General features: G+C 72.7%; 43 protein-coding genes and 1 pseudogene (1 of these 44 running past the window's edge). 18 read left to right on the top strand and 26 right to left on the bottom strand.

Features of this window, described 5'->3' with window-relative positions:
• Positions 1 to 165: 165 nt before the first annotated feature.
• On the bottom strand, positions 166 to 945 hold the full coding sequence (locus tag ACGF4F_RS12270; protein ID WP_357440847.1) for a peptidoglycan DD-metalloendopeptidase family protein: 780 nt from the start codon (positions 943 to 945) through the stop codon (positions 166 to 168).
• Positions 946 to 1,208: 263 nt separating this feature from the next.
• Between ACGF4F_RS12270 and ACGF4F_RS12265 the strand changes: the two genes are divergently transcribed.
• The 5 genes from ACGF4F_RS12265 to ACGF4F_RS12245 all read left to right on the top strand — a co-directional run bounded on the left by ACGF4F_RS12265 (position 1,209) and on the right by ACGF4F_RS12245 (position 7,519).
• Positions 1,209 to 2,555 carry an ABC transporter substrate-binding protein gene (locus ACGF4F_RS12265; RefSeq protein WP_357440845.1) on the top strand — a complete coding sequence of 449 codons (1,347 nt, stop codon included), beginning with the start codon at positions 1,209 to 1,211 and terminating at the stop codon, positions 2,553 to 2,555.
• Positions 2,556 to 2,625: 70 nt separating this feature from the next.
• Positions 2,626 to 3,675, top strand: coding sequence for a sugar ABC transporter permease (locus tag ACGF4F_RS12260; RefSeq protein WP_357440843.1), 1,050 nt, complete (start codon positions 2,626 to 2,628; stop codon positions 3,673 to 3,675).
• A 1-nt stretch (position 3,676) separates the two neighbouring features.
• Positions 3,677 to 4,642 carry a carbohydrate ABC transporter permease gene (locus ACGF4F_RS12255; protein ID WP_357440840.1) on the top strand — a complete coding sequence of 322 codons (966 nt, stop codon included), beginning with the start codon at positions 3,677 to 3,679 and terminating at the stop codon, positions 4,640 to 4,642.
• 64 nt (positions 4,643 to 4,706) lie between these two features.
• A complete protein-coding gene (locus tag ACGF4F_RS12250; RefSeq protein WP_393077045.1) occupies positions 4,707 to 5,780 on the top strand; it encodes a LacI family DNA-binding transcriptional regulator in 1,074 nt (357 codons plus the stop codon).
• Between the two features lie 83 nt (positions 5,781 to 5,863).
• Positions 5,864 to 7,519, top strand: a complete 1,656-nt coding sequence (locus tag ACGF4F_RS12245; RefSeq protein ID WP_357441080.1) for an alpha-amylase family glycosyl hydrolase — start codon at positions 5,864 to 5,866, stop codon at positions 7,517 to 7,519.
• A 77-nt stretch (positions 7,520 to 7,596) separates the two neighbouring features.
• Here ACGF4F_RS12245 and ACGF4F_RS12240 read toward each other — a convergent pair whose 3' ends face one another.
• From ACGF4F_RS12240 to xylA, 3 genes are read right to left on the bottom strand one after another with little or no spacing between them, the layout of a single operon-like run.
• A complete protein-coding gene (locus tag ACGF4F_RS12240; RefSeq protein WP_357440834.1) occupies positions 7,597 to 9,009 on the bottom strand; it encodes an MFS transporter in 1,413 nt (470 codons plus the stop codon).
• 24 nt (positions 9,010 to 9,033) lie between these two features.
• Positions 9,034 to 10,485 carry a xylulokinase gene (gene xylB / locus ACGF4F_RS12235; RefSeq protein WP_357440831.1) on the bottom strand — a complete coding sequence of 484 codons (1,452 nt, stop codon included), beginning with the start codon at positions 10,483 to 10,485 and terminating at the stop codon, positions 9,034 to 9,036.
• A gap of 11 nt (positions 10,486 to 10,496) precedes the next feature.
• Entirely contained in the window at positions 10,497 to 11,684 is a 1,188-nt protein-coding gene (gene xylA / locus ACGF4F_RS12230) for a xylose isomerase (protein WP_357440828.1), read from the bottom strand.
• Positions 11,685 to 11,733: 49 nt separating this feature from the next.
• On the opposite strand from xylA, the gene ACGF4F_RS12225 reads away from it, so the two are divergent.
• Positions 11,734 to 12,993 carry an ROK family protein gene (locus ACGF4F_RS12225; protein WP_393077040.1) on the top strand — a complete coding sequence of 420 codons (1,260 nt, stop codon included), beginning with the start codon at positions 11,734 to 11,736 and terminating at the stop codon, positions 12,991 to 12,993.
• Between the two features lie 9 nt (positions 12,994 to 13,002).
• On the opposite strand, the gene ACGF4F_RS12220 is transcribed toward ACGF4F_RS12225, so the two are convergent.
• Positions 13,003 to 13,533: a MarR family transcriptional regulator gene (locus ACGF4F_RS12220; protein WP_357440822.1), complete on the bottom strand. Its 531-nt coding sequence runs from the start codon at positions 13,531 to 13,533 to the stop codon at positions 13,003 to 13,005.
• Between the two features lie 95 nt (positions 13,534 to 13,628).
• On the opposite strand from ACGF4F_RS12220, the gene ACGF4F_RS12215 reads away from it, so the two are divergent.
• Positions 13,629 to 14,759, top strand: a complete 1,131-nt coding sequence (locus tag ACGF4F_RS12215; RefSeq protein WP_357440820.1) for a PP2C family protein-serine/threonine phosphatase — start codon at positions 13,629 to 13,631, stop codon at positions 14,757 to 14,759.
• 40 nt (positions 14,760 to 14,799) lie between these two features.
• On the opposite strand, the gene ACGF4F_RS12210 is transcribed toward ACGF4F_RS12215, so the two are convergent.
• From ACGF4F_RS12210 to ACGF4F_RS12180, 7 genes are all read right to left on the bottom strand, one after another.
• Positions 14,800 to 16,281, bottom strand: coding sequence for a sugar transferase (locus ACGF4F_RS12210; protein WP_357440818.1), 1,482 nt, complete (start codon positions 16,279 to 16,281; stop codon positions 14,800 to 14,802).
• A 201-nt stretch (positions 16,282 to 16,482) separates the two neighbouring features.
• The gene (locus ACGF4F_RS12205; RefSeq protein WP_357440815.1) at positions 16,483 to 18,228 is read right to left on the bottom strand and encodes a substrate-binding domain-containing protein; all 1,746 of its coding nucleotides are present in this window, start codon (positions 18,226 to 18,228) and stop codon (positions 16,483 to 16,485) included.
• 177 nt (positions 18,229 to 18,405) lie between these two features.
• Positions 18,406 to 19,440, bottom strand: a complete 1,035-nt coding sequence (locus ACGF4F_RS12200) for a lactonase family protein (protein WP_357440813.1) — start codon at positions 19,438 to 19,440, stop codon at positions 18,406 to 18,408.
• 128 nt (positions 19,441 to 19,568) lie between these two features.
• Positions 19,569 to 20,171, bottom strand: a complete 603-nt coding sequence (locus ACGF4F_RS12195; protein ID WP_393077035.1) for an ATP/GTP-binding protein — start codon at positions 20,169 to 20,171, stop codon at positions 19,569 to 19,571.
• Complete coding sequence (locus ACGF4F_RS12190) at positions 20,152 to 20,541, bottom strand: DUF742 domain-containing protein (protein WP_357440810.1); 390 nt, start codon at positions 20,539 to 20,541, stop codon at positions 20,152 to 20,154. Before ACGF4F_RS12190 ends, ACGF4F_RS12195 begins: the two co-directional genes overlap by 20 nt.
• Positions 20,531 to 20,950 carry a roadblock/LC7 domain-containing protein gene (locus ACGF4F_RS12185; protein ID WP_073835966.1) on the bottom strand — a complete coding sequence of 140 codons (420 nt, stop codon included), beginning with the start codon at positions 20,948 to 20,950 and terminating at the stop codon, positions 20,531 to 20,533. The genes ACGF4F_RS12190 and ACGF4F_RS12185 overlap by 11 nt, the downstream gene beginning before the upstream one ends.
• Positions 20,950 to 23,370 (bottom strand): nitrate- and nitrite sensing domain-containing protein, encoded by a 2,421-nt coding sequence (locus tag ACGF4F_RS12180; protein ID WP_357440807.1) that lies wholly within the window; start codon positions 23,368 to 23,370, stop codon positions 20,950 to 20,952. The genes ACGF4F_RS12185 and ACGF4F_RS12180 overlap by 1 nt, the downstream gene beginning before the upstream one ends.
• 406 nt (positions 23,371 to 23,776) lie before the next feature.
• Between ACGF4F_RS12180 and ACGF4F_RS12175 the strand changes: the two genes are divergently transcribed.
• The 3 genes from ACGF4F_RS12175 to ACGF4F_RS12165 all read left to right on the top strand — a co-directional run bounded on the left by ACGF4F_RS12175 (position 23,777) and on the right by ACGF4F_RS12165 (position 25,806).
• A complete protein-coding gene (locus ACGF4F_RS12175; RefSeq protein ID WP_393077031.1) occupies positions 23,777 to 24,370 on the top strand; it encodes a hypothetical protein in 594 nt (197 codons plus the stop codon).
• Positions 24,371 to 24,383: 13 nt separating this feature from the next.
• Complete coding sequence (locus ACGF4F_RS12170) at positions 24,384 to 25,334, top strand: hypothetical protein (RefSeq protein WP_357440802.1); 951 nt, start codon at positions 24,384 to 24,386, stop codon at positions 25,332 to 25,334.
• Between the two features lie 67 nt (positions 25,335 to 25,401).
• On the top strand, positions 25,402 to 25,806 hold the full coding sequence (locus ACGF4F_RS12165; protein ID WP_073835962.1) for a hypothetical protein: 405 nt from the start codon (positions 25,402 to 25,404) through the stop codon (positions 25,804 to 25,806).
• A gap of 114 nt (positions 25,807 to 25,920) precedes the next feature.
• On the opposite strand, the gene ACGF4F_RS12160 is transcribed toward ACGF4F_RS12165, so the two are convergent.
• A complete protein-coding gene (locus ACGF4F_RS12160; protein WP_357440798.1) occupies positions 25,921 to 27,651 on the bottom strand; it encodes a glycoside hydrolase family 6 protein in 1,731 nt (576 codons plus the stop codon).
• Between the two features lie 603 nt (positions 27,652 to 28,254).
• Here ACGF4F_RS12160 and ACGF4F_RS12155 point away from each other — a divergent pair.
• Both ACGF4F_RS12155 and ACGF4F_RS12150 read left to right on the top strand, forming a co-directional pair.
• Positions 28,255 to 29,190 (top strand): hypothetical protein, encoded by a 936-nt coding sequence (locus ACGF4F_RS12155; RefSeq protein WP_393077027.1) that lies wholly within the window; start codon positions 28,255 to 28,257, stop codon positions 29,188 to 29,190.
• Positions 29,177 to 29,941 carry a class F sortase gene (locus ACGF4F_RS12150; RefSeq protein WP_357440792.1) on the top strand — a complete coding sequence of 255 codons (765 nt, stop codon included), beginning with the start codon at positions 29,177 to 29,179 and terminating at the stop codon, positions 29,939 to 29,941. The genes ACGF4F_RS12155 and ACGF4F_RS12150 overlap by 14 nt, the downstream gene beginning before the upstream one ends.
• A 70-nt stretch (positions 29,942 to 30,011) precedes the next feature.
• On the opposite strand, the gene ACGF4F_RS12145 is transcribed toward ACGF4F_RS12150, so the two are convergent.
• On the bottom strand, positions 30,012 to 35,078 hold the full coding sequence (locus tag ACGF4F_RS12145) for an NAD-glutamate dehydrogenase (protein WP_393077024.1): 5,067 nt from the start codon (positions 35,076 to 35,078) through the stop codon (positions 30,012 to 30,014).
• A 278-nt stretch (positions 35,079 to 35,356) separates the two neighbouring features.
• On the opposite strand from ACGF4F_RS12145, the gene ACGF4F_RS12140 reads away from it, so the two are divergent.
• Complete coding sequence (locus tag ACGF4F_RS12140) at positions 35,357 to 37,324, top strand: penicillin-binding transpeptidase domain-containing protein (protein ID WP_357440786.1); 1,968 nt, start codon at positions 35,357 to 35,359, stop codon at positions 37,322 to 37,324.
• A 278-nt stretch (positions 37,325 to 37,602) separates the two neighbouring features.
• Here the strand turns inward: ACGF4F_RS12140 and ACGF4F_RS12135 are convergent.
• The 6 genes and pseudogenes from ACGF4F_RS12135 to ACGF4F_RS12110 form a co-directional block, all read right to left on the bottom strand.
• Positions 37,603 to 38,760 (bottom strand): annotated as a pseudogene (locus ACGF4F_RS12135) (arginase family protein); the annotation flags it as partial.
• Positions 38,761 to 38,827: 67 nt separating this feature from the next.
• On the bottom strand, positions 38,828 to 39,733 hold the full coding sequence (locus ACGF4F_RS12130) for a tetratricopeptide repeat protein (protein WP_073835956.1): 906 nt from the start codon (positions 39,731 to 39,733) through the stop codon (positions 38,828 to 38,830).
• Between the two features lie 115 nt (positions 39,734 to 39,848).
• Positions 39,849 to 41,537: a methylmalonyl-CoA mutase family protein gene (locus ACGF4F_RS12125; protein ID WP_357440783.1), complete on the bottom strand. Its 1,689-nt coding sequence runs from the start codon at positions 41,535 to 41,537 to the stop codon at positions 39,849 to 39,851.
• Positions 41,538 to 41,633: 96 nt separating this feature from the next.
• Complete coding sequence (locus ACGF4F_RS12120) at positions 41,634 to 42,047, bottom strand: Asp23/Gls24 family envelope stress response protein (protein WP_357440780.1); 414 nt, start codon at positions 42,045 to 42,047, stop codon at positions 41,634 to 41,636.
• 84 nt (positions 42,048 to 42,131) lie between these two features.
• The gene (meaB, locus tag ACGF4F_RS12115) at positions 42,132 to 43,067 is read right to left on the bottom strand and encodes a methylmalonyl Co-A mutase-associated GTPase MeaB (RefSeq protein ID WP_357441077.1); all 936 of its coding nucleotides are present in this window, start codon (positions 43,065 to 43,067) and stop codon (positions 42,132 to 42,134) included.
• A gap of 44 nt (positions 43,068 to 43,111) precedes the next feature.
• Complete coding sequence (locus ACGF4F_RS12110) at positions 43,112 to 44,308, bottom strand: acetyl-CoA C-acetyltransferase (RefSeq protein ID WP_357440778.1); 1,197 nt, start codon at positions 44,306 to 44,308, stop codon at positions 43,112 to 43,114.
• A 61-nt stretch (positions 44,309 to 44,369) separates the two neighbouring features.
• On the opposite strand from ACGF4F_RS12110, the gene mce reads away from it, so the two are divergent.
• From mce to ACGF4F_RS12085, 5 genes are all read left to right on the top strand, one after another.
• On the top strand, positions 44,370 to 44,840 hold the full coding sequence (mce, locus tag ACGF4F_RS12105; protein ID WP_357440775.1) for a methylmalonyl-CoA epimerase: 471 nt from the start codon (positions 44,370 to 44,372) through the stop codon (positions 44,838 to 44,840).
• Positions 44,841 to 45,109: 269 nt separating this feature from the next.
• Positions 45,110 to 46,465 (top strand): crotonyl-CoA carboxylase/reductase, encoded by a 1,356-nt coding sequence (ccrA, locus tag ACGF4F_RS12100; RefSeq protein ID WP_357441074.1) that lies wholly within the window; start codon positions 45,110 to 45,112, stop codon positions 46,463 to 46,465.
• Positions 46,466 to 46,741: 276 nt separating this feature from the next.
• Positions 46,742 to 47,992: a DivIVA domain-containing protein gene (locus tag ACGF4F_RS12095; RefSeq protein ID WP_357440772.1), complete on the top strand. Its 1,251-nt coding sequence runs from the start codon at positions 46,742 to 46,744 to the stop codon at positions 47,990 to 47,992.
• A 166-nt stretch (positions 47,993 to 48,158) separates the two neighbouring features.
• Positions 48,159 to 50,453, top strand: coding sequence for a hypothetical protein (locus ACGF4F_RS12090; protein WP_393077017.1), 2,295 nt, complete (start codon positions 48,159 to 48,161; stop codon positions 50,451 to 50,453).
• A 455-nt stretch (positions 50,454 to 50,908) separates the two neighbouring features.
• Entirely contained in the window at positions 50,909 to 52,114 is a 1,206-nt protein-coding gene (locus tag ACGF4F_RS12085) for an AI-2E family transporter (protein ID WP_357440766.1), read from the top strand.
• Positions 52,115 to 52,133: 19 nt separating this feature from the next.
• Here the strand turns inward: ACGF4F_RS12085 and ACGF4F_RS12080 are convergent, their stop codons facing one another.
• The 6 genes from ACGF4F_RS12080 to ACGF4F_RS12055 form a co-directional block, all read right to left on the bottom strand.
• The gene (locus ACGF4F_RS12080; RefSeq protein WP_357440763.1) at positions 52,134 to 52,943 is read right to left on the bottom strand and encodes an alpha/beta hydrolase; all 810 of its coding nucleotides are present in this window, start codon (positions 52,941 to 52,943) and stop codon (positions 52,134 to 52,136) included.
• Positions 52,944 to 53,009: 66 nt separating this feature from the next.
• Positions 53,010 to 53,342 carry a hypothetical protein gene (locus tag ACGF4F_RS12075; RefSeq protein ID WP_073836015.1) on the bottom strand — a complete coding sequence of 111 codons (333 nt, stop codon included), beginning with the start codon at positions 53,340 to 53,342 and terminating at the stop codon, positions 53,010 to 53,012.
• Positions 53,343 to 53,399: 57 nt separating this feature from the next.
• Positions 53,400 to 54,446 (bottom strand): hypothetical protein, encoded by a 1,047-nt coding sequence (locus tag ACGF4F_RS12070; protein ID WP_393077013.1) that lies wholly within the window; start codon positions 54,444 to 54,446, stop codon positions 53,400 to 53,402.
• Positions 54,443 to 54,937 (bottom strand): SigE family RNA polymerase sigma factor, encoded by a 495-nt coding sequence (locus tag ACGF4F_RS12065; RefSeq protein ID WP_357440758.1) that lies wholly within the window; start codon positions 54,935 to 54,937, stop codon positions 54,443 to 54,445. Before ACGF4F_RS12065 ends, ACGF4F_RS12070 begins: the two co-directional genes overlap by 4 nt.
• 41 nt (positions 54,938 to 54,978) lie before the next feature.
• Positions 54,979 to 56,769 (bottom strand): 3-hydroxybutyryl-CoA dehydrogenase, encoded by a 1,791-nt coding sequence (locus ACGF4F_RS12060; RefSeq protein WP_357440755.1) that lies wholly within the window; start codon positions 56,767 to 56,769, stop codon positions 54,979 to 54,981.
• Positions 56,770 to 56,999: 230 nt separating this feature from the next.
• On the bottom strand, positions 57,000 to 57,671 hold the 3' portion of the coding sequence (locus ACGF4F_RS12055) for an alpha/beta hydrolase (protein WP_357440752.1). The gene runs 393 nt beyond the window's last position; 672 of the gene's 1,065 nt are visible here — the last part of the coding sequence; its start codon lies off the right edge, out of view — the gene reads right to left on this strand; it ends in the stop codon at positions 57,000 to 57,002.

Raw genomic sequence — 57,671 nt, 5'->3', positions numbered from 1 at the left:
CCACCCCTGACCCGCCGGGGTCGCCGGGTCCGCGGCCTCCGTCCTCCCAGACTGGAGCCCGCGGACGCGACGACCCCGGCGCTTCGCGTTCCGGGCGGTCACCCACCCGACCGACCGGTTCGCCGGTCGGACGTGGGGCTCGGCCGGGGCCCGCGGCGCTGCCGGTCAGCAGCGGGGTACGCCGGGGATGTAGCCGTCGTAGCCGGTGTAGACGTACGCGTCGGAGATGTATCGTCCGGTGCCGATCCGGTCCCAGATCGAGCTGGTGCCGTACGTGCCGGTGACCGTGGTGCCGCTGGTCTGGCAGTAGATGGTGACCTTCGCGCCGTCGGCGACCGAGCCGACCGCGCTGTAGTTGGTGCCCGGTCCGGAGCGGACGGTCAGACTCACACCGGAGGTGGTGTTGACCGTGCCCTCCCCGGTGTTCGAGCCGGAGCAGCCGTTGTCGCTGGTGTACGTCTTGGTGCCCCAGTAGAGGGCGAGCGCCCCGTTGAACCGGACCTGGATGTCGTTGCCGTTGAGCCGCTGCTCGTAGTGCAGGTGCGGGCCGGTGGAGCCACCGGTGCTGCCCACGTACCCGATCACCCGGCCGTAGCCGACGGTCTGCCCGACCGAGACGTTGAAGCCGCTCAGGTGGGCGTAGTAGGTGGTGTAGCCGTTGCCGTGGTCGATCCGGACGTACTTGCCGTAGCTGGTGCCGCCGAGGTCGGTCACCCGGTCGACCGTGCCCGGCGCGCTGGCCACCACCGGGTCACCCAGGTCGTCGGTGCGGTTGAAGTCGATGGCGTAGGCCGGGCTGTGGTCGGACCGGGTCTGGCCGGACCAGGACTGGTTGCAGGGGAACGGGACCTTGAAGGTCGGGGCCGCCATGGCCGGGGTCGCCGGCACCAGGGTCGCCGCGAGGACGGCGCCCACGGCCGCCAGGCTGAACCACCGCTTGCGCATCCACTTCCTCCTATGTTGAAAGTTTTCTATCTGCCGTGCTCAGCGTGACAGAAAGCGCCATTGATGGAAAGGGGTGCCCTGCCGGCGGAATCAGCGGAGCGTGGGAGCGCGCCCACGCGCGGTAAGTGGGTTTCGGGATTGTTACCGGGCCGTGTCCGGCAGGGGGGTGGACCCGACAAGATGCAAGCGCTTACATGTGGGGACGACCATCGGACCGGCGCGAGTTTCGATCCCTCCACGCGCCGGCTAGGAAGGAGATCGGCATGGCGTTTGCCAGATCGCGCCAGGCTCTCGCGGTCGCCGGCGTTCTGGGGCTGGCGCTCGGCGTCACCGCCTGCGGCACCGGCAGCAGCGACAAGAAGAGCAGCAAGGCGGGCTCCGCGGAGTGTGCCGCTTATGAGAAGTACCAGGGCCACGAGGGCAAGAAGGTCTCGATCTACTCGACGAACACCGACGTCGAGGCCGACAAGCTGCAGGAGTCCTGGAAGCAGTTCGTCGACTGCACCGGCATCAAGATCGATTACGAGGGCAGCCGTGAATTCGAGGCGCAGCTGCCCGTGCGAGTGGACGGTGGCAACGCGCCGGATCTGGCGACGATTCCGCAGCCGGGCCTGCTGAAGCGGTTTGCCGACGCCGGCAAGCTGAAGCCCCTCGCGGGCGACACGAAAGCGATGGCCGAGCAGAACTACTCGGCCGACTGGCTGAAGTACGCGACCGTCAACGGAACCCTCTACGGCGTGCCGCTGGACTCGAACGTCAAGTCGTTCGTGTGGTACTCGCCGAAGACGTTCAAGGAGAAGGGCTGGGCGGTCCCGACCACCTGGGACGACCTCATCAAGCTGAGCGACACGATCGCAGCGAGCGGCACGAAGCCGTGGTGCGCCGGCATCGAGTCCGGTGAGGCCACCGGCTGGCCGGCCACCGACTGGATCGAGGACCTGATGCTGCGGACGCAGACCCCTGAGGTCTACGACCAGTGGACCACCCACGGCATCCCGTTCAACGACCCGAAGGTCGCCGAGGCCCTGGACCGGGCCGGCACCATCCTGAAGAACGAGAAGTACGTCAACGGCGGCTTCGGCGGCGTGAAGAGCATCGCCACCACCGCGTTCTCGGAGGCGGGCCTGCCGATCCTGCAGGGCAAGTGCGCGCTGCACCGGCAGGCGTCGTTCTACGCGAACAACTGGCCGGAAGGCACCAAGGTGGGCGAGGACGGGGACGTCTTCGCCTTCTACTTCCCGGCGATCGACCCGGCCAAGGGCAAGCCGGTGCTCGGCGCCGGGCAGTTCACCGTCGCCTTCAGCGACCGGCCGGAGGTACAGGCGGTGCAGACGTTCCTGGCCTCGGGCGAGCACGCCAACAGCCGGGCCAAGCTGGGCGCCTGGGCGTCGGCGAACAACAAGCTGGACCTCGCCAACGTGGAGAGCCCCATCGACAAGCTCTCGGTTCAGATCCTCCAGGACAAGAGCGCGGTCTTCCGCTTCGACGGTTCCGACCTGATGCCGGCCGCGGTCGGCGCCGGGACCTTCTGGAAGGGCATGGTCGCCTGGGTGAACGGCAAGGACACCGCGTCGGCGCTGAAGGACATCGAAGGCAGCTGGCCGAAGTGATCTGGGAAGGTGGGCCGGCCCGTGACCACGGGCCGGCCCACCGGCACAGTCGACACCCGTGGGAGGGTTGATGAACTTCGACTTCGCGGAGGAGTCGCCAAAGCTCTTCATGTTGCTCTGGGGGCTGGTGGCCTTCGTCGCGGTGGTGGGCGGCCTGCTCCTGTTGCTGGACGTGGTGCCGTCCTGGTTCGCCCGGCGCCGTGAGGCTCAACTGGTCGCCGCATCGGCCGGCGGCGCGCCGCCGCCTCGGCGACGGAAGCCCCGCGAAGGGCTCTTCGCGCTCTTCTTCCTGCTGCCGACGACGCTGCTGCTCCTCGTCGGCCTGGTCGTCCCGGCGATCCGCACCACGCTGCTGTCGTTCATGGACGGCGGCAGCCAGAACTGGGTGGGGCTGGCCAACTACCGGTGGATGTTCGCGGATGATGCGATCGTCCGAGTGCTGCTCAACACGCTCACCTGGGTGGTCCTGGTGCCGCTGGTGGCCGCCTCGATCGGTCTGCTCTACGCGGTCATGGTCGACCGGGCCCGGTTCGAGGCGCTCGCCAAGTCACTGATCTTCATGCCGATGGCGATCTCGTTCGTAGGTGCCAGCATCATCTGGAAGTTCATCTACGCGTACCGGGGCGAGGACCAGGAGCAGATCGGCCTACTCAACCAGATCCTGGTCAGCCTCGGCGGCAAACCGCAGCAGTGGCTGCTGGAGTCGCCGCTGAACACGCTGCTGCTCATCGTGATCATGATATGGATCCAGGCCGGCTTCGCCATGGTGGTGCTCTCCGCCGCGATCAAGGCCATCCCGGCCGACATCGTCGAGGCGGCCCGCCTGGACGGGGTCACCCCGTGGCAGATGTTCTGGCAGATCACCCTGCCGAGCATCCGGCCGGCCCTGATCGTCGTGGTGGTGACCCTGTCGATCGCCACACTGAAGGTCTTCGACATCGTCCGGACCGCGACGAACGGCAACTACGAAACCAGCGTGATCGCCAACGAGATGTACAACCAGGCGTTCCGGTACGGCGAGAACGGGCGGGGCTCCGCGCTGGCGGTCTTCCTCTTCGTTCTGGTCATCCCGATCGTGATCTACCAGATCCGCAACCTGCGTCAGCAGCGGGAGGGGTGAAATGACCACCACCACGCCCACGCTCGGCACCGGCACCCAGCAGGTGGATGAGCGCCGCGGCATCGCCCGGCGGGTCCGCAAGCGGCTGAACACCCGGACCGCCACCGTGGTCTCAATCGTCATCGCGCTGCTCTGGACCGTGCCGACCTTCGGCCTGTTCATCTCGTCCTTCCGGCCGGAGGCCCAGATCAAGACCACCGGCTGGTGGACGTTCTTCAGCGACCCCCAGTTCACGCTGGAGAACTACCAGGAGGTGCTGTTCGGCACCTCCTCGTCGTCCGGGCAGTTGGCCAGCTACTTCATCAACTCGCTGGCGATCACCATCCCGTCGGTGCTGTTCCCGCTCGCGTTCGCTGCCCTGGCCGCGTACGCGCTGGCGTGGATCAACTTCCGCGGCCGGGACTGGGTCTACATCGGGATCTTCGCGATGCAGATCGTGCCGCTGCAGATGGCCCTGGTGCCGCTGCTCAGCTTCTTCTCCAACGGCGTCAGTCTGGGCGGGTTCACCCTGCTGCCGGCCTGGGAACTCGACGGTGCACAGAAGTTCGCGCAGGTGTGGTTCGCGCACACCTGCTTCGCGCTCCCGTTCGCCGTGTTCCTGCTGCACAACTTCATCTCGCAGCTGCCCAGGGATTTGATGGAGGCGGCCCGGGTCGACGGGGCCACCCACCCGAAGATCTTCCGTACCATCGTCATGCCGCTGATCACGCCCGCGCTGGCCGCGTTCGGCATCTTCCAGTTCCTCTGGGTCTGGAACGACCTGCTGGTCGCGCTGATCTTCGCGGGCGGCGGGAACGAGACCGCTCCGCTGACCGTCCGGCTCGCCGAGATGGCCGGCACCCGGGGCAACGAGTGGCAGCGGCTCACGTCCGGCGCGTTCGTGTCGATCGTCGTACCGCTGATCGTGTTCCTGTCCCTCCAGCGCTACTTCGTGCGCGGCCTGCTCGCCGGCAGCGTCAAGGGCTGACCCGCTGCTCCGCCGCCGCCGGCCCCGGCGGCGGCGGACGCGGGGCGGAGCGGGGGGAACAACGATGACGAAGATTGACGACGTCGCCCGCCTGGCCGGGGTCTCCACGGCCACCGTCTCCCGGGCGCTGCGCGGCCTTCCGACGGTCTCGGCCGCGACCCGGCGCCGGGTCCTCGCCGCCGCCGAGCAGCTCCAGTACGCGGTCTCGCCGAGCGCCTCCCGGCTGGCCGGCGGGAAGACCGGCACAGTCGGCGTCGTGGTTCCCCGGATCACCCGCTGGTTCTTCGGGACAGTCGTGGAGGCCGTCGAGGACTTCCTCCACCAGAACGGGTACGACCTGCTCCTCTACAACCTCGGTGGCCGCGAGCAGACCCGGCAGCGGGTGCTGCGGACCGCCAACCTGGACAAGCGGATGGACGCGATCATCCTGGTCGCCACCCCGCTGCGGCCGGCGGACGTGGCCGCGCTGACCAGGCTGGCCCTGCCGGGGGTGACCATCAGCTCCGGCAGCGGCGTGCCCGGCTGGCCGCGGGTACGCATCGACGACGTGGCCGCGGGACGGACCGCCACCCGGCACCTGCTCGACCTCGGCCACACCCGGATCGCGCACATCTCCGGCGATCCGGACGACGAGTTGGCCTTCACCACGCATCTGGACCGGCGCCGCGGCTACCAGGACGCGCTGCGCGCGGCCGGGATCCGGCCCGACCCGAGCCTGGACGTCGAGTCGCAGTTCACCATCGACGGCGGCATCCGGGCCACCGCCGAGCTGCTGGCCCGGGGCGAGCCGCCCACCGCGATCTTCGCCGCCTGCGACGAGATGGCCATGGGCGCGATGACGGCACTACGCGACGCCGGGCTGCGGGTGCCGCACGACGTCAGCGTGATCGGCATCGACGACCACGACCTGGCCGGCGTGCTCGGGTTGAGCACCGTCGCCCAACCCGCCGCGGAGCAGGGGCTGCTCGCCGCACGGATGCTGCTCGACCCGCTGGGGGTGCGCACCGCCGACCCGTACCCGGGGGTGGTGCCGCGACCACGCCTCGGGGACGCCGACGGCGAGCCACCGACGCGGTCGGTGATCCTGCCCACTCGACTGGTGGTGCGTGAATCGACCGCACCACCGCGGGCAATCTGAACGGATTCGGCCGTCCGGGTGACGGCCGCGGGAATGACCGACCGGCCGGCGGACGGCCACCGCTCGACACAGGGGAGAAGGCTCTGAACACCGACGCGACGCAGCAGGAACCGGCCGGCGGCCCGGCCACCGGCTGGTGGACCGAGGCCGTCATCTACCAGATCTACCCGCGCTCGTTCGCCGACGCGAACGGCGACGGGATCGGCGACCTCCCCGGCATCACCGCCCGCCTCGGTCACCTGACCGAGCTGGGGGTCGACGCGGTCTGGCTGTCCCCCTTCTACCCGTCACCGCAGGCCGACGCCGGGTACGACGTGGCGGACTACCGGGACGTCGACCCGCTCTTCGGCACCCTCGCGGACGCCGACGCGATGATCGCCGAGGCGAAGGCGCGCGGGCTACGGGTGATCGTCGATCTGGTACCCAACCACACCTCGTCCGCGCACCGCTGGTTCCAGGACGCGCTGGCCGCCGGTTCGGGCAGCCCGGAGCGGCGGCGCTACATCTTCCGCGACGGCCGCGGCCCGCAGGGCGCCGAGCCGCCGAACGACTGGCAGAGCGTCTTCGGCGGTCCGGCGTGGACCCGGGTGCCCGACGGGCAGTGGTACCTGCACCTCTTCGACCCCGGCCAGCCCGACCTGAACTGGGGCAACCCGGAGGTCCGCGCCGAGTTCCTGGACATCCTCCGGTTCTGGCTCGACCGGGGTGTCGACGGCTTCCGGGTGGACGTGGCGCACGGCCTGATCAAGCAGGCCGACCTGGCCGACTGGCAGGAGCCGCAGGAGATCCTCTCCGGCCCCGAGGTGGACAAGCCCCGCCCGCCGATGTGGGACCAGGACGGGGTGCACGAGATCTACCGGGACTGGCGGCGGCTGCTCGACTCGTACGGCGGGGATCGCATCCTGGTCGCCGAGGCCTGGGTGGAGCCGGCCGAGCGGCTGGCCCGCTACGTCCGGCCCGACGAGATGCACCAGGCGTTCAACTTCGAGTACCTGCTCGCCGCCTGGACCGCCCCGGCCCAGTACGCGGTCGTCACCCGCTCGCTGGAGGCCACCGACGCGGTCGGCGCGCCCACCACCTGGGTGCTGTCCAATCACGACGTGGTCCGGCACGCCTCCCGGCTGGGCCTGCCGATCGGCATTCCCCGGCCGAACGGGATCGGCATCGGCGATCCGCAGCCCGACGCCGCGCTCGGCCTGCGCCGGGCCCGGGCGGCCACCCTGCTGATGCTGGCGCTGCCCGGCTCCGCGTACCTCTACCAGGGCGAGGAGCTGGGGCTGCCGGAGCACACCACGCTGCCGGACGAGGTGCGGCAGGACCCGACCTGGGAGCGCAGCCAGCACACCGAGCGGGGCCGGGACGGCTGCCGGGTGCCGATCCCGTGGGAGGCCGACGCCCCGTCGTACGGCTTCGGGCCGACCGACGCGAGCTGGCTCCCCCAGCCCCCGATCTGGGCCGAGTACGCCCTCGACCGGCAGCGCGGGGTGCCCGGCTCGACGTACGAGCTGTACCGGACCGCGCTGCGGCTACGCCGCGAGCACGGGCTGGGCGCCGGGGCGCTGCGCTGGCTCTCCTCCGGCGACGAGGTGCTCACCTTCACCAACGCCGGGCTCACCGTGCTGACCAACTTCGGCCCGGCGTCGGTGCCCCTGCCGGCCGGTGCCGAGGTGCTGGTGGCCAGCGCACCGCTGGAGGACGACGCCGTTCCCACCGACGTCACGGTCTGGTACCGCGGCTGACGGTGGCCCGCCCGCCGGTCCCACCGTCTGCCGGGGCCGGCGGGCGGGCGGGCCACGAAGCGGAGGCGCGAGAGACGTCAGAGGCGGCCGGCGCGGGTGTGCAGGAGGTCGTGGACCTGCGCGATGTCGCGCGGCGAGGTACGGGCGGCGAGCCAGTACATCAGGCCGGTCGGGATGAAGAAGAGCTGGAACACGGCCAGGCCGACCGCGTAGTTCAGCGGCGGCGGGAAGGCCGCCCGCAGTGCGTGGAAGGCCACCCCGACCAGCCCGTTGCCGGCCGCCCGGCCGACCCCGTTGACCAGGTTGCCCAGGCTGTAGACGGTGCCCCGGTGCTCGGGCGGGTTGACGTCGGCGATCAGCGCGAACCAGTTCGGCGAGTTGGCGGAGGTAAGCGCGAGCGCCAGCACCGCGGTCAGCAGGCTCAGCCCGACCGTGGGCTCGGTGACCACGCTGGCCAGCACCGCGGCGATCACCGCGCCGGAGCTGCCGCCGTTCGGCACGTCGATCCGGATCGGCACGAGGAAGAGCACCAGGTAGAACGGCACGGCCGCGAGGATGCCCACCGCCGCGACGAGGGCCCGGCCGCTGGGCGTACGCCGCTGGAGCGCGTCGCCGGCCAGGCCACCCACGATGGACAGCACCCCGCCGAGCTGGAACAGGGTGGCGAACACGCTGCCCACCACCACGGCGGTGGCGGGTGAGTAGCCCTGCGCCTCGGCACGCTGGGCGAACAGCACCGGCAGCCACACCAGGGACCCGAACGCCGCCTGCGCGGTCAGTCCTTGGAGGATCAGCCAGCGGTTGGTCCGCCGGCCCAGGATCCGGGGCAGGTCGGCGCGGCTGATCCGGTAGTCGTACTCGGCGCCGGCGTCGAGGACCGCGGCCAACTCCGGCTCGCTCTGCCCGCGCCGGATGTCGTACGTGAACAGGTAGGCGACGGTGGCGGCCAGGCCGACCACGGTGAGCAGCAGGAACGGCCGTCGCCAGTCGGTGGCGCCGAGGATGCCGCCGACGAGCGTCCCGGCGAGGGTGCCGACGCCCTGCGACAGCCCCCAGAAGCTCATCACCAGGCCCCGGCGGCGGGGCGAGATCAGGTCGGTGACCACCGAGAACCCGACCGAGCCGACGGCGCCCAATCCGACCGCGGCGACGAGCTGGGCGACCAGGAACGTCGAATAGTGCTGGGCGAGGGCGCTGCCGCCGGTGCCGGCCGCCCAGGCCAGCGTGCCGACCATCAGCAGCGGCTTGCGGTTGGTCCGGTCGCCCACGTACGCCCAGCCGACCGCGGCGACCGCGCTGACCAGGAAGCTCACCGCGGTGACCAGACCGAGGAGCCGCTGCGGCACGCCCAGCGCGCCGGAGATCGGCCCGTACAGCGGCGGGACCAGGCCGATCGCCACGTTGTCAAGCGAGGCGAGCACCACGAACACGAGCACGCTGTAGAACCGGTGGGCCGCGCTGCCGCGCCGGGGGATCCTGGTGCCGCTCATGCCCGGCAGCCAATCAGGTGGAGATCACGGGACGGTGTCGAGGCGGTCCACGACCAGGTCCCGGGCCCGGGTGTAGCGCGCCCGGACGGCGGGTACGGGCATCGCCGCGTACTCCTCGGTGTCGCCGACCGTCCATGCCGGTGGCGCCGCGCCGCCCAGGGCGACCCAGGCGGCCTGGCGGGCGGCGCCGTCGGCGACGTACTCGCCGGGCGGCGGCACCACCACGGGCCGGCCGAAGACCTGCGGGGCGATCCGCCGCACGGCCGCCGACCGGGCCCCGCCGCCGACCAGGATGACCCGGCGGGCGGTGGCACCCTGCGCGGTCAACGCGTCCAGGCCGTCGGCGAGCGCGCAGAGCATCCCCTCGACGGCGGCGCGGGCCAGGTGGGCCGGGGTCGAGCTGCCCAGGGTGAGGCCGTGCAGCGACCCGGTGGCGGAGGGCCGGTCCGGGGTCCGCTCCCCCTCCAGGTAGGGGACCATGACCAGCCCGTCGGCGCCGGGCGGGGCGGCCAGGGCCAGCTCGCTCAGCTCGTCGAGGCCGACCCCGAGCAGGGCCGCGGCGGCGTCGAGCACCCGGGCCGCGTTGAGCGTGCAGACCAGCGGCAGGAAGCGGCCGGTGGCGTCGGCGAAGCCGGCCACCGCCCCGCTCGGATCGGCGGCGGCCGCGTCGGCCACCGCGAAGACCGTGCCGGAGGTGCCGATCGAGACGACCACGTCGCCCGGGCCGGCACCGACCCCGAGCGCCGCGGCCGCGTTGTCGCCGGTGCCGGGGCCGAGCAGGGCGCCACCGGTGCCGCCCCGGCCGGCGAGCGCCGCCGGGTCCAGCGGCCCGGCCGGGTCCGCCGGACCGAGCACCGCGGGCACCCGGAGCTGCCGCCCGAAGGCGCGTTCCAGCAGGTCGAGACGGTACGCGCCGGTCCGGGGCGACCAGTAGCCGGTGCCGCTGGCGTCGCCCCGGTCGGTGCGCAACGCGTCGAGCCCCGGCGCGCCGGCCAGCCGCCAGGTGAGCCAGTCGTGCGGCAGGCAGACCGCGGCCACCCGGTCGGCGTGCGCCGGCTCGTGCCGGGCCAGCCAGCGCAGCTTGGTGGCGGTGAAGCTGGCCACCGGCACGCTGCCGGTCGCCTCGGCCCAGAACCGCCGGCCGGCCTCGCCGCCGCCTGCCTCGGCGATCAGGTCCTGGGCGGCGCCGGCGGAGCGGGTGTCGTTCCAGAGCAGGGCGGGGCGGACCACCTGGCCCGCCTCGTCCAGGCACACCATGCCGTGCTGCTGGCCGGCGACCGACACGGCCGCGACGTCGGCCAGCCCGCCGGCCGCGTCGACGGCCGCCAGCAGGGCCTCCCACCACGCCTGCGGGTCGATCTCGGTGCCGTCCGGGTGAGGAGCCCGGCCCTGCCGGACCAGCGTGCCGGTCTCCGCGTCGCGGACGACGACCTTGCAGGACTGGGTGGACGAGTCGACCCCGGCGACGAGCGGCATGGTGGCCCGCCTCAGCGCGCGCCGAGCAGGTGCTCGACGGCGAGCTGGTTGAGCCGGACGAAGCCGTAGCCCTGCGCCCCGGCCGCCTCCGGGTCGAACTCCTCGAACGCGGACCGGTCGGCGAGCAGGTCGGCGTAGCTCTCCTCCTGGGCCAGCGTCGGCGTCGCCAGGTCGCCGACCTTGCTGGCGGCCAGCGCCTCGGCCACCTCCGGGTCGGCCCGGAACGCCGCTGCCCGCTCCTTGAGCAGGAGGTACGTGCGCATGTTCGCCTCCGCCGACGCCCACACCCCGGTCATGTCCTCGGTACGCGAGGGCTTGTAGTCGAAGTGCCGCGGCCCGTCGTACGCGGGACCGCCGTTCGGGCCGCCGTGCTCCAGCAGGTCCACCAGGGCGAACGCGTTGAGCAGGTCGCCGTGGCCGAAGACCAGGTCCTGGTCGTACTTGATGCCCCGCTGGCCGTTGAGGTCGAGGTGGAACAGCTTGCCCTGCCAGAGCGCCTGGGCGATGCCGTGGGCGAAGTTGAGCCCGGCCATCTGCTCGTGCCCGACCTCCGGGTTCAGCCCGACCCGCTCGGGGTGGGCCAGGGTGGAGATGAAGGCCAGCGCGTGCCCGACGGTGGGGAGCAGGATGTCGCCGCGCGGCTCGTTCGGCTTGGGCTCGAGGGCGAAGCGCAGGTCGTAGCCCTGGTCGACGACGTACTGGCAGAGCAGGTCGACGGCCTCCCGGTAGCGGTCCAGCGCGGCACGGACGTCCTTGGCCAGGTCGTACTCGGCGCCCTCCCGGCCGCCCCACATGACGAAGGTGCGGGCACCCAACTCGGCGGCCAGGTCGACGTTGCGCAGCACCTTGCGCAGTGCGTAACGGCGGACGTCGCGATCGTTGCTGGTGAAGCCGCCGTCCTTGAAAACCGGGTGGGTGAAGAGGTTGGTGGTGACCATCGGCACGACCAGGCCGGTCTCGTCGAGGGCCTTGCGGAACCGGGTCAGGTGGGCGTCCCGGGTGGCCGGGTCCGCGCCGAAGGGGACCAGGTCGTCGTCGTGGAAGGTGATCCCGTACGCCCCGAGCTCGGCGAGCTTGTGCACCGCCTCGACCGCGTCCAGGGCCGGCCGGGTGGCGTCGCCGAACGGGTCACGGGCCTGCCAGCCGACCGTCCAGAGACCGAAGGAGAACTTGTCGGCGGGGGTGGGACGGGGTGCCATAGCAGACCTCCGGTGGTGTCGTCCGCAATTAGTTCAGTGGTTGAATTAAATGACCACGGTGTGGCAGTGTCAAGGGGTGACCAGCTCCAGCACCGCCGGGGCGGTCCGGCAGGGCAGCCTCCGCGAGCTCAACCTGGCGGTGGTGCTCCGGCGGATCGCCGCCGCCGAGCGGCCCCCCTCCCGGGCCGAGATCGCCGCCGGGACCGGGCTGACCCGGGCCACCGTCTCCGCCGTCGTCGACGACCTGATCGCCGGTCGGCTGGTCGCCGAGGCGGAGCCCGCGCCACGTACCGGGGCCGGGCGGCCGGCCCGCGGCCTGGTGCTGGCCGCCGACGGGCCGGCCGGGCTCGGGCTGGAGGTCAACGTCGACTACCTGGCCGCCTGCGTGGTCGACCTGACCGGCGCGGTACGCCACCACGTGGTGCGCCGCGCCGACCTGCGGCCGGTCTCCCCCGCCGACGCCCTGGACCGGCTCGCCGCGCTCGCCGCCGAGGCCCGCGCCACGGCCGTACGCGATGGGCTGACCCTGGCCGGCGCGACGCTCGCCGTGCCGGGCCTGGTCGGCGACGGTGGCCTGGTCCGGCTGGCGCCCAACCTCGGCTGGCGGGACGTGGACGTCCCCGGGCTGCTCGCCGGGCACCCGCTCGCCGAGCCGGTCGACGGGATCCCGCCGCTGGTCGTCGACAACGAGGCCAATCTCGCCGCCCTCGGCGAGTTGCACGCCGGCCCGCCCGGGTCGGCCAGCTTCCTGCACATCTCCGGTGAGATCGGCATCGGTGCCGGGATCGTGCTCGACGGGGTGCTGTACCGGGGCGCGCGCGGCTGGAGCGGCGAACTGGGCCACATCCCGGTACACCCCGAGGGGCGGCCCTGCCGCTGCGGCGGCCGCGGCTGTCTGGAGCGGTACGCGGGCCAGGAGGCCATCCTGGCCGCCGCCGGGCTGTCCGGCGGCGAGTTGCCCGCCGACACCGCCGCGACCCGGCTGGCGGACCTCGCGGCCGCCGGCGATCCGGCCACCCTGGCCGCCCTGGCCGGCGCCGGGGCGGCCCTCGGCGTGGCCGTGGCCGGCGTCGTGAACCTGCTGGACCTGGACACCGTGGTGCTCGGCGGCGGATACGCCCCGCTCGCCCCCTGGCTCGCGCCGCCGGTGGTCGCCGAGATCTCCCGGCGGGTGCTCACCGCGGCATGGTCACCGGTCACGGTGCGCCCGGCCGCGCTCGGCGCGCAGTCCGCGGCGGTCGGCGGGGCCGCCTCGGTGGCCCGCCGGATCATCGACCGCCCGGTCGGTTGGCTGGCCCGGTCCGGCTGATCCCGGCCTTCAGGCGGTACGCGCCACCGGCGGCTCGCCGGTCGACGGCGCCCCCGGCTCGGCCAGCGGGTCGCCGGTCCGCTCGCCGGAGGGCTGCAGCACCGGCCACCCCTCCGGGGCGCCGGCCTCAGCACGCCGGGCGACCGTGTCGAACTCCTGCATCCCGCGCAGCAGCGCCGCGCGGCCCTCGGCGCTCATCCCGGCGAGGATCTGCTCCAGCCGGTGCCGCCGGTCGGCCCGCAGCTCGGCGAGCAGCCGGGTCGCCGCCGGGGTGAGGTGCAGGGCGATCTCCCGTCGGTCGAACCGGCCCGGCTCCCGCTCCAGCATCCCGGCCGCCACCAGCCGGTCGCAGAGCCGGCTCGCCGAGGAGAGCAGCATGTCGGTCAGCGTGGCGAGGCGGCGAAGGTTGATCCCGTCGTACTGCTCGACGACCATGACCGCGCGTAACTGGGCACCGGAGAGTCGGCTCGTGGTGCGCTCCCGGGCCGCCTCCCAGACAGCCAGCAGGGTGCCCGCCGCCTCGTCCAGGGCGGCGGCCATACTCGCTTCAGGTCCGTAAGGACCGCGTTCTTCGGCCATGGTGCGCCCGAGACTACCCGCCGTACCAGGCGGCCGACCTGTGCAAAGGAGCAAAGATGAGCGGACCGGAGGATCGGGTGCGCCGGGCTCTCGGTGAGGCCCCGGCCGACCTGTTGATCGACCGGCTCGCCACCGAGCTCGCGCGGGCCTACGGGATCACCCGCACCGAGCTCTACCAGGTCGACTACCGGCTCGCGGTGCTGCTGCCGCTCGGCGACGGCGAGGCGATCACCAGCCCGGGCCATCCGGCCTGGCGCTGCTTCGACCACCAGGAGCCGGTGGTGTCGGAAGGCACCGGCTGGTTCCCGGTCGGCATGCGCGGCGAGCGGCGCGGCGTGCTCCGGCTGTCGCCGCTGCCGGCCGGCCCGGCCGCCCTCCGGGAGCTGGACGCGATGGCCACCGCGCTCGGGCACGAGCTGGCCGCCGTGACCGCCAGCACCGACGTCTACGTCACCGCCCGGCGGGACCGCCGGCTGACCCTGGCCGCCGAGATGCAGTGGGAACTGCTGCCCGGTCGCAGCCGGATCCGGCCGTCGTTCCGCCTGGCCGGACAGCTGGAGCCGGCGTACGCGGTGCGCGGCGACAGCTTCGACTGGTCGGACGACGGTCGGCGGCTCTGGCTCTCGGTGATCAACGGCTCGGGTGAGGGGGTGGCCGCGTCCATGCTCACCTCGCTGGCCATTCACGCGCTGCGCAACGCCCGCCGCGCCGAGCTGGCCCTGGCCGACCAGGCCGCCCTGGCCGACCAGGCGATCTACGCGCTGCACCGGGGCGAGCAGTACCTCTCCGCGCTCCTGCTGGAGCTGGACCTGGCGTCGGGAGCGATGACCGTGGTCGACGCCGGGTCGCCGCGCGTGCTGCTGCTGCGCGAGGGCGAGGTCAGCGAGCAGGTCCTGGAGAAGCAGTTCCCGCTCGGCATGTTCGAGGCCACGGACTACCGGGCGCAGCAGTTCCAGCTCCGGCGCGGGGACCGGCTCTTCGTGGTCAGCGACGGGGTGGTCGACGCCACCGCCCGGCAGATCCGCTACGGCGAGACCGCGCTGGACCGCTTCCTTCGGCGTACCGGGCCGATGGAGCCGCTGGACGCGGTCCGGTCCCTGATCGGCGATCTGCGGGCCTTCGTCGCCGGCGACCTGATCGACGACGCGGTGGCGGTCTGTCTCGACTGGCTCGGCCCGCAGCCCTGACCCGGCGGTCCCGCCTCGGCGGGCTGCAGCGGGGGCGGGGTCAGTACGCGCCGCGGCGGTGGATGACCGCGCCGAAGGTCTTCCAGAGGATGGTCAGGTCGGCGGCGAGCGACCAGTTCTCCACGTAGTAGAGATCGAGCCGGATGCCGTCCTCCCAGCTCAGGTCGGACCGGCCACTGACCTGCCAGAGGCCGGTCATGCCGGGCTTGACCAGCAGGCGGCGGGCCAGGTCACCGTCGTACCGGGCCACCTCGGAGGGGAGTGGCGGGCGGGGCCCGACCAGGCTCATCTGACCGAGTAGCACGTTCGCCAGCTGGGGCAGCTCGTCCAGGGACCACTTGCGCAGCAGCCGGCCGGTCCGGGTCACCCGCGGGTCGTCGCGCATCTTGAACATCAGGCCGTCGGTCTCGTTGCGCGCGGCCAACTCGGCCAGCAGGGCGTCGGCGTTGACGACCATGGTGCGGAACTTGAAGACGCCGAACTCCTCGCCGCCCTGGCCGACCCGGACCTGACGGAACAGCACCGGCCCCCGGCTGTCCAGCTTGATGGCGAGCGCGATCACCACCAGCACCGGCAGCAGCAGGAGCAACGCGAGCAGCGACAGCGAGCGGTCGACCAGCCCCTTGACCAGCTTCCGGGCGCCCCGGAACTCGGGCGCCTCGACGTGGATCAGCGGCAGGCCGGCGACCGGACGGGTGTGGATGCGCGGGCCGGCGACGTCGGTCAGCGCGGGGGCGACGACCAGGTCGACCCCGGTCCCCTCGAGCTGCCAGCCGAGCCGGCGCAGCCGGGTGGCGGTGAGCGAACCGGAGGCGGTGACGGCCACGGTGTCCGCGCCGATGGCGCTGGCCGCCTCGGTGATGTCCCGGAACGAGCCGACCACCGGCACGTCGCCCAGCCGCTGCGGCACCGGGGCGAGCAGCGCGTCCGGGATGCAGGCGCCGACCACCTGGTAGCCGGCGTACGGCTCGCGGCGCAGGGTGTGCACGAGCTCCAGCACGTGCGCGGTGTCGCCCACCACGAGGACCTTGCGGGACCAGCCGGCGCCCCGGTCACGGGCCCGGTGCAACCGCTTGCGCGCGGCGTACCTGGCCACCTCCAGGCCGATCGTGCCGACCGCGAAGGAGATGGCCAGGAAGCCCCGGGACACGCCGACGTCGGCGATGTACCCCGCGATCGCGATGCCGCCGGCCAACCGCAGGCTCGCCGAACTGACCCGCCGATACTCGTCGGCGCCGTAACCGAGCACCCGATCGTCGTAGCAGCGCATCGCCTTGAGCGAGATCAGCCAGACCAGCAGCAGGGCGGGCGCCACCACCACGTACGGAATCTCCGATCCGACCGGCTGCTCGTCCCCGAAGCGGGCCAGGTATCCGATCAGGGTGGCCGCCGCCAGCACGGTGGTGTCCAGCACCAGCAGGACCCCGATGTAGGCCCGTTCCGCGGCCCGCGTCGGGCCGGGACGGTCGCCGCCCGGTCGCGACGACGTCCTGGCAGGGGTCAGCAGCGTCGCCGAGATCACCGGCCCTCCCCACTTCGTTCAGGACCACCCCGTACCGCGTGACGGCTCTGGCGGGCCGGCTCGGAGCACCAGGACATCCTGCCTCGACAACTATGGGCACCGATTGCTTCGGACGGATTACCGTCAGTTGCCTTGCGGTCGAGGAGGCGAGAAGTGGCTCGCCGTACCGGATTCCGGTACGGCGGCCCGTTGAGTGGCGGATCAGCGCGGCGCGGGCGGGCGCAGTGCGATCGCCTGCAGGAAGATCTCGCCGATCTTGGTCGGGTCGGCGGTGACGAAGGCACCACCACCGGTCACGTCGGTGATCGACTTCAGCTCGGCCTGGCTGACGTCGCTCCCGATGCCGATGATGATCACCTGCACCGGCTGCTCCGCGTCGCGGAGCTTGCGCAGCTTGGCCAGCAGCTCCTTCTGGGAGATGCCGTCGTCGTCCTCGTTCTTGCCGTCGGTGAACAGCACGATCGAGTTGACCTTCCCGGGCTCCCAGTCCTGCTGGACGGTCTTGTAGGCCGCCAGCAGGGTGTCGTAGAGGCCGGTGTCGCCGTTCGACGGCTTGACCGTGGCCAGGCCGCGCTGGATCGCGCCCCGATTGCTCGACAGCGGCCTGATCGGGACCACCTCCCGGTAGTCCTGCGACCCGTTCAGCTTGGTGGAGAAGGTCCACAGCCCGATCGACCAGGAGTCGTCGAAGAGGTTCAGGCCCTGGGTCGCCGCGGCGACGGTGACCTGCTCCCGGGTGGCGCCACCGGCGGTCTCCACCTTCTGCTTCATCGAGCCCGAAACGTCGATGACGCAGAGCATGCGGCCGGACAGCGTGACCGCCGACCAGGTGCTGGTGGCCTTCTGGATGGCGGTCGGGTCGAGTCCGCCCGCGGCGCCCTGACCGGCCGGCGCGGTGTTCCCGCCCGCCGGGCTCGGGGCACCGGGCAACGCCTTGAAGCCCTCGCTCCAGTTGCCGTCGGGCGCGCGCAGCGACTGGGCGGCCAGCCGGCTCTTGAAGCCGCGGCTGGTCAGCACCTCGAAGAGCACCTTCGCGGCGGACGCCTTCGCCGGCTCGATACCGGGCAGCACCGCGAACGGGTAGTCCAGGGGGGCCGGCGGCGGGTCCAGGTAGAGGGCGGCCAGCGGGATCGGCGGCTTGGTGGCGTTGTACGCCATCACGTCCTCTTCGGACAGCGCGGCCGCTCCGAGGCCGTTGGCGACCGCCGTCGGTTCGGACGAGCGCGGAAAGCGCGCGAGGAGATCCTGCCGCAGCCGGGAACTGTTGGTGGCCACCGCCCGCAACGCCCCGATCGTCGCCTCCCGCGCCTGCGGGGAGCCGGCGCCGCCGGTGGAGCTGGCGGCAGCGGTCAGCGCGAGCAGGCCGGACAGACCAGCCGCGTCCTGGGTCGGCTCGACGATGCCGGCGTGCAGCGGTTTGCTGCTGTTGACCTGCGCCAACAGGTCGGCCCAGGTGAACTTCTTGTCCGGCCAGCCGAGCCGGGTGGCCACCGGCTCGGGCATCGCGACCACCACCGGACTGCGGGCGATCGAGGCGCCGTTCGCCGGGGCGAAGGCGGTGGCCCCGCCGGACTTGAGCCGCAGCAGCCAGGTGGACGAGTCCGGCACCCAGACGTCCGGCGTCACCGCAGTGCCGCTCGCCTGCCCCACACCGGCCAAGGTGGCGCCGTGCTTGCTGGCCACCGTGGCGGCCACCTCGACCGACTCGGCGGGGGTCACGTTCACCGCGATGCACGTGTCGCCGACCGCCGCGCCGTCCTTGACCCACTGGTCGGCCGCTCCCTTGACGGCGGGCGCGATCTCCGGGGTGGCCGCGACGGAGAGCTGGATCTGCCCCGAGCAGGACGGCCCCGCCAGCTGCTGGTAGCCGAACCAGGTCCCGGCTACGACGGCGACGAGGGCGGTGGCCGCAGCGGCGGCGCCTACCCCACGGAGGTTCGAACGCATGCGATGGCGGCCAGACACGGTGACCATCTTGCGTATCTCGTGGGGTTAGTGCCACAACCGTTCGGACGAAAGTTACGCAGCAGAAACAGTTGATCTGCAAAACTTTACGTTGAGTGACCGATCAGTCATCAGAGGTGATGCCGGTCCATGATGGATGCTGCTCGCGGCAACGCTCCGTCACGGCCGGACGCAGGTCGGGCTGGCCACCGGCACCGGCTCCCCGACCGGCTCCGGCACCCCGGTGACCGGGTCCACCCGGAAGACCCTGATCATGTCGGCCCGCTCGTCGGCCACGTACAGGTGCTCGCCCGCCCGGGCGAAGTGCCGCGGCCACTCGCCGCCGGTGTCGACCTCGGCCACCAGCTCCGGCGCCTCACCAGCCAGCGCGAAGACGGCCACCGTGCCGACTCCCCGGTTGGCCACGTAGAGGAACCGGCCGTCCGGTCCGACCGCGACCTCGGAGGGCTGCACGTGCCCAACCCGCCCGCTCGCGTCGACCCGGACCCGCTGGTGCAGCCCGTCGGCCGTCAGGTCGTACGCGGTGACCGTCCCGTCCAGCTCGCCGACCAGCCAGCAGCGCCGCCCGTCGGGGTGCCGGGCCAGGTGCCGGGGGCCGCTGCCGGCCGGCGTACGCAGCCGCGGGGCGCGCGGCAGCAGCCGACCGGAGGCGGCGTCGAGGTCGTACCGGTAGACCGAGTCGGTGCCCAGGTCGACGGCGAGCAGCGGCCCACCGCCCGGATCGGGCGAGACCATGTGGCAGTGCGCCGCCTCCTGCCGCTGCGGGTCGGCGCCGTGCCCCTCGTGCCGGACCAGATCGGAGCGCTCCCCCGGTACGCCGGCCGGGTCGAGCGGGAACACCGCCACACTGCCGCCGCCGTAGTTGGCCACGAAGAGGTGCCGCCCGTCCGGGGCGACCGCCACGTGGCAGGGCTCGGCCCCGCCGGTCGGGCGGACGCCGAGCAGGGCGAGATCGCCGTCCGGGGCGACCCGGAACGCGCTGACCTGGCCCTCGGACAGCTCGTTGACCGCGTACAGCACGGGCCGGGCCGGGTGCCGGACGAGGAACGACGGCGACGAGGTCACCGCCACCGTGCCGAGCGGGGTCAGCTCCCCGGACACCGGATCCCGCCGGGCCGCGACGATGCCCTCGGCCCGCCCGCCCATCTCCGCCGTGTAGCCACCGACGTGGACGATTGCGTGCTGCGCGGTCACCGGTCCCACCTTCCGCCGATTCCTCCGTCGATCCAACCAGAGGCCCTCCGGGTCGGCCGGGCCGTTGGCCGTCTTCCAAGAACCAGTTTCGGCGGTCGGCCGCACGCCCGCGACCCGTCGCAGCCCGGTCAGCCCACCGGCACCGGCTCGCCCCGCTGCCGGGCGACGTGCTCGACCAGCGAGATCAGCACCAGCTTCCCGGACTGCCGGTCCCGGACGTCGCAGAGCACCAGCGGCACGTCCGGGTCCAGGTCCAGCGCGTCGCGTACCGCCTCCAGGCTGAACCGCCGGGCCCCGTCGAAGCAGTTCACCCCCACCACAAACGGGATGCCGCGCTGCTCGAAGTAGTCGATCGAGGGGAAGCAGTCGGCCAGCCGGCGGGTGTCGGCGAGCACCACCGCGCCGAGGGCGCCGAAGGCCAATTCGTCCCAGAGGAACCAGAAGCGGTCCTGGCCCGGGGTGCCGAAGAGATAGACCTGGAGGTCGTCGGTGATGGTGATCCGGCCGAAGTCCATGGCCACCGTGGTGGTGGACTTCTCCTCCACCCCGGAGACGTCGTCGGTGCCCACGCCGGCGCCGGTCAGGACCTCCTCGGTCTGCAGCGGCCGGACCTCGCTCAGCGCGCTCACCAGCGTGGTCTTGCCGGCGCCGAAGCCGCCGGCGATGAGGATCTTCAGGGCCAGCGGAACCCGCGGCGCGGCCGTCCCCGGTTCAGAGCGCACGAAGTCCACTGACCACCGCCTTGAGGATGTTGTCGTCGGGCAGGTGGGCGGCGGTCGGCGGCTGGTGCACCGCGACGAGCCCACGGTCGAGGAGGTCGCCGAGCAGCACCCGGACCACGCCGACGGCGAGGTCCAGGTCCGCGGCGAGGTCGGCCACGGCCACCGGTCGCCGGGCCAGCTCGACCAGGCGCCGGTGCTCCGGCTGCAGGCCCGGCACGCCGGCCGGGTCGGCCGCCGGCGGGGCCAGCACGAAGGCCACCAGGTCGAAGCCGGCTCCGGGCGGCCGCACCCGGCCGCCGGTCAGGGTGTACGGACGGACGACCGGACCAGCGGCGTCGTCCAGCCACTCGTGCTGCGGCCCCGGTGACTCAGTCCGCATCGACGGCACCCGCCGTACGGGCCGGGACGCTCAGGTTCTCGCCGACCCGGATGACCAGCATCGCCATCTCGTACGCCACCAGGCCGATGTCGGCGTCGGCGTCGCTCACCACCGCCAGGCAGCCGCCCGGCCCGGCGGCGGTGACGAACAGGTACGCGGACTCCATCTCCACCACGGTCTGCCGGACCGCGCCGCCGGCCAGGTGCCGGGTGGTCCCCTTGGCCAGGCTGGAGAAGCCGGAGGCGATGGCGGCGAGGTGCTCCGCGTCGGTACGGCTCAGCTCGGCCGAGGCGCCGAGCAGGAGCCCGTCCGCCGACAGCACCACCGCCTGGCGGGCGGCCGGCACCCGCTCCACCAGGTCGTCGAGCAGCCAGTCGAGATCGGCGTTCTGCCGCGTCGTGTACACCACTAGGCGTCCCTCTCAGTCGCGGTCGGAGGTTCCGGGGCCGGCGCCGGCTCCGGAGGGGAGGGCTCGGCGGCCCGGTCCCAGGCCGCGTCGGTGGACGGGCCACCTCGGAGCCGGGCAGCGGAGTCGACGGGTTGGCCGGCCGGACGGGCGACACCCCGGACGGTCGGGGCGGCCGTACCGGTGGGGCCGGCGGCGGCGCGGGCCACCCCGTCCCGGCGGCCCCGGGCGGTGCCGGCCTGGAGGGCGGACATGGCGCGCCGGGCCTCCTCCGGCGGGCGGTACGCCGGGGTGTCCGCGGCGGCCGGCCGGGGTGCCGTCGCCGGCCCGCGCCGGCGGACCCGGCGGGGCAGGCCGTCGCCGTCCGCGGGTGCCTCGACCGAGGAGGTACGGCCGACGGAGCGCGGCACCACGGCCGAGTCGGGGCGTTCCCGGCCGGGCCGGGCGGTACGCGGCCGGGGCAGCGTGGACAGCCGGGTCACCTTGGCCATCCGCCGGTCACCGGCGCCCGCTGCCCCGGCGTCCGGGCCGGCGCCCACCGGCGGCTCGTCGGTGACCAGATCGGCCGGGATCAGCACCCGCGCCGTGCTGCCGCTCGGGGTGGCCGGCCGCAGCTCGACCCGGACGCCGTGCCGGGCGGCCAGCCGGGCGACCACGAAGTGACCCAGCCGGGCGCTGTCGGCCGGGTCGAACTCCGGGGAGCGGGACAGTTTGCGGTTGGCGTCCGCCAGGGCCTGCGGCGACATGCCGAGCCCGTGGTCGGTGATCTCGATGGCGTACCCGCCCGGTGACGTCCGCCCGGTGACGTCGACGCGGGTGCCCGGCGGAGAGAAGGCGAGGGCATTCTCGACCAACTCGGCGAGCAGGTGGATGACGTCGCCGACGGCCCGGCCGAGCACCCCGGCCGGCTGCACCTCGCCGATGTCGACCCGGTCGTACTGCTCCACCTCGGAGATGGCGCCGCGCACCACGTCGACCGCGGCGACCGGGTTCCGCCAGCCCCGGCCCGGGGCCGCGCCGGCGAGGATGACCAGGTCCTCGGCGTGCCGCCGGAGCCGGGCGGCGAGGTGGTCGACCTGGAACAGCCCGGCCAGCTCGTCCGGGTCCTCGGTCTGCCGCTCCAGCCGGTCCAGCAGCGCCAACTGCCGGTGCACCAGCCCCTGGCTGCGCCGGGCGATGTTGAGGAACACCTCGTTGAGCCCCCGGCGCAGGGTGACCTCGTCGACGGCGGCCTGCACGGCGGTCCGGCGTACCTCGTTGAAGGCCCGCCCCACCTGGCCGATCTCGTCGCCACCGTGGTCCAGCTCGGGCGCCTCCCGGGCGACGTCGACCTGCTCGCCGCGGCGCAGCCGGGCGACCACGTCCGGCAGCCGGTGCTCGGCCATCTCCAGCGCGGCGGTGCGCACCCCGATCAGCCGTCCGGCCAGCGACCGGCCGACCCGCAGCGCCACCAGCACGCAGATCACCACGGCGAGCAGGCCGAGCACCCCGGCGGCGGCGAGCCGGCTCAGGATGCCCACCGCCATCGGCACGGACCGTTCGGCCAGCCCGTCGGCGCCGCGCAGCTCGAAGTCCCGCAGGCCCTGCCAGACCGCGCTCTGGCTGGACTCCCAGGCGCGGACGTCGAGCTGGGCCGGCAGGTCGCGGGCGCGGATCAGGGTGTCCTGGAGGCCGTGCAGCCGGACGAACGCGTCCCCCTCGGTGAGCCGCTGGTACGCCGTGCGCTCCCCCGGCGGCAGGTCGGCCACCGCCGTCTCGGCCAGGAAGCGCTGGTTGTCGATGGTGCGGACGAGCTGTTCGTGCTCGCCTTCGGCGTACCCGCCGGCGGTGACGGCGCCGGCGAGCAGCGCGTCCGCCTGGCCGAGCAGCTCCCGGGACCGGCCCAGCGCGGTGAGCGCCAGCGCCTCCCGGTTGAGCTGGTGGTCGGGGAAGGCGGCCATCGCGGAGAACGCCTGGAAGGCGGAGCTGATCATCCCGCTGTAGAGGCCGATCGCCCCGGCCCGGTCCACCTTCCGGCCGTCGATGAAGCCCCGGCCGGCGGGCAGCGCATCGAGCGCGGAGACCAGCTGATCCAGCCGGGCGTCGAGCAGCTCGTCGGCGGCGTCGCGCAGCTCCTTCCCGTCGACCCGGCGGCGCAGCTCGGCGATCGCCCGGTCGGTGCGGGTCCGCTGCTCGGTCAGTGCCGGCAGGGTGCTGGCGCCGGCGAGCTGGACGACGGAGAGCCGCCGTTCCTGTTGCAGTTCGGCGACCACGGCCTCACCCGGCCGGCCCAGGTCGTAGAGGAAGGTACGCGCCGCGAGCAGGTCGAGGGCGGGTCCGAAGGTCAGCGTGGTGGCGAAGATCCAGAGCGCCAGCAGCGCGGTCACCGGACCGACGACCAACGCGGTCAGCTTGGCGCGGATCGGCCAGTCACGGGTGTTCATCAGACCTCGCCCGGAAGGTGTCGCAGGGGTGGCGCCGGCACCGGCCGGAAGGTCCCCGACCGTGACGCCGAGCCCAGCCCGGGCGCCTTGGGCAGGATACGTAATCCCGGGCCGTTGCACTACCGGCCGTCTCGCTCGTCGCTACCGTCCGGGATGTTCCGTTGTGGACACCAACGGAGTGGGCACCCCGCCGGAAGGGACCGGCGGGCCACTGGTCGCAGCGGCGCTCCGCACCCACGCCACCTCGCAGCACCTTCTGGAATGAGTCAAGTTTCAGCGGTACGTACGACCTGTCGGTCGCACCCAGGTTCCGCGAGGTTTCGGTCGGGAAATCCCAGGAAAAGTGCCCCGGACCGGGATTGGCGATCAGTGCGCGGAGGGAATACCAGCGGGCGAAGGAGGAGCCATGTCGCCCACGCAGGTAGTCGTCACAGTCATCGTGCTGGTGGTGCTCGCGGCGCTGGCCGCGGTCGCCGTACGCGCCGGCCGCCGGCGCGCCCTCAAGCAGCGGTTCGGCCCGGAGTACGACCGGGTCGTCGCCGAGCAGGACAGCCGGGGCGCCGCCGAGCGGGAGCTGCGGGAGCGGGAGCGCCGGCACGCCGAGCTGCAGCTCACCCCGCTCGCCCCCGAGTCCCGGGCCCGGTACGCCGCCGCCTGGGAGGAACTCCAGGTCCGCTTCGTCGACTCCCCGGGCGAGACCGTCGGCGACGCCGACGAACTGGTCACCCGGCTCATCGCCGACCGCGGGTACCCGACCGGGGACTTCGACGACCAGATCGCCCACCTCTCCGTCGAGCACGCCCGCACCCTGGCCCACTACCGGGACGCCCACGAGATCCGGCTGCGCCACGAGCGCGGCGAGGCGAGCACCGAGGAACTCCGGCAGGCGCTCGTGCACTACCGGGCCCTCTTCGCCGATCTGCTCGGCGCGGACCCGGTCGGGCACCAGCCGCCCGCGCAGCGCCAACCCGACCACGAGCACGACGTCCCGAGCCGCTGAGGAGGCCGCCGCGATGCGCCAGGAGAAGCAGCAGGTCACGCACGAGCACCCGGAGACCGTCCGGTCCACGCCGGTGCCGGTCCCGCCGGCCGGGGCGCCCGCCGAGCGCGACGGGCCCCGGCCCGACCGGGCCGCCCGGGTCGACGTACCCGAGGACGCGCTGGACGACCGGGGCACCTTCGACGACCCGGGGGTGGCCGGCGAGCGCGCCGACGACCGGCGGGACGCGGAGCCAGACCAGACCCGGGCGTACGACGCACGGGACGCCGAGGCCGCCGACGTCGACGAACGGCCGGAGTACCACGATCCGGCGCCGCTGCCCTCGGTGTTCGGCGCGACCTCGGTGGGCGACGCGGTGGCCGCCTCGGCGATGGCCAGCGGGCGGCCCGAGGACGAGCGGGATCCGCGCGGCGAGGACACCGCCCAGCCGGGCGACGGGGCACCGGGGCGGACCGACGCGTTCGACGACGAGCGGGCCGACCCGACGGCCGGCGACCGGCTGCACAGCCCCGAGCGCGCGGCGGCCGGGCGCTCCGCCGGGTCGCGGGACGACGCGCCGGCGGCCGGTGCGACCGGCTACGGCAGCGCCGAGCCGGCCATGGTCGACCCGGACACCAGCACCGCCGCGGCCGGTTCCACAGCCGACGCGGCCCTGGCCGGGGCGGCCCGGCCGACCCCGGGCGCGGTGCCGTCGGACGCCGCCACGCTCTTCGCCCCGGACATCGCGCAGGGTTTCCGGGACCGCTGGCGGGACGTCCAGCTCCGTTTCGTGGACGACCCGCAGGCCGCGGTCGGCGCGGCGCAGTCGCTGGTCGAGGAGGCGATCGAGGCACTGTCGGCCGCGCTGCGCGACCAGAAGGCCCGGCTCGGCGGCTGGCAGGCGTCCGGCTCGACCGACACCGAGCAGCTCCGGGTGGCTGTCCGCGACTACCGGGACTTCCTGGACCGGGTCCTCGGGCGCTGAGGCGGCATGGCCCGGCCCCCGCGGGGTACGCCAGGGGGATCACGGAACGGGACAGGAGGGCAGCAGCATGACGGATCGTGACCGCGGCGAGCGGCCGCTGGAGGAGACCCCCGAGGTGGCCGCGGCGGTGGACGACGACAGCACGGTGCCGCAGCTGCGCAGCGGCGGCGGCGCCGACCGGGACAACCCGACCTTCACCGAGCCCGACGGCGCGGTGCCCGACACCGGGTCACCGGACATCCTCGGCGACCCGTACGCGGCCGGCACCGGGCCGACCGGCACCGGGACCGGGGCCACCGGCACCGGCACCGAGGGGGCCGGGCGCAACATCCGGACCGGCGCCGAGCAGCCGTGGGACCCGGAGGACCTGGTGCTGGCCCGGGGCCAGGACCTCACCCGGGAGAACATCGAACGGGCCCGCCGTGACCTGGCCGAGCTGGGCCGGGCGGCGATCGAGAAGACGGTTCCCTGACGGCCGTACGCCGAGAGGGACCCGAGGGCCCCTGGTCGACCGAGTGCCGACCAGGGGCCCGGGGGAACCCGCGCGGCGGCGCCTCACTCCGCTGCGGGTGGGCCGGCCGCCGGCTCAGGAGAGCGGCGGGTAGGCGTTGCGCATGAGCTCCTGGAACTGGGCGGCGAACCAGTGGCCCGAGACCGGGGCGTCGGGCAGCGCGCCGCTCGGGTTGTTGCCGTTGCGGGCGTTACCGGTGTAGGTCGGGTCGCACATCCGGTCGAAGCCCTTGCCCTCGTCGTTCGGGATGGCGCTACTGGAACCGTCCGACTCACCCGGGGGCTTGATCCAGACGTAGGCGTCGATACCCGCCTCGGGCGCGGCCTTCGGCCGCTCGCCGAGGCCCGCGCCGGCCTGGTTGCACCAGTTGCCGGCGTGGATCCGGCGGTCGATGCGGCCACCGTTGACATAGGTGTCGACGTTCGTCGTCGCGCCCGGCCCGGTGGGCCGCGCCGAGCCGCCCCAGCCGTTACGGGAGGTGTCGATCAGCATGCCGATGCCGCTGTCAAAGCCCACGGAGACCAGCTTCTGCCGGAACGCCTGGGCGAACGACAGCTCGTCGACGTACTGGTTCCAGTCGATCCACTTGGACTGGCGGACGGACGTGCCGTTCACCGAGTCAGTGATCTTGACGTACGGCTCGCGCAGAGCCGAGTAGTTCGCCGTGTTGACGATGAAGCCGTGCACGTTGCGTACCGTGCTGCCGGAGGCGACGGCCGCGCTCTTCAACATGTCCGCGGTCGGGCCGAAGTTGCTGTCCCAGCCGATCCAGCCGTGGTGCGCAGCGTCGATGTAGTTGTAGACGTTGCCGATCGCGCCCAGCTTGGCCAGGGCGTAGCCGACGCCGTTCACGTACGCGCCGTTGGCCTTGACGGTGTCGCACATCGCGGTGCCGCCCGCCTGCCCGGAGGTGTTGGTCACCAGGTTGGGCAGCGAGTCGATCTCGATGATGTTGATGATCCGCAGGTTGGCGTACTTCGGGTCGGCCTGGATCGCCGCAATCGGGTCGATGTACTCGGCCTTGTAGCGGGGCAGGTCATTCGGGCCGAGCTCACCGTTGGAGGCCAGCGCGGCGCAGTCCCGGCCGGGCAGGTTGTAGATCACGAACTGGATGTAGCCGGCGCCCTGCCGCAGTGCCTCGTCGAGGTGGGCGCGCATGCCCCGGGCCCCGGGGGTGCCGTTGATGGCGGCGATCCGGTCCATCCACACGCCCGTCGGGTTGTTCGAGACCCGGCTGCCGCCCGGCTCGGCGTCCGCCTTGGCCTTCCAGTCCGGATTCACGTAGCCCTTCGCCCCGACGTACGGGTTGTCCGCCTTCTGCCCCGGCGGCGGGCTCGAGGGCGGCGGGCTGGACGGCGGCGGGGTGGTGGGCGGCGTGCCGCCGGTGCAGACCGTGCCGTTCAGGGTGAACTGGGTGGGCTTCGGGTTGGCGCCGCTCCAGGCGCCGTTGAACCCGATGGTGGTACTGGCGCCGGTGGCCAGCGAGCCGTTGTACGATTCGTTCTGCGCCGTGACGTTCTGACCGCTTTGCGACCACCGCGCCGACCAGCCGTTGACGACCGACTGCGAACTGTCCGGGAAGGTGAAACCAAGCGTCCAGGCGCTGAGCGGGTCACCGAGGTTCTTGATCGTCACGGTGGCGGTGAAGCCACCCGGCCAGTCGTTCGTGGTGTAGTCCACACCGCACTGGGTCGCGGCCTGCGCCGCGGTGACCGGGAGGGTCACCAGCCCGCCGGCGACCAGGACGCCCGCACCGGTCAGCGCGAGTGCCCGGCTCCGGCCGGACAGCCTTCTCCACAGATTCATGCCACTGATCTCCTTGGGCGAGGCCGGATCCGCGTACGGCCCGGCGAATGGCCCTCGGGACGTCCGGCTGGGACGGCCGTCGGCGCCACGGGTGTTTTCGGGGATGCCCGACCCGGACGGGCGGTGGTGGTGATCGACCGGCCGGCACCGCCGGCCGAGGAGTCGGACGCCGCCCGATCGACCCGGGTGCCCTCGACGTCTGGACTCGCGGTGTGGCTCCCCAACCGCGTGCAGCGATTCTTGCATGGGAGCGCTTCCATGGCAATGCCTCGATATGAGTTCCCGGTCGGCAAAGGGGAGAACAGCCCAGGCGGTATCGGCACGGCCGGTTGCCGGCAGACGGGCCCGAGCCGGTGGAACACGGCAGGGCAGCGCCGCAGCGGGGCGTGCGGCACAGGTACGTCCAGGTGGGCTGCGGCACTGCGGAACCCTCCGAAGAGGCTCGGCAATGCCACATAAGGCTCCTAGCACCTCTATCCCCCTAAGCGCCAACAAACTCTTAAACACGAATCTTTCCCCGGATAGCTCGCGAAAAGGTCTAACGTCGGGCGTAGCTCGACCGCCGTCGGGCTCAGGACAAACAGGGATGGAGTGACGCAGGTCATGGGAAAGAAGATGCTCGGGAAGGTCGTTGCGGGTGCCGCTCTCGGCGGCGCGTCCCTGCTGCTGTTCTCGCCCGGGATGGCGAACGCGGCCGGCCCCGGCACGTACGCGGGCGACGTCGCCGCCAAGCCGCAGGTCAGCCTTCTTGAGACCTGCCCGGGGGGGCACGGGGACTGGGACCGCAAGGACTTCGACCGCAAGGACTTCGACCGCAAGGACGAGGACCGCAAGGACTTCGACTTCAAGGACCACGGCTTCAAGGACGAGGACCGCAAGGACCACGACCGCAAGGACCACGACCGCAAGGACCACGACTTCAAGGACGAGGACCGCAAGGACCACGACCGCAAGGACCACGACTTCAAGGACGAGGACCGCAAGGACCACGACCGCAAGGACCACGACTTCAAGAACGAGGACCGCAAGGAAGAGAACAAGAAGGAAGAGAACAAGAAGGACGAGCAGGGCAAGGACTGGCAGGGTAACGACAGCTGGCAGCCCGGTGCCTACGGCCAGGGCGGCGGCATGGTCGACGACCAGTCGGACAAGGACCGCAAGGACCAGGACCGCAAGGACCAGGACCGCAAGGACCACGAGGCCAAGGACGAGGACCGGAACGACCAGGACAACAAGGAACACGACCGCAAGGACATGAAGGACGAGGACCGCAAGGACCACGACCGCAAGGACGAGGACCGCAAGGACAACGGCTTCAAGGACGAGGACCGCAAGGACCACGACCGCAAGGACTTCGACCGCAAGGACGAGGACCGGGACCACTGCTTCCCGAAGGGCCACGTTGACGGTGGTGACGGTGGCATGACCACCACCAGCATGGACCGCGGCATGGCCGCCAGCGGGGTGGGCGTGATCGGCGCCGCCGCACTGGGCGGGATGGTCCTGCTGCGCCGGCGTCGGGCCAATGACCTCGTCTGACCGGACGGCGACTCGGGCCGGCGGCCGTCACGGGAGACCGTGGCGCGCCGCCGGCGTGGTCGTCGTCGTCCTGATCGCCATGCTGGGCGCCGGCCTGATCGGGGCCTCCGTCCGGACCGTGCCGCCTCCCCGGCCACCCCAGCCGCTCGCCCAGGCCGGAGCCGCCGGGACGGCCTCGACCCCCACCTCGCCCACCCTCCCGGGCCCCTCCGACGACAGCGGTACGGTGACTGCCGACCAGGCGTCCGCCGACGACACGGCGACGCCGAACCCGGATCTCGCCCCCGCCGCGCTGCCCCGGTCGGCCCCGACGACCATCTCGATCCCCCGGATCGGGGTGAACGCCGAGATCATGCGCCTTGGTCTGAACGCGGACGGCACCGTCCAGGTGCCCCCGCTGGAGCAGGCCATGAAGGCGGGCTGGTACGCCCCCGGGGCCAGCCCCGGAGAGGTCGGCAACGCGGTCATCGTCGGGCACGTCGACTCGGCCAAGCTCGGGCCGGCGGTCTTCTTCAACCTCGGCTCGCTCAAGGCGGGCGACACCATCAGCGTCGCCCGGGAGGACGGCTCGACCGCCACGTTCACGGTCAACGAGGTGAAGTCGTACCCGAAGACCGCCTTCCCCACCGAGTTGGTCTACGGCCCCAGCGACAAGCCCAGCCTCCGCGTGGTCACCTGCGGCGGGCAGTTCGACCAGAGCTCCGGCAGCTACCTCAACAACGTCATCGCCTTCGCCACCATGACCCGGTGAGGCGGTGCGGAACGGGCGCGGCCCGGTGGTCGGGTGACCGACCACCGGGCCGCGCCGGCGTCCGTACGGGTCAGGCCGCCGCCGAGGTCCGCACCAGGGTACGGATCTGCCGCAGCAGCACCGACAGCGCGGAGAGGTCGGCGCGGGACTCGTCGAACTCCCCCATCGCCCGGTGCGCCCGGTGGATCGAGGTGGCGTTCGCCTGCTCCCACTCCTGCACCCGGTCGGCCGGCGACACGCTGTCCGGGGTGGAGCCGAGGACCTCTGCCGTGAGCGCGGCCAGCGCGGCGTACAGGTCGTAGCGCAGCGCCATCCGGGCCAGCGTCTGCCAGCGATCCTCGCGCGGCAGCAGGGAGATCTTCGACAGCAGGGCGTCCACCCGGAACCGGTCGGAGAGGACGAAGTAGACCGAGGCCACCTCGCCCACGTCCCGGCCCGTCGACTGGGCGGTCTCCACCACGTCCAGCAGGCCGAAGCTGTACATCAGCCGGGTCGCCTGCGCGGCCAACTCCCGGGGCAGCCCCTTCCCGGTCAGCGAGTCGATGTGGGCGGCGATCGCCTCCCGCTCACTGCCGTAGAACAGGTTCTCCAGGTCGGGCAGGAGCCGGGCCACCCCGTCCCGCAGCCGAGCGATCTCCCCCGGCACGTCGATCGGCGAGCGCCGGTTGGTCACCAGCCAGCGCACCGCGCGGTCGAGCAGCCGGCGGGTGTCGAGGAAGACGCTGGTCTGCAAGTCGGGCGAGACCTTGTTGTCCAGCGCCTCGATCGCGTTCCAGAGCTCGCGGAGCCCGAACACCTCGCGCACCACCACGTACGCCCGCAGCACGTCCGCGGCCGACGCGGCCGTCTCCTCGACCGTCCGGAAGACGAACGAGATGCCGCCCCGGTTGATCGCCTCGTTGACCAGCACGGTGGTGACGATGTCCCGGCGCAGCCGGTGCTGGCCCATCCGGCCGGCGAACCGCTCGCGCAGCGGAGTGGGGAAGTAGTTGACCAGGATGTCGGTCGTCCACTCCTCGTCGGCCAGTCCTTCGGCGACGATCTCCCGCTCCAGCACGATCTTGACGTACGCCAGCAGCACCGCGAACTCCGGCGCGGTCAGCCCGTTCTCGGTCCGGACCGCGAGTTCCTCGTCCGGCGGGAGTGCCTCCAGGGCCCGGTCCAGCGCCCCGGAACGCTCCAGCTCGTTGATCATCCGGCGGTGCACCGGGAGCAGCGAGGCGGCCTGCGCCTGGGCGTTGTTGATCGCGCGGGCCTGCTCGTAGTTGTCCCGCAGCACCAGCTCGGCGACCTCGTCGGTCATCTCGGCCAGCAGCTCGTCGCGCGCGGGCCGGTCCAACTCGCCGTCGGCGACCGCCGTGTTGAGCAGGATCTTGATGTTCACCTCATGGTCGGAGCAGTCCACTCCGGCCGCGTTGTCGATGAAGTCGGTGTAGATCCGCCCACCGTTCTGCGCGTACTCGATCCGGCCGAGCTGGGTCCAGCCCAGGTTGCCGCCCTCGCCGGCCACCCGGCAGCGCAGAGTCTTGCCGTCCACCCGGATGGCGTCGTTGGACTTGTCCCCGACCTCGGCGTTGGTCTGCGTCGACCCCTTCACGTAGGTGCCGATGCCGCCGTTCCAGAACAGGTCCACGGGCGCGGTCAGGATGGCCTTCATCAGCTCCTGCGGGCTGAGCTGCGTCGCGTCCTCGTCGAGGCCGAGCACTGCACGCACCTGCGGCGAGATCGGCACCGACTTGGCGGTACGCGGGTACACCCCGCCGCCTTCGGAGATCAGCTCCTGGTTGTAGTCCTCCCAGGACGACCGGGGCAGCTCGAAGAGCCGCTTCCGCTCGGCGTACGAGGTGGCCGCGTCCGGGTCCGGGTCCAGGAAGATGTGCCGGTGGTCGAAGGCGGCCACCAGCCGGATGTGCTCGGAGAGCAGCATCCCGTTGCCGAACACGTCGCCGGACATGTCGCCGACGCCGACCACGGTGAAGTCCTGGGTCTGGGTGTCGTGCCCCAGCTCCCGGAAGTGCCGCTTCACCGACTCCCAGGCGCCCCGGGCGGTGATGCCCATCTTCTTGTGGTCGTAGCCCGCCGAACCGCCGGAGGCGAAGGCGTCACCCAGCCAGAAGTTGTGCGCGGCCGAGATCTCGTTGGCGATGTCGGAGAACGTCGCGGTGCCCTTGTCCGCCGCCACCACCAGGTACGGGTCGTCGCCGTCGTGCCGGACCACGTCCTCCGGCGGCACGATCTCCCCGCTGGCGATGTTGTCGGTGACGTCCAGCATCGCCCCGACGAACTCCTTGTAGCAGACCACCGCCTCGTCCCGGTCGCCCGGCTTCTGCTTCAGCACGAAGCCGCCCTTGGCGCCCACCGGCACGATCACGGCGTTCTTCACCATCTGCGCCTTGACCAGGCCGAGCACCTCGGTGCGGAAGTCCTCCCGCCGGTCGGACCAGCGCAGGCCGCCCCGGGCCACCGGCCCGTACCGCAGGTGCACCGCCTCGAATCGGGGCGAGTAGACGAAGATCTCGAACTTCGGCCGCGGCGCCGGCAGGTCCGGGATCGCCTGCGGGTCCAGTTTGAACGCGACGTACGACTTGGGCCGCCCGCCGACCGGCTTCTGGTAGAAGCTGGTCCGCAGGGTGGCCTGGATCAACGTCAGGTACGACCGCAGGATGCGGTCCTGGTCGAGGCTGACCACGTCGTCCAGCGCCGCGCCGATCGCCCCGACCAGCTCGCCGCTGCGCTGCCGCCGCTCGTCCATGGTGGTGGCGCCCGGGGCGAACCGGGTCTCGAAGAGCTCCACCAGCAGCGACGCGATCGCCGGGTACGCGATGAAGGTCTGCTCCATGTACTCCTGCGAGAAGACCGTGCCGGCCTGCCGCAGGTACTTCGCGTACGCCCGGAGCACCACCACCTGCCGCCAGGTGAGCCCGGCCCGGAGCACCAGCTCGTTGAAGCCGTCCACCTCGGCTTCCCCCCGCCAGGCGGCGGCGAAGGCGTTCTCCACGTGCGGGCGCACCTCGGCCAGGTCCTGGTGCACCTCGGGCAGTCGCAGGCCGAAGTCGTACAGCCAGATCCGGCCGTCGACCCGTTCCACCTCGTACGGGTGCTCGTCGACCACCCGGACGCCGAGCGAGTGCAGCACCGGCAGCACGGCGGAGAGCATCATCGGCTCGCCGTACCGGTAGACCTTGAACCGGACGTCCATCGTCTCGTCGACATCCGCGCCCCGGCCGCCGCCGTTCACCCGCGGTGCGAGCTGCTTGCGGAACAGGTGCATCTCGAGCTGGCCGGGCTCCTCCAGCAGCTCCAGCTTGGCCAGGTCCTTCATCGCCTCGTACGGCGTGTGCCCGTCCTTGTAGCCCTCCGGGAACGCGTCGGCGTACCTGCTGAACAGGTGCTTGGCCTGCTCGTCGCCGAGCTTGCGCTCGAGCACCAGCCGGTAGTCGTCGTCCCAGAGCCGGGTGGCGTCGGCCAACTCCTCGGCGAGCAGGTCGGCGTCGATCTCCCCGGGCGGGTTGTTCGGGTCGGTCCGGACGATGAAGTGCACCCGGGCCAGCATCGACTCGGTGACCCGGGTGGTGTAGTCGACCCCGACGCCGTTCAGCTCGCGCAGCAGGATGTCCTGCATGCGTAGCCGGTTCTGGGTGGTGAACCGGTCCCGGGGCAGGTAGATCAGGCAGGAGATGAACCGCCCGTACCCGTCCCGGCGCAGGAAGACCCGCAGCTGCCGGCGGCCCGCCATGCGCAGTACGCCGATCACCGCGTGGTAGAGGTCGTCGGTCTTGATCTGGAACAGCTCGTCGCGCGGGTAGGTCTCCAGGATCTGCAGCAGGTCCTTGCCGGAGTGGCTGCGCAGGCTCAGTCCGGAGCGGTCCAGCACCTCGGCGACCTTGCGGCGGACCACCGGGAGCTCCTGGACGCTGGTCCGGTAGGCCGCCGTGGAGAACAGGCCCAGGAACCGGCGCTCGCCGACCACCTCGCCGGCGTCGTTGAAGATCTTGAAGCCGATGTAGTCGAGGTAGGCCGAGCGGTGCACGGTGGCCCGCGAGTTGGCCTTGGTGATGATCAGCAGCCGCTTCTCGAGCACCTTCTCGTGCGCCTCAGGGGTCATCGAGGACAGCGCCCGGGCCTCCGGCGAGTCGGAGCGCAGGATGCCCAGCCCGGTGCCGAGGACGGCTTCGAGGGCCTGGCCGCCGTCCGCGCCGTCGGTGTCGACGAGCCGGTACTCGCGGTAGCCGAGGAAGGTGAAGTGATCGTGCGCCAGCCAGCGCAGCAGCTCCACCGAGTCGGTGATGTCCTTCTCCGGCACCGGCGGCCGGCTGTCCGAGGTACGCGCGGCGGCCAGCTCGTCGGCGAGCGCGAGGGCCCGCTGGCGCATCTTGGGCCAGTCCTCGACGGCCTCCCGGACGTCGGTGAGCACCCGCTGCAGCTCCTTGCGCAGCTTCTCCCGCTCGGCCGGGTCCCGGATCGGGTCGATCTCGATGTGCATCCAGCTCTCGACCAGGTCACCGGCGATCGCGTCGTCCGGCTCCACGTCGGCGGAGACCTCGGTGAGCCGGCCCAGCGGCTCGCGGCGGACCACGACCAGCGGGTGCACCAGCAGGTGCACGTCGATGTGGTGCGAGTTGAGCAGAGCGGTCACCGAATCGACCAGGAAGGGCATGTCGTCGGTGACGATCTCGATGACGGTGTGGTGCTGGTCGGCGTCCGGCTCGTGGATGCGCAGCTTCAGCTCGCCCGGTACGCGCTGCTGAGCCAGGTCCCGGTGCGCCCGGGCGGCGTCGAGCATCTCCTCGGCGGTGAAGCCGATCAGCTCCTCGTCCGGCGCGAACCGCCAGAAGCGGCTGACCAGCGTCGCCGCGTCGTGGTCGTCGCCGGCCAGCGCGACCGCCTGGGCCACCAGGCGCTCCGCGTTGGGTACCGGCTCGTCCAGTTCGGCGTCGTCCGACTCCTCGGCCAGCGCCTGCGTGGGCAGGCCCAGCTCGTAGAGCGTGTCGACGCTCGAACCGGTCATCCCGGTCGCTCCTGTGTCGAGACGGCCGAAACCGTCCCCGTCGGTCGCCGAATCGAAGCTGTCATCGTCCCGACTGGTATCAACCTGCCGGAGGTCGGGTCCCGGTTTGATCGCCGGACGCCGGTCCATCGGTGCCACTCCCCTCGACCCACCGCGTTGTGGGTCACTCTCCCGCCCAGCCTAGGCCCTACCGGTCTGCCCGTTCGTCGGCGGACCACTGGCCGGACGTCCGGATCGGGACTCTGTCCTTTCACCCGTTGCGGTTCCGTGGTCGGCCCGGTCGCGGAGTACCCGGACTGGCGATGTTCATCACACTGCCCCGCTGCGCTCTTTGCCTGCTCGCGGGGCGGTGGAGAAGGGCGCGCCGTACTAGCGTGCAGGGCAGTTTCCTACCGGAGGACTGCTGCATGCCCACGTCGTACCCCGTTCGCCACCGCCTCTCCCCTCGCCGGCCGGTCCGTGCGGCGCTGGCCGCCGCCGTGCTCGTCGGGGGCGGGTTGGTCGGCTGCTCCGGCGCGGACGGGCCGGAGCGGAGCGTCGCCGCGTTCCTGACGGGCTGGCGCTCCGGCGATCTGCAGGCGGTGGGCTTCATCGACCCCACCGGGGCGCGCGTCCCGGCCGCCGAGGTGGCCAAGGAGCTCAAGGCGCTCTCCGGCGACCTGGCCGGCACCCCGCCGGAGCTGAAGGCCGCCGGCGAGCCGAAGATCACCGCCGACATCGCCACCGCGCGGGTCCAGGTCACCTGGACGCTGCCCGGCCAGACCCGCTGGAGCTACGAGACACCGGTACGCCTCCGGCACGGCGCCGACGACCAGTGGCAGGTGATCTGGGAGCCCGCCGTGGTGCACGAGAAGCTGGAGCCGGGCGACCGGCTCGCGCTGCGCCGCGACCGCGCGGCCCGGGCCGGGGTGCTGGACGCCGCGGGCAAACCGATCGTCGCGCCCCGCCCGGTGGTCCGGGTCGGCGTGCACCCCGCCGAGGTCAAGGACGTCCCGGCGCTGGTCCGCCAGCTGGACGCCGCGTTCAAGGCGATCCGGCCCCCGCTCACCCCGCCGGTCGACCTCTCCGACCTGCCCAAGCGCATCGAGGAGGCCGACCAGGGAGCACTCGTCGAGGTGGTGACCCTGCGGGAGGAGGCGTACCGCCAGATCAAGCCCAGGATCTACGACTTGCCCGGCACGAGGTTCCCCACCGACCAGCTCGACCTGGCACCGACCCGGGAGTTCGCCCGGGCCCTGCTCGGCTCGGTCGACCCGGCGCAGGCCGACGACCTCAAGGCCCACCCCGACCGCTACGTCGCCGGTGACCTGGTCGGGCACGGCGGCCTCCAGGGCCGGTACGACGAGCGGCTGCGCGGCGTCCCCGGGCTGACCGTGGTCACCGAGCGTCCCGGGTCCGAGGGCACCACCACCCCCACCGGCATCGAGGTCTTCCGCAGCGAGCCGAAGCCGGGACAGCCGCTGAAGACGACCCTCGACGTGGCCACCCAGAACGCCGCCGACGCGGCGCTGCGCGGGCAGGCCCGGCGCTCCGCCCTGGTGGCCGTACGGATCAGCGACGGCGCCGTGCTGGCCGCCGCCAACGGCCCCGGCCCGGCCGGCGAGAACCTCGCCTTCACCGCCCAGGTGCCGCCCGGCTCGACGTTCAAAATGGTCAGCGCGCTCACCCTGCTGGACAAGGGGGCGGTGACTCCGGACGCCCGGGTGGACTGCCCCAAGACCCTGGACGTGGACGGCCGCTCGTTCAAGAACTCCGACAACTTCGAGCTGGGGTCGGTCCCGTTCACCACCGACTTCGCGAAGTCCTGCAACACCGCCTTCGCCTCCCTGGCGCCGCAGCTCGGGCCGGACGGGCTCGCGGTCACCGGCCGCGCCCTCGGCCTGGAGGCGAAGTGGGACCTCGGCGTGGACGCCTTCACCGGCAAGGTCTCGGCGAACGGCGGCCCCACCGAGCAGGCCGCCGCGGCGATCGGCCAGGGCACCACGGTGGTCAGCCCGCTCGCCATGGCGGCCGCCACCGCCGCCGTCGCGCGGGGCCACTGGGAGCAGCCGAAGCTGCTGCTCGATCCCGCCCCGCAGCAGCCCGCCCCGGCCGGCCCGGACCTGAAGCCCGAGTCGGTGGCGGCGCTGAAGACGATGATGCGCGCGGTGGTCACCAGCGGCACCGGCAGCGCCCTCGCCGGCGTCCCGGGCGGCCCGGTGTACGGCAAGACCGGCACCGCCGAATACGACAACAACCCGGCGCACACGCACGCCTGGTTCGTCGGCTGGCAGGGCGACATCGCCTTCGCGGTCTTCGTGGAGCAGGGCGGGTCGAGCACGGCCAGCGCGGTCCCGATCGCCGCGCGCTTCCTCCGCGCCCTCCCCACCCGCTGACCCGTGTCCCGCCGCCCCTCTCCCGATCAGGCAAGCGCCGGCGGAGGTCAGGCGATGTCGATGCCCGGCCGCGACGAGGCGTTGCCGGTCGACGCGGTCGGGCCGTCCTCGGCGACGGACACCCGGCGGAGCAGGCCCGGACCCGCCGACGCGGGCGGCCCGACCGGCTCGGAGGGCGCAGACTCGTCCCGTGCCGGGACGCGCCGCAGCCGGCCCGACCCCGGACCGACCTGCTCGGGCCCGTCGCCCTCGTCCGCCACCAGCTGTGGCGACAGGCCCGGCCCGGCAGTCCCGGCGGGCGGCGCCTCGTCGCTGTCCACGTCGGCGGCCAGGGAGACAGCGGGGTCGCCGTCGGCGGGCTCGCTCGGCGTCGGTGCGGGGCCGATCGGCTCCACGGCGACCGCGGGGGCCGGGGTCGTCACCGGGGAGGGCAGGACGCGGCGGTTCGCGGGACGGCCGTTGCCCGGTCGGGGGGCGGGTGCGACCGGGCCGGCTGGCAGCAGCCGCGGCGGCGCCGCGCTGGGCGCGGAGACCGGCGCGAGCCCGGCCACCACAGTGTTGACGATCTCCGCGGCGTACGACCCGTCGGGGTCGTAGTCGGGGTCGAAGACGGTCAGCTCGACCCCGAGGCAGTGCGGGGTGTCCACCAGCCCGGTGAGCAGGATCTCCAGCTCGGCGAAGGCGATCCCGCCCGGGTCGGGGGCGTCGACGGCCGGCATCACCGCCGGGTCGAGCACGTCCACGTCGATGTGCACCCAGTAGCCGGCGCAGTCCGCCAGCTGCTCGTGCGTCCACTGGGCGGTACGGGCGGCGCCCTCGGCGCGCAGCGCCGGCACCGGCCGGGTGGTGATGCCGGCGGCCTGCAGGTCGAGCCGGTACTCGTCCTGCGCCCGGATGCCGAGGACCACCACGTCGATGTCGCGGAAGTAGGGGCGTCGCCCCTCGATGGCGGCCAGGTCGGCCTGCCCCCGGCCGGTGACCAGGGCCAGGTCCTCCCCCGCCGCCGCGCCCACGTACGAGGCGTTGCCGGGGTGCCGGAAGTCGGAGTGGCCGTCGACGAAGACCAGCCCGATCCGGCCGCCGACCGCCTCGCCGAGCCGGTGCATGGCCAGCGCCGAGCCGAGCAGCACCGAGCAGTCCCCGCCGAGCACCAGCGGGAACTCCCCCCGGTCGATGATCGCGCCGATCCGGTCGGCCAGCGCCGCCGAGTACGCGGCGATCTCCGGGGCGTGGCAGACCCCGTCGCCGGGGCGCCAGTCGCCCGGGTCGTACCGGGGTGGGGTGAGGCAGCCCGCGTCGCGGGCCCGCAGCCGGGCGAGCAGGTCGTGGTCACGCAGCGCGCCCGGCGCCTTGGCGCAGCCCGGGACCGAGCTGGCCGTGGGTGGGCGCAAGCCGAGGTTGGTCGGCGCGTCGAGGACGGCGATTCGGCGCATCATGGGCTCCCGTCCTCGATGATCGGGGCGGGCCGGCCGGTACGCCGGCCCGCGCTGGCGTGCTACGTGCTCAGAACAGGGCGCTCGCCAGGGCCCGCCGGGCCGAGGCAACCGCGGGGTCTTCCGGACCGGCGATGGTGAACAGGCCGACCAGGTGCTGGCGTACCTTCTCCCGGTCGTCACCGGCGGTGCGGCGAACCAGGCCGACCAGGCGCTGGTAGGCCTGCTCGGCCAGGCCGCTGAGCACCTCGATGTCCGCGGCCAGCAGTTGGGCGTCGACGTCGTCGGGGTTGGCCTGCGCGGCGACGAGCGCGGCCTGCGGGTCGGCGCCGGCCACCCGGCGGGCCAGTCCGACCTGGGCCAGCCCCGCCTCCGCCGCCGCGTCCGCCGGGGACTCCGCGAGGATCTTCCGGTACGCCCGCTCGGCCGCGTCGAGGTCGCCGGTCATCAGCGCGTCGTCGGCCTCGGCGAGGCGCGGGTCCTCGGGCGCCTCGACGCTGACCCCGCCGGCCTTCAGCACGGCCTGGATCCACTGGCGCAGCTGGGCCTCCGGCACCACCCCGGAGAAGGCGTCGATCGGCTGCCCGCCGACGATCGCGTAGACCATCGGGATGCCCTGCACCCGGAACATCTGGGCGATCCGCGGGTTGGCGTCCACGTCCACCTTGGCGAGCACCCACGCGCCGGCGCCCTCCACCGCCAGCCGTTCCAGCACCGGGGAGAGCTGCTTGCACGGCTCGCACCACTCGGCCCAGAAGTCCACAATCACCGGGGTGGTCAGCGAGCGTTCGAGGACCTCGGACTGGAAAGTCGCCTCGGTGACGTCGATGACGCTGACCCCACCGACCGCGCCGCCGGGCGCGCCGGCGGGGGGACCGGACTTGGCTGGGGCGGGGTTGGGGGCGGTGCTGCGCAGGGCGCTGAGGTCGACCGCGCCGCGGGTGAAGATCGACGAGGTGATCCGTGGGTCGCTCATGGTTATCTAGTCTCGCACGTGTCCCGCTGAACTCAGATCAACCGCGACGGCGACAGTTGCAACTCTCACGCCAGGTGGGCGCCGGTACCGGGCGTCCCGGCACCGGCGCGGCCACTCAGAAGCGGGCGGGCTCGCGGTAGACGCCCCACTCGGCGCGCAGCGCGTCGCAGATCTCGCCGAGGGTGGCCTCGGCGCGGACCGCGTCCAGCATGGCGGGGATCATGTTCTCCCCGGTCCGGCTGACCTCGACCATGCGCTGCACGGCGGCCTTGACCGCGGCGTCGTCGCGGGCGGCCTTGCGCTCGGCGAGCACCCGACGCTGCTCCAGCTCCACCTCGTGCGAGATGCGCAGGATCTCCAGCTCCTTGGCGACGGTGCCGGTGTGGCAGTTGACGCCGACGATCTTCTTGTCGCCCTTCTCCAGCGCCTGCTGGTAGACGAAGGCCGACTCGGCGATGTGCCCGGTGAACCAGCCGTCCTCAATGCCGCGCAGGATGCCCGAGGTCATCGGGCCGATCTTGTGCGGGCCCTCGCCGCCGAGCTGCTTGATCCGGGCGAAGATCTCCTCCGCCTCGGCCTCGATCCGGTCGGTGAGCGCCTCGACGTACCAGGAGCCGCCGAGCGGGTCGGCCACGTTGGTCACCCCGGTCTCCTCCATCAGCACCTGCTGGGTACGCAGGGCGATCTCGGCCGACTCGTCGGTGGGCAGGGCCAGGGTCTCGTCGAGGGCGTTGGTGTGCAGCGAGTTGGTGCCGCCGAGCACCGCCGCGAGGGCCTCCACCGCGGTACGCACCACGTTGTTGACCGGCTGCTGAGCGGTCAGCGACACCCCGGCGGTCTGGGTGTGGAACTTCAGCCAGAGTGCCTTCTCGCTGGTGGCGCCGTAGACGTCGCGCAGCCAGCGGGCCCAGATCCGGCGGGCGGCCCGGAACTTGGCGATCTCCTCGAAGAAGTCCACGTGGGAGTCGAAGAAGAAGCTCAGCCCCGGCGCGAAGACGTTGACGTCCAGCCCGCGGGAGAGCCCCAGCTCGACGTAGCCGAACCCGTCGGCCAGGGTGTACGCCAGCTCCTGCGCGGCGGTCGCGCCGGCCTCGCGGATGTGGTAGCCGGAGACCGACAGCGGCTTGTACTTCGGGATCTCCCGGGCGCAGTACTCCATCAGGTCGCCGATCAGGCGCAGGTGCGGCTCCGGGTCGAAGAGCCACTCCTTCTGCGCGATGTACTCCTTGAAGATGTCCGTCTGGAGCGTGCCGTCCAGCCGGGACAGGTCGGCGCCCTGCCGCTCGGCGGCGACCAGGTACATGCAGAAGACCGGCACGGCCGGGCCGGAGATGGTCATCGAGGTGGTCACGCCGGCCAGGTCGATGCCGTTGAACAGCACCTCCATGTCGGCGGCCGAGTCGATGGCCACGCCGCAGTGGCCGACCTCACCGAGCGACTGCGGGTCGTCGGAGTCGCGGCCCATCAGCGTCGGCATGTCGAAGGCGACGGAGAGCCCACCGCCGCCGGCGCCGAGGATCATCTGGTAGCGCTCGTTGGTCTGCTGGGCGTTGCCGAAGCCGGCGAACTGTCGGATGGTCCAGGTCCGCCCGCGGTAGCCGGTCGGGTAGAGCCCCCGGGTGTAGGGGAACTCGCCCGGCCAGCCGATCCGCTCGAATCCGGGGTAGGGCACGCCCTCCGGCGGGCCGTACACCGGGTCCACGGTCATGCCGGAGAGCGTGGTGAAGTCCGCGTCCCGCTTGCGGGCGGCGTCGTAGCGGGCCTGCCAGCGGGCCCGACCGGCGGCGATCTCGTCGGCGTCCATGCGCGGAGCTCCTCCTCGAGTCCTCGACTGAAGACCGAGTGTAGAACGGTGGCCTGAACGATCGCTAAGGATCTGGGTACCGGCCGGTAACCTGGCTCAGGCCGAGGGTGCCGCGGGGCCGCCCAGGGCCACGTCGTCGACCCGGATGTTGATCTCGTCGACCCGCAGCCCGTACGCCTCCACCGCCGAGGTCACCGCCGAGCGGACCGCGTCGGTCACCTCGGGGACCGGCCGGCCGCCGTCGATCACGATGACCAGGTTGACCAGCGCCGCGCCGTTGGTGACGTGCGCCGAGCAACCCCGCCGCGCGTCGCCGACCTGGTCCAGCCCGACCCGGTCCAGCACGGCGTTGAAGAACCGCGCCACGTCGCCACCGAGCTCGGCCACCCCGGGCACGGACTTCGCGGCGGCCACCGCGATCTTCTCCACCACCTCGTCGGAGACGTGCGTCGCGCCGCCCGCCACCGCGTCCGGCGTCACCGACAGCTCCTGGGTCGCCTCGTCAGCCATGCTCCACCCGCCCCCTCGTCCAACCCCACGACCGCCATGAGGCGGTGCGAGCGTACTAGTTGGGCCGGGTCCGCAGTGGACCGCTCAGGCCCCCAGCTGGGCCAGCAAATCGGCGGCGGCGGCGTACGGGTCGATCGCGCCCTCGGCCACCTTGGCGGCGAGCGTCGGCAGTTGCGTACCGTCGCGCAGCGAACCGATCCGGGCCCGGAGGGTGCCGAGCGCGATCGCCTCGATCTCGGCGGCGGCCCGCGCCTCCCGGCGGCGGCGCAGCTCGCCGTGCCGCTCCAGCCAGTCCCGGTGCTTGTCGATCGCGGCGGCGATGTCGTCGATCCCCTCGCCACGCGCGGCGATCGCCCGGACCACCTGCGGCCGCCACTCCCCCGGCCCGCGCTCGCCCAGCGCGATCATGCCCTGGATGTCGCGGACGGTGGCGTCGGCGCCGTCCCGGTCGGCCTTGTTGACCACGAAGACGTCGGCGATCTCCAGGATGCCGGCCTTGACCGCCTGGATGGCGTCGCCCATGCCCGGGGCGAGCAGCACCAGCGTGGTGTCGGCCAGCGAGGCCACCTCGACCTCGGCCTGCCCGACGCCCACCGTCTCCACCAGCACCACGTCGCAGCCGGCGCCCTCCAACACCCGGACCGCCTGCGGCGTCGCCGCGGAGAGCCCGCCGAGGTGCCCCCGGCTGGACATCGAGCGGATGTAGACGCCGGGGTCGGTGGCGTGGTCCTGCATCCGGACCCGGTCGCCGAGGATCGCCCCGCCGGTGAACGGGCTGGACGGGTCGATGGCCAGCACCCCGACCCGGTGACCGCGCGCCCGCAGCGCCCGGACCAGCTCGTTGGTCGTGGTCGACTTGCCCACCCCGGGCGACCCGGTCAGCCCGACCACCTGGGCGTGCCCGGCGTACGGCGCGAGGGCCGCCGCGACCTGCGGCAGCACCTCGTCGCCGGACTCGACCAGGGTGATCAGCCGGGCCACCGCGCGGGGGTCACCCGTGCGGGCCCGCTCCACCAGCATCGGTACGTCCCGGCTGCGGCGCACCGATGGCTCACTCCTCACGCTCACCGGTCAGCGGCACCCGAGGGCACGTGGATGATCAGCGCGTCGCCCTGGCCGCCGCCGCCGCAGAGCGCGGCCGCGCCGGTGCCGCCGCCCCGGCGCTTGAGCTCCAGCGCCAGGGTGAGCACCAGCCGGGCGCCGGACATGCCGATCGGGTGGCCGAGCGCGATGGCACCGCCGTTGACGTTGACCTTCTCCGGGCTGACGGCCAGGTCCCGGGTGGACTGGATGCCGACCGCGGCGAACGCCTCGTTGATCTCGATGAGGTCGAGGTCGGAGACGGTCAGGCCGGCCTTCTTCAGGGCGTGGTTGATGGCGTTGGACGGCTGCGAGTGCAGGGAGTTGTCCGGGCCGGCCACGTTGCCGTGCGCGCCGATCTCGGCCAGCCAGGTCAGCCCCAGCTCCCTGGCCTTGGCCTTGCTCATCACCACCACGGCGGCGGCGCCGTCGGAGATCGGCGAGGAGCTGCCGGCGGTGATGGTGCCGTCGGAGGTGAACGCCGGGCGCAGCTTGGCCAGCGACTCGGCCGTGGTGTCCGGACGGATGCCCTCGTCCTCGCTGATCACCAGCGGGTCGCCCTTGCGCTGCGGGATGACCACCGGGGTGATCTCCTCGGCGAAGTTGCCGTTCTTCTGGGCGGCCGCGGCGCGCTGGTGGCTGGCCGCCGCGAAGGCGTCCTGCTCCGCGCGGGTGATGCCGTGCTTCGCCCCGAGCCGCTCGGTCGACTCGCCCATCGAGCAGCAGTCCCAGGCGTCGGTGAGGCCGTCCAGGGCCATGTGGTCCTTGATCGTGACGTCGCCGTACTTGTAGCCGCTGCGCTGGCCGAGCAGCAGGTGCGGGGCGTTGGTCATCGACTCCATGCCGCCGGCCACCACGATGTCGAACTCGCCGGCCCGGATGAGCTGGTCGGCCAGCGCGATGGCGTCCAGGCCGGAGAGGCAGACCTTGTTGATGGTCAGCGCCGGGGTGGTCATCGGGATGCCCGCCTCGACGGCCGCCTGGCGGGCCGGGATCTGACCCGCGCCGGCCTGGAGCACCTGCCCCATGATCACGTACTGCACCTGGTCGGGGGTCACGCCGGCGCGCTCCAGCGCCGACTTGATCGCGATGCCACCGAGCTTCGTCGCCGGGAGATCCTTGAGGTTGCCCAGCAGGCGCCCCATCGGGGTCCGCGCGCCGCTGACGATCACCGAAGCCATGCCTGCCTCCGAGGGGGTGCCGACCTGTACGCCTTAACGATTGTTCGGTCAGACTAGCGCCATGGCTGAGAACTCCCCCGTCGAGCCCGCTGCCGACTATGTCACAGACATCGGCCTGCGCCGCATCGACCACGTCGGGATCGCCGTGGCGGACCTGGACGCCGCGATCGACTTCTACCAGCGCACCTTCGGGATGCGCTGCGTGCACACCGAGACGAACGCCGAGCAGGGCGTACGCGAGGCGATGCTGGCCGTCGGGCCGACCACCGAGGGTGGCTGCGTGCAGCTGCTCGCCCCGCTGTCGCCGGAGTCGACGATCGCGAAGTTCCTGGACCGCAACGGGCCGGGCGTGCAGCAGGTCGCGTACACGGTGACCAACATCGACGCGGCCTGCGCGGCGCTGCGCGAGCGGGGCGTACGGCTGCTCTACGAGACCCCGAAGCGGGGCACCGCCGACTCCCGGATCAACTTCGTGCATCCGAAGGACGCCGGCGGCGTGCTGGTCGAGCTGGTCGAGCCGGCCACCCGGTGAGCCGCCGGGGAGGGCCGAGCGGCCCTCCCCACCCGCGGAAACGCGCGGCGGTGCGCGGTTCAGCGGTCCCACGGACGCCTCCACGCATCGGCGGATGCAGTTTTTCACAGGAGACTTCCGGCCCTAGCTACCGTTCAGTAACGTCCGGCCCCACAGGAGTGCGACCGGTGCCGGATGTGTCGATTGCCGACATGGCGGACCCGTCGCACCGGCGCCGACGATGGCAGCACCCCTGCCCCGGTGTGGGTGCGGACGAACGGGAGGTCACCGTGCACGACATCCTCGATGCGATCATGGCGGCGGAGGGCTCCGCGCAGCCGGAGCGGGAACTCGCCGGCCTCGCCGGCCTGCCGGTACCGGAGAGCTACCGGGGCGTGGTCGTCCGCGCCGAGGACACCCGGATGTTCGACGGCATGGCCACCCGGGACAAGGACCCGCGCAAGGCGCTGCACCTCCAGGAGGTGCCCACCCCGGAGCTCGGCCCGGGTGAGGCGCTGGTCGCGGTGATGGCCAGCGCGATCAACTACAACACGGTCTGGACCAGCATCTTCGAGCCGCTGCCCACCTTCAGGTTCCTCCAGCGCTACGGCCGGGTCTCCGATCTGGCCCGCCGGCACGACCTGCCCTACCACGTGGTGGGGTCGGACGCGGCCGGCGTGGTGCTGCGGACCGGGCCCGGGGTGACCCGGTGGAAGGTCGGCGACGAGGTGGTCGCGCACTGCCTCTCGGTGGAACTGGAGGACGCGGCCGGCCACGACGACACCATGCTCGACCCGCAGCAGCGGATCTGGGGCTTCGAGACCAACTTCGGTGGCCTGGCCGAGCTGGCCGTGGTCAAGGCCAACCAGCTCATGCCGAAACCGCGCCACCTGAGCTGGGAGGAGGCGGCCAGCCCCGGCCTGGTCAACTCCACCGCGTACCGGCAGCTCGTCTCCCACCACGGGGCGAACATGAAGCAGGGCGACGTGGTGCTGATCTGGGGCGCCTCCGGCGGCCTGGGCAGCTACGCCACCCAGATGGCGCTGGGCGGCGGGGCGATCCCGGTCTGCGTGGTCTCCTCGCCGGAAAAGGCCGAGCTGTGCCGGCGGATGGGCGCCGAGCTGGTCATCGACCGGGCCGCGGAGGGCTTCCGGTTCTGGCGCGACGAGGAGACCCAGGACCCGGACGAGTGGCGCCGCTTCGGCGAGCGGATCCGCGAACTGACCGGCGGCGAGGACCCGGACATCGTCTTCGAGCACCCCGGCCGGGAGACCTTCGGCGCCAGCGTCTACGTCGCCAAGCGCGGCGGCACCATCGTCACCTGCGCCTCCACCAGTGGCTACCAGCACCAGTACGACAACCGCTACCTCTGGATGCACCTCAAGCGGATCGTCGGCAGCCACTTCGCCAACTACCACGAGGCCTGGCAGGCCAACCGGCTTGTCGCGCTCGGCAAGGTCCACCCGACGGTCTCGCGGACCTACCCGTTGGCGCAGACCGGCCAGGCCGCGTACGAGGTGCACCGCAACGCACACCAGGGCAAGGTGGGTGTGCGCTGCCTCGCCCCGACCGACGGCCTCGGTGTCCGGGACACCGAGCTGCGCGACCGGCACGAAACGGCGATCAACCGGTTCCGCGGGCACTGACCCGTCCGGGTGGTCCCGGCACCATCCGCATGGTGGCGGCATTGCGCTTTCCATTGCGCGGCGCGCGATTCGGCGATGCTCGACAAAGGGCCGCGGGCCACCGACCCACGGCCCTTTCCGCGCGCGCCTCGCGTCCCGCCCGGCGCGCCTGGGACCTGCCAAGATCGCCGGTTCGGTCCGGTCCCAACCGGCTCCCGAAGTTGACCATGTAAACAGGACACGAAAGCTGCGGACCGCTCTTGCGAAGCACCCTGGGGCGTCTGCCAGTATGTCCCAATGCCCCAGCAGCAGTCCTCCCCTCTTGCGTTCTTCGATAACGCGAACACGCAGCCAGATTTCACCGTTGGCCTGCGCGGATACAACACCAACCAGGTCGACGACTTCATCGGCCGGTTGAGCGCCGCGCTGAGCCAGTCCGAGCAGGCCCGGGCCGAGGCCGAGCAGCGGATGAACGACGCCCAGCGTCGGCTCCGCCAGGCCGAGCAGCGCCAGGGCGCGTTGGAGCAGAAGCTCGCCGACACCAACAAGCAGCTCGAGGAGAACAGCCGGCCGACCCTCTCCGGCCTGGGCACCCGCGTCGAGCAGATCCTCCGGCTGGCCGAGGAGCAGGCCAACGACCACCGCAACGAGGCGAAGCGCGAGTCGGAGGGCATCCTCTCCGCGGCCCGCCTCGAGGCGCGCGAGATCACCGACAAGGCACGCGCCGAGGCGGCCGCCATGAAGGCCACCGCCGAGCGGGAGGCCGGCAGCGTGCGTACCGCCGCCGAGCGGGAGGCCGCCGAGGTCCGGGTGCAGGCCCGCCGCGAGGCGGACACCTTGCGCGCCGACGCCGAGCGGGAGACCAAGCAGCTGCGTACGGTCACCGCCCACGAGGTGGCCGAGCTGAAGTCCACCGTCGAGCGTGAGGTCGCCACCCTGCGCGCCACCGCCGAGCGGGAGATCACCCAGCAGCGGGCCAAGGCCGCTCGGGAGGCCGAGGAGAAGCGCGCCGAGGCGACCAAGCTGCTGACCGACGCGCGGGACAAGCGCGACAAGGACCTCCAGGCCCTGGAGCTCCAGCTCGCCGAGCGGCGGGAGAAGGCCGAGCGCGAGGAGTCCGAGCGGCACGCCGCCCAGGTCGCGCAGACCCAGAAGCTGGTCAGCGAGGCCGAGCAGCGGGCCCGGGCCGCCCAGGAGCGGGCCAAGGAGATCGAGCAGCGGGCCGAGGCCCGCCGGGTCGAGTCCGAGCGCACCGCCAACGAGACGGTGGACAAGGCCAAGGCGCTGGCCGACAAGACCCTCAACGAGGCGAAGGCCGAGGCGCAGCGCCTGCTCAGCGAGGCCCGTACCGAGGCGGAACTGACCACCCAGGCGGCCCGCCGCGAGGTCGAGGACCTCACCCGGCAGAAGGACGCCGTCACCTCGCAGCTCGGGCAGATGCTCTCCGGCCTCGCCGGCATCGTGCCTGGCGTGCCGGGCGGCGGCGCCAAGCCGGCGGCCAAGTCCGGTGACGCCGAGGAGAAGGTGACCGCCGAGTCGGCCAGCTGAGACACCCGCACCGGGGCATGAGCCACGGCGCGGGGTGACACCGGGTAACCGGTGTCACCCCGCGCCGTCATGCATTTCCCGCCCGTTTCGACCTGTCAGTGAAGTAGGTCCCAGCAGGGGCGTCCGTATCGCCCCAGCAGAGCCGGATGCGTGTGAGGATGGGAGCATGTCGCACGGCGAGGAACTGTTCGCTCTCGGCGGGGACGTGACCACGGAGCCCAGCTTCGAGTCCGCGCTGCGGGGGTACGACAAACGACAGGTCGACCGATACGTCGCTCGTGCGGAGCACGAGATCACGGCGCTGACGGCCGAGCGGGAGCAGGCGTACACCCAGATCCACAAGCTGGCCGGCCAGGTCGAGGTGCTGCAACGCGACCTCGCCCAGGTGCGCAAGCAGGTGGGCGTGGTGGACCGGGCCTCGTTCCGGCACCTCGGTCCCCGGGTCGAGCAGATCCTCCTGATGGCCGAGGAGCAGGCGGACGAGATCGTCGCCGCGGCCAACGAGGAGATCGAGGCCCGTCGTGCGGCCGCCGAGCACATCATCGAGGAGGCCCGCGAGCAGTCCGCCCAGGCCCTCAAGGACTTCGAGATCGCCCTCGCCGCCCGGCGGGCCGAGGAGGAGCGACTCACCGCCGCTCGCAAGGCCGAGGCGGAGGCCACCCTCACGGCGGCCAAGCAAGAGGCCACCAAGCTCCGCAAGGACGCCACCGAGGAGACCACCAAGCTTCGCAAGGACGCCGCCGAGGAGACCACCAAGCTCCGTCGGGACGCGAACGACGAGGCCACCAGGCTGCGCCGGACGGCTCAGACGGCGCTGGCCACGGCGCAGCAGGAGGCGACCCAGCTCCGGGACACCGCCAAGGAGATCCACAGCCGCGCCCAGCAGGAGGCCGCCCGACTGCGCGAGGCCGCCAAGGAGGCGCTGGCCAAGGCCCAGCAGGAGGCGACCCAGCTCCGCGAGGCGGCCAAGGAGGTGCACGGCAAGGCGCAGCAGGAGGCCAAGCGCCTCACCGAATCCGCGGCCGAGGCCGGCCGGGCCACCCACGCCAAGGCGCTCGCCGAGGCCAAGAAGATCGTCGAAGACGCGGAGGAGGCGGCGAAGGCCACCCGGGGCCAGGCCCGCACCGAGGCCAGCCGGCTCACCGCCGAGGCTGCCGAGGCCGGCAAGCGCAACCGCGCCGAGGTCGACGCGTACGTCCAGCGGATGCGCACCGAGACCGAGGCGTACGTCCAGCAGGCCCGCGCCCAGACGCAGCAGGAGCTGGGCGCCTGGCGGGCCGGGGTGGAGAAGGAGGTCAACGCCAGGCGGGACGCGGCCGACAAGCAGTTCGCCCAGCGCCGCGCGACCGCCGAGCAGGAGTACGCCAAGCGCCGCGACGAGCTCGACAAGCAGCACAAGAAGCGGCAGGACGAGCTGGAGAAGGCGTACGCCACCCGCCGCCAGGAGATCGAGCAGGGTGCCATCAAGATCCGAAAGGCGGCCGAGCAGGACGCGCTCAACATGCGCCGGCAGGCCGAGGAGGAGGGTGCCGAGCTGTTGCGCCGGGCCGAGGTCGACGCCGCCGACAAGCGCCGCAAGGCCGACGAGCACGTCGCCGCCTCGCGCCGCCAGTTCGAGGAGTATGCGGCCACCACCCAGCAGCACCTGGCCACCACCCAGCAGCACCTCGCCGCCACCCAGCAGGAGGTGGCCGCCGGCCGGCAGCAGCTCGCCCAGGTGATGCTGGAGATCGCCCACGCCCAACAGGAGCTGGCGGACCTGCGGACGGAGACGTGGAAGTCCCGCCAGGAGTCCGACGACCTCCAGCGCAAGCTCGCCGAGCTGCGGTTGTCGGCGAGCAGCGCCGGCCTGGCCACCACCCCGGTGGACCCGGACGAGCTGGCCGCGACGCCCGGGGGTGACTCCGGCGCGGCCGCGCCGACGGCCGGTCCGGACACCACGCCGGTCACCGGCAAGGGCACCCCGCCGGGGGCCAGCAAGGCCACCACTCCGGCGGCCGGCAAGGGCACCACGCCGACGGCCGGCAAGGAGACCGCGCCGGTGACCTCCGGGAAGGACACGACGCCGGTGGCCGGCAAGGAAATGACGCCCGACACGGTCACGGCGCCAGCCACCGGCAAGGACACCGCGCCGGTCAGCGCGAAGAGCACCGCGACGGTCTCCCCCGAGGGCGCCGATTCCGCGCCGGCGGCGACCGGGGAGCCGGCGACGGCCCCGGAGCCGGCGACGGACGGCAGCCCGGCCCGCCCGGTCGCCGAACCGGTGACCACCGTGGACGGAGGCGCCGCCACCGCTGGCGTGGAGGGCGAGCCGACCGTGGCCGCCGTACCCGGCGAGGGCGGCCGGGGCGCCACTCCCACGAAGATCACCAGCACTGGCGAGAACGGCAAGCGCCCGACCAAGCCCACCACCGACGAGCGAAGCGCCAAGCCGAGCGCCGTGAAGGTCGAGTCCGACTGACGCAGGCGACATCCCGCCGAACGGCACGCCCGCCAGGTCGGCGCCCTTGCCGCGGGTAGCCCGCCGGGGCGCCACAGTTCGGCGACCTCGCGGTATCCAACCCGCCCGGACCCCGCCGGATCGGCGACGTGGTCACGGCCCCACGCCCGGCATCCGCCCGATCAGCCGCACCGCCGCCGCCGTCACGCCCGGCACCGCCGGCCTGGCGGCCGACTGGCCGCGGCGGTGGCCGACGGTGGCCGGACCGTTGCCACTGGGACGCTATGGACCTGATGGCGTAAACGATTCAGGCGGGACGTGCCCCGGCCAGCCGGTGGGAGGGCTGGCCGAGGAAAGCCCGGCCGGATAACCTGCCGAGCAACGGGCTGCCGCGTGGACGGCGACGCCCGGCTGGCCGATCCGGGTCACCCGGCCGGCCCGGCGAGCTGGACTCCGATCGCGTACGACGGAGCGGGATGCGGGGAGGTCAGGTGGCGCAGGACGGGCGGCCGGGCGACGCCCGACCGGAGGACGAGGACCCGCTGGGCGCGCTCCGGCCCGAGGACGGCGCGACCGACGAGTCCGGGCGGCGCACCGTCGAGCAGGTGACCGAACCGACCGAGTTCGAGCCGAGCGGGCGGTTCGGCGTGCCGGGCAAGCCGCTGCGCCGCAGCGCCTTCCTGGTCGGTTTCACCGGGGCGCTCGGCGTGCTGCTGGCGTACGCGGTCTTCCTGGGCATCCGCAACGCCGCCGGCATCCTGGTGCTGGTGGTCATCGCGCTGTTCCTCGCGGTGGGTCTGCACCCGGCGGTGGTCCGGTTGCGCCACTGGGGGCTGCCGCACGGGCTGGCCGTCGCGGTGGTGACCCTGACCGTACTGCTGCTGATCATCGGTGGGCTGCTGGCGTTGGTGCCCCCGGTGGTGACCCAGTCCGGGCAGTTCATCACGCACCTGCCCGGCTACGTCGAGGAACTGCGCCGCAACCCCACCGTCAACGATCTCATCGAGCGGTACGACGTGATGGAACGGGTCCGCGCGGCGGCGAACGCGGACACCATCAGCCGGGCCCTCGGCGGCGTGCTGGGCGGCGCTCAGCTGATCTTCGGCACCATCCTCCGGGTGCTGACCGTGCTGGTGCTGACGATCTACTTCCTGGCGTACTTCGACCGCCTACGTGACCTCGGTTATGCGCTGGTGCCCCGCACCCGCCGGGAACGCGTCCGGCTGATCGGCGACGAGATCCTCACCCGGGTCGGCGCGTACATGGTGGGCGCGCTCGCCATCGCGGTGCTGGCCGGGGCGAGCACCTTCGTCTTCGCGCTGGCGGTCGGGCTGCCGTACCCGTTCGCGCTGGCCGTGGTGGTCGCGGTGACCGACCTGATCCCGCAGATCGGGGCGACCCTGGGCGCGGTGGTGGTGTCCCTGGTGGGTTTCGCCACCGACCTGCCCGTCGGCGTCGCCTGCCTGGTCTTCTTCCTGGTCTACCAGCAGGTGGAGAACTACCTGATCTATCCGAAGATCATGCGCCGGGCGGTCTCGGTCAACGAGGTGGCGGCGCTGCTCGGCGCGTTGCTCGGGGTGTCGCTGCTGGGCGTGGTCGGCGCGCTGATCGCCATCCCGATGGTGGCCGCCCTCCAGCTCATCCTCCGGGAGGTGGTCCTGCCCCGGCAGGACTCCCGCTGACCGACCCGGGTGCGCGGGGTCAGCCCGCCTGCCGCTGCTGCGGGCCGGGGACCGGGGTGTCGGCGAACGCGGCCACCGTCCGGTCGGCGTACGCGCTGACGTCGCCGGTCTCCATCGGCCCGTCCCAGGTGGTCGGCAGCGGCACCGGCACGGCCGGGTTGACCCGCCGGACGATCTCGTCCAGCACGGTCTCCGCGTCGCCGACCCACAGGTGCTTGGCGCCGGGCACCCCGACCACCTCGGCCTGCGGCACGGCCGCGAACCGCTGCCGGGCCTCCTCCGGGCGCAGGTAGTCGTCGAACTCGGGCACCAGGGCGGTGAGCGGGCGGCCCGACTCGGCCCAGACGGCGAGGTCCGCCGGCTCGGAGAAACGCAGCGGCGGGGAGAGCAGGATCGCCCCGGCCACCGCCGGGTCGCAGCCGTACTTGAGCGCCAGGTCGGTGCCGAAGGACCAGCCGACCAGCCAGATGTTCGGCAGCTCGTGGAACTCGGCGTACTCGATGGCGGCGGCGACGTCGAAGCGCTCGCCGACCGCGCCGTCGAAGGCTCCCTCGCTGGTCCCCCGGACGCTGCTGGTGCCTCGGGTGTTGAACCGCAGCACGGCCAGGTCGGCCAGCGCGGGCAGCCGCCACGCCGCCTTCCGGAAGACGTGGCTGTCCATCATCCCGCCGTGGGTGGGCAGCGGGTGCAGGCAGACCAGCGTGCCGGCCGGTGCCCGGTCCAGCGGCCGGGCCAGCTCACCGACCAGCGTCAGCCCGTCGGCGGTGTGCAGCTCGATGTCCTCCCGGTGACCGGGCAGGATCGACGACGCACGGATCGGGGTGCTCACCGTCCCAGTCTCGCGCGCCGCCGCCCTCGCCGCCTGCCCGGGCGGAAACAGGGTGACGCAGATCGCTCAGCCGTACCGGGGGGCGCCGCGTCCGCGCTGGAGGTTCGGCCCGCGCCGGTCCCGGGCGCGCCAGCAGCCGCTGTGCCAGTGCCGCCGGTCGGTGAGGTCGCCCCGGTCGTCGGCCGGCCAGGCCACCACGTGCGCCACCCCCGGACGGATCTCCTGGTCGCAGCCGGGACAGCGGTACGTCTTGACGGACGCCCCGCCGGTGATCCCGCGTACCTGCCAGTCGCCGTCGCGCCACTGCTGGACGGTGGGCACGCCCTGGCGGGCCCGCTCGGAGTCCAGGTGGGTGGTCTCGTCCCGGCGGGGACGGTTGCGACGGGGGCTCACGGTCAACAAGCGTACGTTCCGCCGGCCGGACCGGCCCGGATCGGGCGGCCCGGCCGGCGCCCCTCACTTCCAGGTCTCCGGGTCGGTCAGATCCTTCGCCACCTTCGCCCCGGCCAGTACGGTCGTCGCGTCGGCCTCGGTGAAGCCCTTCCACGGCGAGCCGAACTCGGCGATCAGGTGAGCCTTCGGGAGCCCGAGCAGCTCCAGTCCCATGCCATCCGGATAGAGGTAGGCGGGACGCCCGCCGATGGTGCGGTTGCTGTCGCTGCGCGCGCCGGTTATTCCGGCGTTGTACTGGAGGCGGACGGACATCATGTCGGACGTGCCGCGGTAGAGGGTCACCACCACGTCCATCGTGCCAGGGAAGGAAGACACGTCCACCCGGCATCCAGCGATCCGGGCCCCTGCGGGCAGCGCGGTGAGTCGCAGCGGTCCGCCGCACCGGCGCGCCTCGTCCCACTTCAGGGCCTTTACCGCCCGCGCCAGAGCAGCTCGGTCCCTCCCTGGCATGGCGGCTCGGGCGTACACGCCCGGTGCGGGCTGCCAGAGCATGACCAAGCCGCCCGGGTTGCTCCCCAGCTGCCACACCTTGCCGTCGAAGGCACCTCCCCTCGGCGCATCGATCGAAAGCCCATCGATCGCGAGACCATCGACCGCGGCGGCCGTGCTGGCCACGTCGATCGTGACCGGCCGCCCACCCGGGGGCCCGATCCGGAGGGTCTCCACGCCATCGCCCACGACCTGCCAGCCCAGGTAGCGTCCCTTCGCCGGGTCGACGCCCAGGTGCAGCACCTGCGGATCGGTACCCACCAGCTCGGGCTGCTGGGCGGCGCCGGGCACCCCGCCGGCCCGGGGTGGCACGGGGTTGACGATGGCCGGGGTGGCGGTCGTCCAGGGCAGCCTTCCCGGCAGGCCGGGTAGCCCCGGTGCGGTCATCGTGGCGAGGCCGAGTACCCCGACCAGGGCCAGTGCCATGCCTGTCGCGGCCCGGCGGCGCACCTGCCTCCGGCGTCCCCGGGCCCGGGACCGGCTCAGCAGCCGGTCAGTGTCGATATCCCCCTCGGCGCGCTCGCGCAGCACCGAGGCGATCCGGTCGTCGAGGTCGGTCACGGCCGGCTCCCGTCGGTCGTCGGGATGCCGCAGCGCTCCCGGAGGTGGGCGAGCGCCCGCATCGCGTGGGTACGGACGGTGACCGGGGAGCAGTCGAGGATCTGAGCGATCGTGGCGTCGTCCAGGTCCTCGTAGTAGCGCAGCACCAGCACGGCACGCTGGCGGTCGGGCAGCGCCCGAATCAGCCGCCACATCTCATCCCGGGCGGCCGCCTCGCCGCCGAGGTCGCCCCGGTGGGCCTGCTCGGCGAAGGTGTCGACAGCCAGTTCGTGGTTCGACCGCCGGCGCCACCAGGAGGCGTTGGCGTTGACCAGCATCCGCCGCACGTACACGTCCGGCCGGTCGGCCCGGGCGATCTTTCGCCAGTGCACGTACGCGCGGGCCAGGACGTCCTGGGTCAGGTCCTCGGCGCGGTGCACGTCGCCGGTCAGCAGCCGAGCCAGGCGTAACAGGGCCGGGCCGCGGCTGCCGACGTACTCCTCGAAGGTCACACCCTCAAGACGCCGTCACCGGCCTCCGGTGTTGACCCGGATCAGCGGTTGGTGTGGTCGCGGAAACCGCGCCCGCTCTTGCGACCGAGGTAGCCGGCGGTGACCAGGTGCTCCAGCAGCGGCGCGGGGGCGAAGCCCGGCTCGCGCAGCTCCAGGTAGAGCTCGCGCTGGATGGCCAGTGCGACGTCCAGGCCGACCACGTCGAGCAGCTCGAACGGGCCCATCGGATAGCCGCAGCCCAGCTTCATGGCGTGGTCGATGTCGTCGGCGGTCGAGTAGCTGGCCTCCAGCATCTTCACCGCGTCGTTCAGATACGGGAAGAGCAGCGCGTTGACGATGAAGCCGGACCGGTCACCGCAGACCACGCCGGTCTTGCCGAGCACCGCGCAGACCGCACGGGCGGTGGCGGCGGTCTCCGCCGAGGTGCGGATGGTCCGCACGATCTCCACCAGCGGCATGATCGGCGCCGGGTTGAAGAAGTGCAGGCCGATCACGTCCGCCGGGCGCTGGGTGGCCATCGCCACGTCGATCACCGGCAGGGAGGAGGTGGTGGTGGCGAGCACCACGCCCGGCTTGCAGATCTCGTCGAGGCTGGCGAAGAGGGCCTTCTTGACGCTCAACTCCTCGACCACCGCCTCGACCACGAGGTCGACGTCGGCGAGGTGGTCGAGGGTGGCCGACCAGGTGACCCGGCCCAGCGCGGCGTCCCGGTCGGTCTCGCTGAGCTTGCCCCGGACCACGCCCTTGTTGAGCGAGGTCTTGACCGCCTCGCAGACCTTCGCGGACTTCTCCGCGCCCCGGGTCACCGAGATGACCTCGTACCCGGCCTTGGCGAAGACCTCGATGATGCCGGTGGCCATGGTGCCGGAGCCGACGATGCCGACCTTGGCGATGGCCCGCGCGCCGTCGGCGAGCGAGGACTTCGTCGCCACCGGCGTCTGCTCGTCCGGTACGACCTTCGGCGAGCCCGGCCGCTCGTAGGTGTAGAAGCCGCGGCCGGACTTCCGCCCGAGCAGCCCGGCGGTGACCATCTGCTTGATCAGCGGCACCGGGGCGTGCCGGCGATCCCGGCCGCCGCGCCGGTACATGGTGTCCAGGATCTCGTACGCGGTGTCCAGGCCGATCAGGTCCATCAGCGCGAGCGGGCCCATCGGCAGGCCGCAGCCGAGCTTCATGGCGGCGTCGATGTCCTCGCGGCTCGCGTACCGCGCCTCGAACAGGCTCACCGCGTGGTTCAGGTAGCCGAAGAGCAGCGCGTTGGCGATGAAGCCGGCCCGGTCGTTGATGGTCACGTCGACCTTGCCGAGCCGCGTGCAGAGCGCCTCCACGTCGGCCACCACGTCGGCGGAGGTGACCACGGTGCGGACCACCTCGACCAGCTTCATGATCGGCGCCGGGTTGAAGAAGTGGATGCCGATGACCTGGTTGGGCCGGGTGGTGGCGACCGAGATCTCGGTGACGCTCAGCGAGGAGGTGTTGGTGGCCAGGATGGCCTCGGGCTTGCAGACCCGGTCCAGCTCGGCGAAGATCCGCTGCTTCAGGTCCAGGTGCTCGGGCACCGCCTCGATCACCAGGTCCACCGAGTGCAGCGCACCCAGCCCGACCTGGAAGTCGACCCGGCTCAGCAGGGCGTCCCGGTCGGCCTCGGCGAGCTTGCCCTTGGCCACGGCGCGGTCGGTCGACCCGGTGAGGGTGGCCCGGCCACGCTCCAGGGCGGCCGCCGAGATCTCCACGGCCACCACGTCGATGCCGTTGCGGGCGAACACCTCGACGATGCCGGCACCCATGGTGCCCAGACCCACCACACCCACCCTGGTGAACTCGCGCGCCACGACCGGCCTCCCCTTGGTTGACTCCGCCGTTGCCGACATGAACGGCCGCTAAGGTTATGCGCCGGAGTCTGCCACGTGACTCTACGTTGTCGAGACGCCGTGGGATATTTCACGACGTCCGTCACTCTCCGCCCCGGCGCACGGCCGGCCCCGGGGGTGGGCCGCCACCGCAGGCCGGGCACCGACGCCCGCCGGCGCCGCCGGGTCAGGCCTCCGCCGGCGTTGCCGGGTCAGGCCTCCGCGGGCGCCCCGACCAGTGCCAGCAGCTCCGCGACGAACTCGGCCGGCCGTTCCAGGTGCGGGCTGTGGCCGCAACCGGGCAGCACCACCTCCCGGTACGTCCCGCCGGCGGCGGCGTACCGGTCCAGCACCACCCGGGTCTGGCCCACCATCGGCTGGGGCGGGCAGTCCGCCGCTCCCGGCCAGCCCGGCACCGCCCCCAGCGATCCCAGGTACGCCAGGTCGAACAGCGAGGTGTCCGAGACGATCACGTCGGCGTCGCCGCGTACCCAGATCACCGGCGGCTTGGCCGAGACGGCGACCAGCTCGTCGGCGACCCGGAACCAGGCGGGTGCCAACGCGTTCAGCACCCCGCGCTCGCCGGCCGCCGTTCCCGGCCAGTGCGCGGAGGTGATCGCCGTGCCCGGGTAGTTGTCGTCCCCGGTCGCGGTGGTGAGCATGCTGTCCAGCAGCAGGTCCTCGTCCTCGCCCAGCGACGCCGGGTCAGCCACGTACGCCGCGCGCAGCACGTTCCGCGGGCTGGTCGGGCCCTCCTCGCCCCGGTCCTGCGCGGCGAGCCGGGCGACGAAGTCGGGGTTGGCGGTGCCGCCGCCGGTGCCCGCGAAGTCGGGCGTGGTCGGGGTACCGTCGAGGTCCCGGGTCCCGCCGAACCCGTACGGCGA

The sequence above is a fragment of the Micromonospora sp. NPDC047740 genome (assembly GCF_043204735.1).
GTDB lineage: Bacteria > Actinomycetota > Actinomycetes > Mycobacteriales > Micromonosporaceae > Micromonospora.
The sequence above is the reverse complement of the archived record's forward strand: the minus strand, read 5'-3'. Positions and strand labels throughout refer to the sequence as shown.

What these genes read in the sequence shown, in the direction of transcription:
- ACGF4F_RS12270 (WP_357440847.1), bottom strand. Translation starts at nt 945, where the DNA reads ATGCGCAAGCGGTGGTTCAGCCTGGCGGCCGTGGGCGCCGTCCTCGCG.
- ACGF4F_RS12265 (WP_357440845.1), top strand. Translation starts at nt 1,209, where the DNA reads ATGGCGTTTGCCAGATCGCGCCAGGCTCTCGCGGTCGCCGGCGTTCTG.
- ACGF4F_RS12260 (WP_357440843.1), top strand. Translation starts at nt 2,626, where the DNA reads ATGAACTTCGACTTCGCGGAGGAGTCGCCAAAGCTCTTCATGTTGCTC.
- ACGF4F_RS12255 (WP_357440840.1), top strand. Translation starts at nt 3,677, where the DNA reads ATGACCACCACCACGCCCACGCTCGGCACCGGCACCCAGCAGGTGGAT.
- ACGF4F_RS12250 (WP_393077045.1), top strand. Translation starts at nt 4,707, where the DNA reads ATGACGAAGATTGACGACGTCGCCCGCCTGGCCGGGGTCTCCACGGCC.
- ACGF4F_RS12240 (WP_357440834.1), bottom strand. Translation starts at nt 9,009, where the DNA reads ATGAGCGGCACCAGGATCCCCCGGCGCGGCAGCGCGGCCCACCGGTTC.
- xylB (WP_357440831.1), bottom strand. Translation starts at nt 10,485, where the DNA reads ATGCCGCTCGTCGCCGGGGTCGACTCGTCCACCCAGTCCTGCAAGGTC.
- xylA (WP_357440828.1), bottom strand. Translation starts at nt 11,684, where the DNA reads ATGGCACCCCGTCCCACCCCCGCCGACAAGTTCTCCTTCGGTCTCTGG.
- ACGF4F_RS12225 (WP_393077040.1), top strand. Translation starts at nt 11,734, where the DNA reads ATGACCACGGTGTGGCAGTGTCAAGGGGTGACCAGCTCCAGCACCGCC.
- ACGF4F_RS12220 (WP_357440822.1), bottom strand. Translation starts at nt 13,533, where the DNA reads ATGGCCGCCGCCCTGGACGAGGCGGCGGGCACCCTGCTGGCTGTCTGG.
- ACGF4F_RS12215 (WP_357440820.1), top strand. Translation starts at nt 13,629, where the DNA reads ATGAGCGGACCGGAGGATCGGGTGCGCCGGGCTCTCGGTGAGGCCCCG.
- ACGF4F_RS12205 (WP_357440815.1), bottom strand. Translation starts at nt 18,228, where the DNA reads ATGCGTTCGAACCTCCGTGGGGTAGGCGCCGCCGCTGCGGCCACCGCC.
- ACGF4F_RS12190 (WP_357440810.1), bottom strand. Translation starts at nt 20,541, where the DNA reads ATGCGGACTGAGTCACCGGGGCCGCAGCACGAGTGGCTGGACGACGCC.
- ACGF4F_RS12180 (WP_357440807.1), bottom strand. Translation starts at nt 23,370, where the DNA reads ATGAACACCCGTGACTGGCCGATCCGCGCCAAGCTGACCGCGTTGGTC.
- ACGF4F_RS12175 (WP_393077031.1), top strand. Translation starts at nt 23,777, where the DNA reads ATGTCGCCCACGCAGGTAGTCGTCACAGTCATCGTGCTGGTGGTGCTC.
- ACGF4F_RS12170 (WP_357440802.1), top strand. Translation starts at nt 24,384, where the DNA reads ATGCGCCAGGAGAAGCAGCAGGTCACGCACGAGCACCCGGAGACCGTC.
- ACGF4F_RS12165 (WP_073835962.1), top strand. Translation starts at nt 25,402, where the DNA reads ATGACGGATCGTGACCGCGGCGAGCGGCCGCTGGAGGAGACCCCCGAG.
- ACGF4F_RS12160 (WP_357440798.1), bottom strand. Translation starts at nt 27,651, where the DNA reads ATGAATCTGTGGAGAAGGCTGTCCGGCCGGAGCCGGGCACTCGCGCTG.
- ACGF4F_RS12155 (WP_393077027.1), top strand. Translation starts at nt 28,255, where the DNA reads ATGGGAAAGAAGATGCTCGGGAAGGTCGTTGCGGGTGCCGCTCTCGGC.
- ACGF4F_RS12150 (WP_357440792.1), top strand. Translation starts at nt 29,177, where the DNA reads ATGACCTCGTCTGACCGGACGGCGACTCGGGCCGGCGGCCGTCACGGG.
- ACGF4F_RS12145 (WP_393077024.1), bottom strand. Translation starts at nt 35,078, where the DNA reads ATGGACCGGCGTCCGGCGATCAAACCGGGACCCGACCTCCGGCAGGTT.
- ACGF4F_RS12140 (WP_357440786.1), top strand. Translation starts at nt 35,357, where the DNA reads ATGCCCACGTCGTACCCCGTTCGCCACCGCCTCTCCCCTCGCCGGCCG.
- ACGF4F_RS12130 (WP_073835956.1), bottom strand. Translation starts at nt 39,733, where the DNA reads ATGAGCGACCCACGGATCACCTCGTCGATCTTCACCCGCGGCGCGGTC.
- ACGF4F_RS12125 (WP_357440783.1), bottom strand. Translation starts at nt 41,537, where the DNA reads ATGGACGCCGACGAGATCGCCGCCGGTCGGGCCCGCTGGCAGGCCCGC.
- ACGF4F_RS12120 (WP_357440780.1), bottom strand. Translation starts at nt 42,047, where the DNA reads ATGGCTGACGAGGCGACCCAGGAGCTGTCGGTGACGCCGGACGCGGTG.
- meaB (WP_357441077.1), bottom strand. Translation starts at nt 43,067, where the DNA reads ATGCTGGTGGAGCGGGCCCGCACGGGTGACCCCCGCGCGGTGGCCCGG.
- ACGF4F_RS12110 (WP_357440778.1), bottom strand. Translation starts at nt 44,308, where the DNA reads ATGGCTTCGGTGATCGTCAGCGGCGCGCGGACCCCGATGGGGCGCCTG.
- mce (WP_357440775.1), top strand. Translation starts at nt 44,370, where the DNA reads ATGGCTGAGAACTCCCCCGTCGAGCCCGCTGCCGACTATGTCACAGAC.
- ACGF4F_RS12095 (WP_357440772.1), top strand. Translation starts at nt 46,742, where the DNA reads ATGCCCCAGCAGCAGTCCTCCCCTCTTGCGTTCTTCGATAACGCGAAC.
- ACGF4F_RS12090 (WP_393077017.1), top strand. Translation starts at nt 48,159, where the DNA reads ATGTCGCACGGCGAGGAACTGTTCGCTCTCGGCGGGGACGTGACCACG.
- ACGF4F_RS12085 (WP_357440766.1), top strand. Translation starts at nt 50,909, where the DNA reads ATGCGGGGAGGTCAGGTGGCGCAGGACGGGCGGCCGGGCGACGCCCGA.